Origin of the sequence: Mycetohabitans rhizoxinica HKI 454, assembly GCF_000198775.1 — a bacterium.
GTDB classification, from domain to species: Bacteria; Pseudomonadota; Gammaproteobacteria; order Burkholderiales; family Burkholderiaceae; genus Mycetohabitans; species Mycetohabitans rhizoxinica.
Window position 1 is genome coordinate 57,672 of record NC_014723.1, and the last position, 57,671, is coordinate 115,342.

Here is a 57,671-nt window from a genome sequence, read left to right on the forward strand (position 1 = left end):
TCCCACTACATCCCGAGGCGTTTGGACGATGCCCCCAAGTTCCTATTCTGGGAGTTGGACATTGCTGGCATTGGCTTAATGGGTGTCTTGGCAGGCATTGCCACGGGCTTTCCCATTCTTGGTCTGGGTCTTGGAGTTGCAACTGCGTTTTTCTACAGCAAGCTTAAGACAGGCAAGCACCCGGGCATAGCCACCCACCTCTTGTACTGGTTCACCGGGTTCCCGCAGCCCAAGGAGCTGCCGGGTAGCCATATCCGAGAACTCAACGGATAGGAACAAGTGTGCCATGTCGCCAGAAAAAGCCAACAACGAGCGAGATTGGCTGAAATCGCAAGTGCGTTTTCATCGTGCGTTGAACGTCGGCTTGCTTGCCGCCCTGTTGATGGGAGTGATCTTGCTGGGTTTCGTCGTTTTGCGCGATACCACCAAGATCGTGCCACCTGAGGTGAAGCGCCCTTACGAAATCAGCTCGAACTACGCCAACAAGGACTACCTGCTGGACATGGCCGACTATGTGCTGGCCCAGGTGCTGACCGTCACGCCAGACAACGTTGACTACAACGTCAAGACCATCCTGCGCATGGCTCACCCGGATGGCTACGGTGCGCTCAAAGCGTCGCTGGAGGCCGCGGCGCTTCGCATGAGGCATGAGCGGGTCACCACGATTTGGGTGCCGCGCAAAGAGGAGGTGAACGAGCAGGATCTGCGCGTCAAGGTCAGCGGCAGGTTGAAGACCTACATCGCCGACAAGCTTACTTCCGAGCGTGACAAAGATTACCTTGTTGAATTTAACGTAACGGTCTCGGGGCGTCTGTATGTATCCAAAATTGAAGAAATCGTTAAGCGCGATCCTTCTAAGCCTACTGGTACTTGAAGCACGTGCAACGCAGATCGTTGACAACGCCGACCGAGGCCACGTTCAGGTCAATATCTCGGCCCACGAACAGAACCGCCTGGCCATCGAGGGACGCCGCATTGCTAACGTCGTGCCTTCGGCCAAGGGCGTGCTGACGTACGAGAAAGACGAAGCGCTTGGTGCACTATATTTCGCCCTGGCCAGCGACAGCATGAACCACGGCACTGTCACGCTGTTCGTCTCCGACGAAAAGGGCATGACCTACAAGCTGATTCTGGTGCCACGCCCGGTCGCCGGAGAGGAAATCATTCTGCGGCCGCCGAGCGAGAAGGTGGCCCTTTCGAGCCGTGCGGCATCGGGCAACCGCGCGTTATCGTACCAACGCCACATCAAAGACCTGATGCTGGTGATGGCTGATGAGTCGCAGCAGGCGAGCGTGGATGTCATCACGGTGAACAAGGAGGTGCCGCTGTGGAAGGAAGGCCACCTGGTTTTGGAGGACAAGTACATTGACGATGACATGGTGGGTGAGAAATACCGCCTAACCAACGTGTCCCCTTCCGACATGCTGTTGGTCGAACAGGAGTTGTACCGGCGTGGCGTGCGCGCAGTCGCCATCGAGCATCAGACGTTGCCACCGGGGGAATCGACAAACATCTTCATTGTGCGAGAGCGCAAAGACAATGATTGATCCGAATTCCCAAATCAAGAAGCGCCAGATGCTGCTAACCGGTAGTGCTGTGGCTGGCATCATCGTGCTGATCGGCGCTGGCATGTTCCTGTTTGACAGCGGTCCGACCCACCACCGAGAAAAGCCCAAGACCGTCTCCATCACCGCGCCCGGCACGGTGGACGACAAGGACGCTTGGCGTGCTCAGCAGGCAGCGGCCGAAAAGGCGAATTCTACTCGCATTGACGAGGTAAAGGCTCAACTCACGGCGCAGGAAGAAGCCAACAAGCGGCTCGCCCAGGCGCTGGAAGAGCTAAAGGCAGGCAAGGCGGCTGACGCCGGCGCAAGCTCACTGGCTGCCGATGTTTCCGTGCTCGACAAGCCACTGCCTACCAGACATACCGGCGCCGGTCAGCGCGTATTGAACTCTCCGACCGGCAACAGTGAATCCGGCATATTGAACCAGCCGCTCAACTCTGCGCCCGAGCCGCCTAAGCGCGAATTGGAGATGATTACCTTCGGCTTGCCGGGCGGCAAGGTCGGCATGGATGGTCTGCGCGCCGGTGCGGCAGACGGGAACGCGGAAGGGGGCGGCTTCCGGAGCAACGAGAAAGCTACGCGGTTTGGGACGGCAAAAGGGGCCGTCGAGGCCAAGCGTGCTCCTATAGATTTCATCCCTGCTGGCTCTTTCGTTAGGGTAGCGATGCTCAACGGCGTGGATGCGCCCACTGGCGGCCAGGCGCAAAGCAACCCGTTACCGGTGGCCTTTCACGTAATTGACGTGGCTAATCTGGCCAATAAGCACAAGCTTGACATTAAGGACTGTCGGTTCATCGCCGCAGCGTGGGGCGACCTCTCCTCCGAACGGATGATGGGCCGCACCGAAACGCTGAGCTGCATTATCAACGGCGAGACGGTCGAGATGCCCGTCAAGGGCCAAGTGATCGGTGAAGACGGCAAGACTGGCGTGCGTGGCCGCCTCGTCACCAAGCAGGGCCAGCTGCTCGCTAACGCGCTCTTTGCCGGCACGCTGTCTGGCATTGGTCAGGCGATTCAGCAGTCTTCTTCCATCGTGAATTCCGGTGCTGGTGGAATGACGCAGATAGTCGACCCGGACAAGGTGGCTCAAGCCGGCCTCGGCGGTGGTTTGGGTAGCGCCTCCAACATGCTTGCACAGTACTACCTTAAGGCCGCGGACAAGCTGTTTCCTGTCATTGAAACGGACGGTGGCCGTACTGTCGAAATTCTCATCACTAAAGGTGCCGTGTATGACGGCAAGGCGCTTGCCAAGGAGGAATACCGGGGGTTGCTCAAACGCTCCAGTACCCGCAACAGGAGTTATCAAGATGACTAAGCGCGCATTGATTTTTGCGTTGGCCACCGCGCTCGCCGTTCCCGCTTTTGCCAACGAGCAAGCGCCAGCGTATATCGTAGACAAGTTCAAGGCCATGTACCCAAAAACGACTTTCAATGAAGTTCGCAAGTCAAAAGTCTTGGGCCTCTACGAAGTGGTGATGGGCGAGAACATTGCCTACACTGATGAGTCTGGCCGCTTCTTCCTCTTTGGGCATCTGTTCGACATGCAGGAGCAGGTGGACTTAACCGCTTCGCGCCAGCGCGAGGCCAAGAACACAGAGTTTCCCACGCAACACCTAGCCAACGCCATCAAGTCCGTGAAAGGCGACGGCAGCCGTGTGTTCGCCGTCTTCAGCGACCCCGATTGCCCATATTGCAAACAACTGGAAGGCGAGCTTGCGCATCTGGATAACGTGACCATTTACACCTTCCTTTACCCATTGGAGTCCCTGCACCCGCAGGCCAAGACGAAGGCGGTTAGCGTTTGGTGCGCGCCCGACCATGGCAAGGCATGGAGCGAACTCATGTTGGCCGGCAAGAAGCCAAAGCTGGTGGCGTGCAACAATCCGGTCAATGACAACCTGGTGCTTGGCTCGAAGCTCGGCGTAGTCGGTACCCCGACGCTGATTGCCGCCGATGGGCGCGTGATGCTTGGCTTTGCGCCGGCCGAAAAGCTTGACCGATGGCTAGACGACGGCAAGCCAGTGGCTCAGCAAGGAGCGGTCCAATGAAGCCTGTGGTGAAGACGAGAGCAATGGCCTTGAGCCTGGGGGCTATGCTGGCTCTGTGCGGTTGCGTCAGCATGTCTGGCCTCGATGCGAAATCTAACTTTGCGTGCAAGGTGCCAGATGGAATTTTTTGTGAGTCCATGAGCGGCATCTATGCCAATGCCCAGGCAAACGACCTGCCTGGCCAGCGCATGGACCAGCGTGCGAAAACTGATCCTTTGATTGCGCTTTCGCAGGCGAAAGGCGTGTTGACCAAGCCGCTCTACAGTGGCACACCGATCCGTAGTGCGCCGCGGCTGCTGCGCGTGTGGTTTTCTCCTTGGGAGGACTCGGACGGTGATTTGCACGACCAGAGCTACGTTTACTTACAAGTCGATTCAGGCCGCTGGTTAATCGAACACAATCAGCGTCGCATCCAGGACGCCTACCGTCCGGTACGCGCGCCGGCCAGCGCCACCATGTCGCAATCGCCCGGCGCAGCGCAAGACTGCCAAGCCTGCCAGGATCAACAGTATGGCCAAGCTGCTGTCCAGGGCGGTGAAGCGGAAGAAGTAGTAATCGGTGTGCGTCAGGACCGCATGAGCGACGCCCAAGCTGCGCAATTCTTGGACGGCGTGCTAACGCCTGGCGACGTAGCGCCACAGGCCAAATAGGGCCCCTTCAGAGCATGCCGGCACGAGAAACCATTACGGAGGCCAACGAATGCAAGAAACGGCGATAGAAAAGCTAAAAGGCGCCGCAGCCAAGTTTTGGAACGAAACAGTGCTGGGAAACGCTTCTGACGTGGGCAAGCAGCCCGCGCCGGTGGAGATGGCCAACGAAATTACCAGCCTATACGGGTTGCATCGCATTCTCAAATATGACCAATACGATGAGAGCACCGGGCTGTTCTACAACGACAACTCCGTGTCCTTTTGTTTTGAGCTTATCGCGCAGACCGGCGCCGATGAGGACATGACGAATCGGTTGACGACGCTCTTTACACCGATTCCTCCACACACCGGCATACAGTGGTGCCTGTTTGGTAGCCCGATCTTAGATGAGCCGTTTCAAGCCTATCTGGACCAGCGGCACATCGCGGTGGATAACGAACGTACCCCACCGTTCTTTCAGGATCTGGCTAAGCGCCGCGTCGAATACATTTACAAGAAAGGCACTCCGCTTTGGCCGAACGACAACTATTTTGTTAAGAACATTCGCCTGCTTGTATCCATCACCAAAGCAGGTTCTCACCGAGACAGCAAGCTGGTGGAGGAAATGTACGAGTTGCGCGAGACGTTGCGCGCGTCACTGCGTACAGCGAGCCTGCCAGCTTTTCCCTTGAACGCCGATGGCCTCATTCATTTCCTGTGGCCTATCCTCAATCCCGAGTGCATGTTTGACCAGGAACCGCTGCCGGACTTGCATTACGACGATGGAAAGTCGATTAAAGACCAAGTGACCCGGTTTGGTCAGCACGCGCGTGTCAAAGCCAACGAAATCCTGTTTGGCCTGCCGCCCGAGCAAGAGAGCGATGACGATACTCGCATAGCCGTGCGCGGCTTTGGTGTATTGCAGTACCCGAAAAAGAAAGAACTGTGGGAGATGGCCAACATCATCGGCGCCTTCTTTGACGACGGTCTGCAGTACCCCTGCCCGTTTTTGGTCTGCGGCGGCGTCTTCACGCTCGACCCGAATGTGGTGGACACCAAAGCGCAGTTCAAAGCTGCCCGCACCAAACAAAACGCCAAGTCCAAGATGGCTGAGTTTCAGCCCGCGCTGCACATGCAGGCGAACGATTGGGACATTGTACTTCACCAGCTTAACAACGGTGGCAGCATGTGCGAGCTATATCACACGTTGCTGCTGTTTGCGCCCAAAAAGATAATCAACCGGGCCAGCCAGGTCGCGCTCAACATTTGGCGAAGCGAGCGCTTCACCATCTGTCCGCTGCGACTATTGCAACTGCCCGCGCTGTACGCCAGTCTGCCCATGACGTTGACCGAGCAGGTGCGCGACGACCTGCAGAAGATGCGTTTGCTCACCAACAAGACCACCGTGAATGCAGTGGATATGTCACCAGTGATTGGCGAATGGAAAGGCGCGGGTGATCCAGTAATGATGTTTTTCGGCCGGCGCGGCACGCCGACTTTCCTGGACTTCTATAGCAACCAACAGGGCAATTACAACGTCTTCGTGGCTGGCGTGTCAGGTTCCGGCAAGTCCGTGGCCATGAACGAGGTGGTGTCGGCCTATCGTGGCATCGGTGCTCGCGTGTGGGTGATGGATGTAGGCCGTTCCTATCGGAACCTCGTCGCATTGCAGCGTGGCACGTTCCTGGAATTCACACCCAGCATGAAAATTTGCATCAATCCCTTCAGCTGGGTGGGCACGGACAACGAGCTAGATTTCAAGGCCGAAATGCGGATGCTCAAGCCGATGATCGGCCGTATGGCATCCCCGAACGCGCCGCTCACGGAATTTCAGTATGCGCTCATTGCGGAGGCCATTACTGAGACTTGGAATGATTACGGGCAGGAAACCAATCCCACCCGGATTCGCGATTACTTACAGTCCAAAATCAAGAACGAATCGGGCGGAGTCGAGCGCGTGGCCTACGAGTTGGCCAAACAACTCCAGCCATTTACCAAGGAAGGCGTGTACGGTGATTTCTTTGACGGTCGCGCCAATATCAGTCTGGACGTCGATATGGTGGGACTGGAACTGGAAGAACTCAAAAACGCGCCCGAACTGCGCCGCGTGGTGTTGTATGTGCTCACTAGCCGTATCGCCCACGACATGTATCTGTCTCGCAATCGCAAAAAATTGTGCTTGATAGACGAAGCTTGGCAGCTTCTCGATTCAGACAAAGAGACCGCTGAATTTATTGAGGAAGGCTATCGTCGTGCGCGCAAGTATAAGGGAATTTTTTGTCTTGGTACCCAGGGCATTGAGGACGCTTTCAAGAATGACGCGTCACGGGCTGCCTACAACAATGCCGACTGGAAGATTCTGCTGCGTCAGGATCGCAAGAACCTGGAAAAGCTGATTGAGGACGGTATGGTGAATTTCTCGCCGGCTGTGAAGCGGATGCTGCTGTCGCTGCGCACTGAGAAAAACCGCTTTTCTGAGATGCTCATTTCGTCGCCCAACGGCGATGCTGTGGTGCGCCACATCCCCGATCCGTTCTCGCTGCTGATGGCCTCGACCAACGCGGACGACTTCAACGAGTGCGAGGCGCTATTGCAGCAAGGCTACACGACGATGCAAACCCTGGAAATCATGTTGCAGCGCCGTGGCTACACCAGTCACTCTCATCAGCGCCCTGGATAAAAAATGTCTGAACCGAACAACTCGGTGCCGGCCTCCCGTGAGGCGGCACCGACTAGCACGCCGGCCAGCAACGACCGCATGCGCATCGCCATGCAGGCCCTGCTGTCGGCCTTTATCGCGCTGCTTGCACTGTCGCCAGTGGCCTATGTGCTCCACCGCAATATGCCGCCGCGCTTGGCGACTGTGGACCTGCAAATGCTGATCGAAGAAGAGCAAAAGCGGATGTTGAATGTGGAGAGCCAAGGCAGCGATGTGACTGACGAACAGCGGGCGATAGCCGAGAAGCTGACCGTCGATTTTGCCAAAAAGCTGTCCGGCACCGTCGATGAACTGGGCAAGGAATGCAACTGTGTCATTGTCAACAAGGCCGCGCTGCTCGGTGGCACAGCCATCGATTATACGGACCATGTGCGTGCAAGGATCACGCGATGAATACCAAGTGCCTGTACCTGTCGCTGTGCGCCGGCATCTTCGGCATGAGCTTGCTGGCTGTGGCCGCTATGCCCTGGCTTGTCTTCACGATCAATCTGACCAAGAGCCTGCCGGGCACGTTCTACGTCATTCACAAGGGCGGCAGCCTCAGCAAGGGCGACCTGATCGCTTATCGTTGGCACGGCGGTGCGACCTACCCGGCCGGTACTACCTTCATCAAGCGTGTTGCCGGTGTACCCGGTGACACGGTTAAACGGGACGGCACGGCGTTTTTTGTCAACGACCAATATATCGGGGTGGCCCAACCCTTTTCAAAGGCTGGTGTGCCCCTGGCGCCCGCTAAAGGCGGACCTATCCAGCCTGGCGAATACTTCGTGGCCACGCCCAACCCCGACAGTCTGGATTCACGCTACGCGCTTACTGGCAACGTCAAGCAAGTTGATGTCATTGGAAGGGCCTATGAGGTTTTCTAAACTAATCGCGGCCTGGCTAGCCGCGGCGATGCTTCCTGCTGCCAATGCTGTCCATTTGGGCGTCATCGGGCAAACTTACCCGATTGGCGAGGAAAGCGCGCTTGACATGATCATGAAGAAATTGCGCCAAAAAGAGCGTACCGGCGAGTTGAAGAAACTGCAGGAGCAAGCGATCCAGCGCTCGATGGACAGCGTCAAGCACATGAAGCCCGTTGAAGGCATCACCGCCGTGGCCGAGCGCGCCCAGCGTTTGATCGACCCGACCGTCACCTATGCCAAGGCTGTCACCACCGACGATGGACGCATTGTCATCCCGGCGGGCACCCAGATTAACCCGCTGGACATGATGAACCTGACAAAGACCTTGGTGTTCTTTGACGGGCGCGATGCCGCACAGTGCAAAGCCGTGCACAAGCTGGTCGCGCAAGGGCCGGCTCGCCTAAAGCCGATCTTGGTGGCCGGATCCTGGCTGGACCTGACCCAAGCTTGGAAGACTCAGGTGTTTTATGACCAGCACGGCTCGCTGACCCGGCGGTTCGGCATCAAGGCCGTGCCTTCCGTGATTCGCCAGCAAGGAAAGATGCTGCTCGTCGAGGAGATTCCCGCGAAGGAGTTGCAATGAAACGCAGGCTTGTCGCCGTCTGCATATTTCTGTTCGTCACTTTCGCGCACGAGAGCTTGGCCGGGGTGTGCCAGGGCAAGTTTGCCAACCCGATTACCGACATTTGCTGGAGCTGCCTGTTTCCAATCACACTCGGGGGCATCCGAATCATGACGATGGGCCAGGAAGACACCGGTAATCCAGGTGGCTTTCTCTGCACCTGCACCGACCCTTTGCGTATCGGAATTAAGACCGCCTTTTGGGAGCCGGCGCGGCGCGTGGACGTGACCCGCACGCCGTACTGCTTTGTTTCGCTGGGCGGTATCAAGATCGATCCTGGCATTCGTGCGCCAGAAGGTGAAGTGCGCCTGCAACAGGACAACACGAAGCAGTCCAGCTATCAAGTTCACTGGTACATCGACCCCATCCTTTACTGGCTCGAGGTGCTATTAGACTTCATATGCCTTGAAACGGGTTCTTTTGACGTTGCCTACATTACCGAGGTCGATCCAACTTGGAATGACGATGAGCTGACGATGCTACTGAACCCGGAGACCTTTCTGTTCGGCAACCCTATTGCTCAGGCCGCGTGCGCTGGCGACTGCGTACTGTCGTCCTTTGGTTTTGGCAGCAATGTCCTGTTCTGGTGTGCGGGCTGCCAAGGATCGATTTACCCATTAAACGGCCACGTACAAGCGCACGTGTCGCACGTGCAGGCAAGTTCACTGCTGGTGCAGCGCATGACCGCTAAGCTGCACCGCGAATTCCTCATGTGGGGCACATCGGGCGAGGATGGTTTGTGCGGCATTTATCCGTCACCGGTCATGGACAAGACCCAATACAAATACCACATGCTCTATCCGATACCGCAAACGCAAAAAATCAATAGACGCTGTTGTCAGCCCTATGGGCGCACGACGGCCTTATGGGGAGCCGGCAGGAGCTATCCCTATAAAGGTGAGGATTTTGCCTACATGATTTTCCGTAAGAAAAATTGCTGTTTGGGAGTGGGATTCTGATGAAGAAGGTTGGCATTGGATTGATGCTGCTTGCTACGTTTGTACGGGCAAGCGTGGCGCAGGGCACACCGACCGCGTCTGAGGTGGATCAAGAGCGTCAACGTATTGAGACGCAACGCAAGCAGATGTTTGATGCCTCCAACCCGGCCACCCTGACGAGGAAAGGCGCCATGCCCAGCGTGCACGATATCGAGCGCGAGCGCCAGAAGGTAGAGCGGGAGCGTAAATCCATGTTCGACGCAAATAACCCAGCCATCCAAAACTCGGCCAACGTGTTCCCGAACGTACCGACGCCCGAGCGGGTCGGCATCGATATCGAGGCGATTACCCGACAGTACGAGCGTAAGGCCGAGGCACGTAAGATGGACGATCTGATGATCTTCGCCAGCTTCACCATGCCGCGCGAATCGCTCAAGCGATTGGTGAGCCAAGCCAACCGCGTGGGCGCATCGGTTGTGCTGTATGGCTTCAAGAATAATTCCTTTAAGGACACCGTGCAGGCAATCAACGCGCTGGATGAGCCGGCCGGCAACGTGGTAGTGAATCCAAATGCCTTCAACAAGTACAAGATTAAAGTGGTGCCGACCATCGTGTTGGCCGAGGCGGCCACACTAGACAGCGTGGATAACGAGGGCCGCGCGTTGCATGATCAATTTGCAGCGGTGGCCGGGGATGTCTCTCTAGACTATGCCCTTGATGAGATCGGGCGCAACCTGCCGCAGTTTAACCACGTGGCAAACCGCTACATTCAGCAGCTCAGAGGGCACCCATAATGCGTGTCTTTTATTTCGCTACGCTGGCCGTGCTTGCTGCTATTGCCGCGCGTGCCGAAAATTCCATCAACACTCAAGCTGACGCCTTTAACGCCGGCAAGGCATTTGCCAATGATGCAAAGGACGCCGCGGTCGGCAAGGTCAATGGCGACACTGGCAGTCAGCAGTTGCCTTACTACGGAACTAGCGCGCCGGAGGCCGCGCATTTTCAAGGCGGGCGCAATTTAATCGGCGCGAACGGCACGAATAAGCAAAATGCCTGCCAATCCTACAGAGCTTCCGACGCCTTTCAGCAACAGGAATGCGATGCGGTCAATTTTTTGTCGAAGACGCCGGCTACCCGGCCCAAGTACACCATCGACAAGAAAACGGATCCGTTATTAACGGGTTCAAAATCCGTCATCGACAACCCAGGTCCCGTGCCGGGAGCCCATACTCAGCGATGCCGGGTGGAGAAAGTCATTCACCCAGCGACATTCATCACCGAAACCTGTACAGAATCTCAAACGCTTGAGAACGTGAAATGCAGGCGGGGTTTTTCAGCAAACGTCGGCACGATAGTCGAAACCCCGTATTTTGAGGTTGATCACGGCGTCAACGTGCCTCCATGGACGGCGCAAACGTACACGATGAATTTTCACGTCAACGGCAACCCGGAGCGCCTTATACTGACTTGGTATCGGGTTGATAATTACGGTCAACTGTGGATCAATGGCACTAAGGTCTTCGAAAACGTGCTCAGTGGCTACGGCGATATGCGTTGGGGCAGCGTCGGTCAAGAATTAATCGGCAGGGGATTGCGGCGCCAGCGAAGAATTGTTTATAAAGATCGCCATGGCGTCTCGATGGGCCACTTCTATGATGATGGGTGTAATTGGGGTTGCCTTGGTGTGTCGCCCAATCTCGATATTACGCCGCACTTTAAGGAGGGCAATAACGAGATCGTTTTGGTTTGTGCAAACGCGAACGATATTGGCCCCTGCACGGTAAAAATCGTCGGCAGCGCCAAAAGGTTGGTCATGCTAGGCTCGCTCATTGATAACCAATGCGCAACGTTAGAGCAAAGAGCGCAATGATAAAAAGGCTGCTTGTTGCGATGATTTTCTTGGCGTGGGGCTCCAAGCTGGCAGTCGCCGGTGACTGCCAGCGCCTATCCAGCGTGTGCATTGACGCGACCCCCGTCAAAAACATCCAAGGCCTGAACATCACGGTCGATCAGGTAGGAGGTTGTTGGGCCTTCGAAGATACCTACCAATGCCGTAGTGCTGCGACGGTAAACGACTGTCAATCGTTGCGCGACCGCGGCTGCGTACAAATAGGGGCGACATGTGTCGACAAAGACGATGCCGGTACGTGTGTGATGTATGAATTTAGCTATCAATGTCCCGATAAGCCCGAAACTTACACCGAGCGCACCGTGTGCGACCAAAGCGCCTTTTGCCAGGATAGCAAGGCAATGTGCTTCGACACCAGTGCACCGCCCGATGAGGATTTTGGCCAAGCCGCAGTGATGATGGAGGCCGTCCGTGAAGCCGGCGTCTACGGCGTCGATCCGGATAAGGTCGAAATCTTTAAGGGCTATATGGAGCAGTGCAGTATCAAAGTGCTAGGCGGTGCCACACTCAAGAGCTGCTGTAAGAGCACAGGCGGTGGCGAAAAGTTCAGCAACTACCAGCTGCTTGGTGCGGGCGTAGCGGTTGCTGGTCAGGCCGGCCGCGAGGCGGTGGCGATGGGCTCGAAATACGTCTACGACGCGCTCTATGGGCAGTTAGACAGCGCCTTGATGAAGAAGGGCTTGGGTGCGATGAACAACTGGGCGTCTGTTGTTGGCGACGGCATGTTGAATCCGCAATTCGGCTTTTACGGGTTCACTTTTGAGTTCAGTTTAGTCAATGGTTTTCAATTCGTCGGATTCGATCCTTCGAGCTTCGCTTTGCAGATTGGGATCATGCTCGTTCAAGAGTGGCTGGCTTGCGATTCAAGCGAGCAGGCCATGTCGATGAAGCGCGGCCAAAATCTTTGCGCCCACGTCGAAACGTACTGCAGCAAGAAGGTGCTCAAAGTCTGCGTGGAGAAGAAAGAGCGACATTGCTGTTTTAACTCGAAGCTGGCCAAGATCATTAACCGACAGGGTCGCGCCCAACTCGGCATGGCCATGAATAGCTGCAGCGGTTTCAACGAAGCGCAACTTAAAGCACTCGACTTCTCGCGAATCGACTTGTCCGAGTTCATCGCGGACATGATTCCCAAAGACGCCAATCTGCCCCAAATGACCAATAGGGTCCAGCAGACCGTGAGCGACAAAGTGCAGGGGTATTATGACCAATGAAAAAGTTTATCTTTATCTGCCTGCTGCTGGCGTGCTCGACTGTAACTCAAAAGAGCTTAGCCCAAAACCTCTACACTCGTCAGCATGATCTATTAGCGGATGCCATCAGAAACGGTAGCGCATCCGGTGTCATGGAAGGCGAGGTGGCGGAACACTTCACCCGCCAGTTCCGCAGCACCGGACCGCTATTGGTCAGCGCCAAGGTCATCCAATCGTTTGAGCGCGAAGAGTGCAAGCGAGTGGAAACCGTTTTTATCAAAAAAGACGTCAACACGGCGAAGGGGCGCACCGACGCGATTCTGAAGACCCAGGTTAACTACTGTCTCGACGGCACACCGCCTATCTCGCTGGAGTGATGCCACCATGCTGAAGCGAACCTTGCTTGCCCTTGTCATCGTTTCGGGTGTTGCCCATGCCGAGAGTGTCTTAGATTATCCCTCGGTCTGGAAGTGCGATACCGACAAGTTCAACTGGTATTGCGACATGGACGAGGGCCCGGGGAAGATCCGGCAGCCGGCTACGCAGCCGGTCAAGCCCAAGCGCATCGAACTGAAGGACATCAAGACAGCTGCGCAGCTGCGCCAGGAGCTAAAGCGCCGCGAGGACGTGGCGGTGATGAACCCCACCGACCAGAATCTGAAGGACTACCTCGAACTGTGGCAGCTTACGCAGAGCAAGGGCGCGGTGTTCGCGGACAACTGGCGGCGTGTGGTCTGGCAAAACCCGGACTTCGACTACACGCTCAAGCGGCCGGCTAACAACTCAGCGATCAAAGTCTATGATGCGGCGCGTCTGCGGAACGAGGCACAGCAACTACGCAGGCTGGCCAAAGACCACGGCCTGATTTTCTTTTTCAGCAGCCACTGTTCATATTGCCACGCCATGGCACCGACATTAAAAGTGCTGGCCGACAAGTTCGGTCTTGACGTGTTGGGCGTGTCTTTGGACGGTGGGGGGCTACCTGAGTTTCCGAACCCGCGAGATGGTCGTGCGCAGGCCGTTGCCTGGGGCATTGAACGTGTGCCGGCCCTGTTTATCGGCTCTAAGCATACCGGCGATCTTGCGCCTATCGGCTTCGGGATGATGGCACTGTCGGAAATCGTCAATCGAATTTTTGTGTTGACTGCCACCAAGCCGGGTGACAATTTTTAAGGGGTGACCTATGCTGCGCAAAAAAGTAATAGCGTTGGTCATGGCTTTGGCCTCGAGCAGCTTTTCTTACGCGATGTCGATGCAAGAGCTGTTCGATTCGGTCAACGCGCAAGGCAATGTCAGCAACCCGGCCGTGCTGCAGGGACAGACGATGAACCTCTATACCGGAGGTAGCCTATTTATGCGCATGCCCAAGCGCGCTTATCAGCTTGCCACGTCAACGCCGCCAAGCTGGGGTGCCGGCTGCGGTGGCATCGACTTGTACATGGGCGGCTTTTCTTACATCAACAAAGAACAGTTTGTAGCCATGATGCGCAACATCGGCTCTAACGCGCTCGGCTACGGTTTCAAGCTGGCGATCCAAAACCTGTGCCCCACGTGCGACAACGTGATGCAGGCGCTGCAGGCGACCGCTCAGCAGATCAACCGGCTCAACATGGACTCATGTGAGGCGGCCAAGGGCATCGTCAATGCCGCCCTGCCGAATACGTGGGAGCGCGGCAAACAAAACGCTGCGAAGAATTACGGCGTCGATATGAACCTGTTCGAGAACATCACGGATGCATGGACTAACGTGATGAACAACGAAAGAAAGGCCAACGAGCCCATCGAACGGGCAAAAAATACCCGTCCGGAAGCCAGGGACGCACTGCCAAGCGGAAACGTCGTGTGGAAGGCGCTCAAGAAGCTAGACGGAATCACAGATGAGCACCGCATGATTTTGATGTCAATGATGGGCAGCACTATTTTTTCCACTGACACATTGGGACGTCCTCGTGCGCTGATCCCTAAAGAAATCACGGTGGAAGAACTGGTTGGCGCACGCAGCACATCCGACCAAATTACCGTGCCGATTTGGCGTTGTGACACCACGAGCACGGAGGGCTGCCTGCATCCGGTCGAAGATACCATCACGGTTAAGAGCTTCAAGGCGATGGTGCGGCAGAAGATGGGAGCGATTTCGGGCAAGATCGCCGACCGCTCCGCATACGACGATATGACGGCCGTGCTGGGCTTTTTAAATGCCACCGATTTGCCTGTCTACAAGATGCTAGCCGTCACCACGACAATGGGTAATACGTCGCTGGCCGACGCGCTGATCAGCCGCTATGCAGACCTGATCGCGGCCAAATATGCCGAAATCTATATCCAGCGTGCACTCATCGACCTGCGTGCTGCAATAGATAAATTCTCGATTGTATCTGACGCCTCTCAGAACGAGGTGCTAGAAGATCTGAAACCAAAATTGGAGAGCACGTCCCGCGCGGCCAAGCAAGTGCTGGCCACCGCCTACTCGCAAACCGTCAGCACCTACAACATTGCTCAAGAGGTGCGACATATGGAGCGGGTCATGAACGCGAACCTATCGCAGACCCTGCGCGCCTCGCTGGCCTTTGGCAAGAGCCTGCGCTAAGGAAGCGAGCCGATGATAGACATCGAACTTCATACCTACTGGAACGTCGAGACACTCTACTACGTGTTCAACGCGGTGGCGTCTGTCATGAGTGGTGCCGGTTTTTTCGGCCTGCTCAAGTACGTTTTCATTCTCGCCATTGCCCTAGGCATATTTGCCTATGCGGGCAACAAGCAACTCGAAATGGCCAAGTGGTTTTTCCAAGCACTGGTCTTCACATCATTGCTCAATATGCCAATCGCACGCTTGGTCATCACAGATCGGACGGGTTTGGAGCCGCCGCGTGTAGTGGATCGCGTACCGTTCGCACTGGCAGGGGTCGCTCAAGCGAACAATTTGGTGTTCGGTTTTCTCACACGGACCTACGAAACCGTCTTTGGTGTGCCCGACGATCTCGGGCTGCAAAAAGGCGATGTGGGTTTCGGCCACCGTATTTTAAAGCAGGTCAACAAAGCAACAGTGCGTGATCCAGGCTTGCGCGCCGACCTGATGCAGTTCATCAAGGAATGCACGTTTTACGATGTGAGGGATGGTGAAATCACGCCACAGACAATCGTCGGTGGCACCGACACCTGGAAAGAGGTCTTCAGCCACACGAGCCCGGCGCGCTTTGTGACCTATGACACGCTGACCAGTAAGCCGACCACGGATACGTGCACCAGTGTTGCTGCCATCCTTAAACAACGAGTGAACGATGCCGTGGTGGCCGGTCAGCGCTTTTATGGCAAGCAGGCCTTTACGCGGGCCACCTCCGACGCGATTGCCACCAGCATGTTCATGTCCGCCGTGGGTACGTCCTACGACTGGATTTTGAACAACGCCAGCAATGCATCCGATGCCATCAAGCAGTCGATGTTCAACAATATTTGGAAAGAAGCGGGCGCCGAACTGCCAGTGTTGCTGAACGATCCCGCACGCGTGTCCGAAGTCAGTGCCTTGGCTGGCGCCGCGCAAGCTGCACGTCAAGCGGATGGCTCCAACTCCACTTTGAGCCTGCTGGCGCAGGAGACATTGCCTCATATGCGCAACTGGATTGAGGCGATCATTTATGGCCTTTTCCCAGTTCTGGTAGTGCTGATGGTGGTGCTTCCTACGGAGGGGGCCAAAAAGGTATTTGGCGGTTATCTGATGTCGCTGGCCTGGATCGGGCTGTGGCCGGTCTTGTTTGCCATGATTAACCATCTATCGCTAATGCACCTGCGTTATAAGGCACGGGCGCTGGAGCTGGCTGCAGGCGTGCCGTTTCAGCTTTCCGATGCCTTCGACGCGACTTTGTCCAACGAGCAAGCGATGATCGGCTACATGGTTGTGCTAGTGCCGTTCATTGCCGGTGCGGTCATTAGAATGGGGCAGGGCGGCTTTATGTCCGTTTCCCATCAAATGTTCTCCGGTTTTGCTTCTGCTGGTTCAGCCATCGGCTCTAACATGGCCAGCGGAAATGTAAGCGTGGGGCAGGCTGGCTTGGATACGGCCTCGGTTAACACGACCTCGATGCACAAGTACGACAGCAACATCGGTTTGTCGGGTGGCGGTGCGACTATCGGCCGGGGCGATGGTTCAGTGGTCACGATGGCCGCTAACGGCACGGTGGCGTTGCAGCAATTCCAGAACCGGATGCTTATGCAGATGGGTTTGGACAAAAAATTTGAGTCTTCGCGCAATCAAGAGGCTCACCAAACCGACATCACTTCTTCTGGCGACCAGCTGGCCTACCGTCACAGCGACGTATCTAATTTGACCGACGTCAAGGGCCACGACAGCACGCGAGGCATTTACCAGCAGCACGGTGTCCAGACTAGCACGACGGAGCAGGGCGGCTACGGTGGCCAGCACACGACCGGCCAGAGTCTAGGCAAGGATTTTCGCGAGGGGTCAAATTTTAACATGCAGGCCGGCGCTCAGGATGGGCTGGGCATGAATCTGGGTGTCGGAAAAGGCAGTCGGGGCAGCAGTGGTGCCCGCGCCGCTGCAACCGGTGGCGGCATCGACCCGCGCGAAGAAAAGCGAATTACTGACTCGATGAAACAAGGCGGGGCAACGCAACAGCAAATCAATGAGGCGTTGGACAATTATCGTGCAAGCAAGGGCGGCGGTGCCGGCAGTATCTTCAACGCTGGCCTAGGTCTTGACTCGCGCAAGATTTACTCGGCTGAACACGGCCGCAACCGGGAAGTGTCCACTCACCACGGCCTAAACGAAGCAGCGCATACCGAGCGGAATTTCTCCGTCACCGGCGCGCGAAGCGAGCAGTCGACATCGGGCCAGCAGTCAAACCAGACAGATCGCCATAGCCGCGACGCTACCCGCTTGAGCGCTCATGAACGTGGGCACGTACTCGACGAGTCAAATCGGCGCGAGTATGGGGCTGGCAACCGGGTCAGCCGTAACGAGACTGATTCCTTTTCGGTCCACAAGGATCTGATGGCCGACCCATACCTGTTCGATAAGGTGGCTGCGCGCAACGGCATGACCGCCATGCGTTTCGCCAATCAATCCGAGAACCGGATCATGGAAATGGTCAGCGACTATGTGACCGAGAAGGGCATGGTGGAGCAGTCCAAGACCATGCCGCAGCACACTTTCGCGGGCGAAAGACTGCCCATAACCCAGAGCGATCTCAAAGAGCAAGCGGCCAAGGCCCGCGCCGAGATTCCGGAGAACATTGCTAGCGTCCACAAAAACAAAGTGGCTCAGACCGGGTATTACGATGCTCGCGCGCTAAACGTCGATACCAGTGCGCCACCCATCGTTGGCAGTTCCAAGGAGGGTGTGTACAGACAGCTCGATTCGAAGAGCAGGGGCAGCATACCAGCGCGTGCTGAGGCTTTAGACGAGAACGTGAACGCCTGGGCAAGCCCGGACAAAGAGGTCGGCGCAGGGCGGGTGAATCAAATGGGCGTTGTGGAGGACATGGAGGTCCGGGACGTCAAGGACTACGGTAAGAAGGTGTTGGATAAGATCACGGGTGGTGATGGCACGGCTGACGGCGAAAAGCTTAGCGACAACATGAAGCGGGAAAGTGCAGCTAATGTTCAGATCAATACGGGAGGAAAGAAAGACTAGGGGAAAGGGGCTTAGCCCCTTCAATTGCCGCCTAGAAGTAGACGTCACCCCAAGGTAAATGATGAATCATGCAATATTTTCCCGTTAGCGGGTGGATGCCGCCGCCTGTGACAGTCGGTGCTTCAACCGGCCAGTCGGACATGCCCTTGAATCCGTCGCTCAGCCACCATGCGAACCAATAGGGGATCCAGAAAACTAAACCGCCGACAAGCAGCGTGCCAAATTCAGCAACGCTGACTGAGGCTAGCGCGGCAAGCGGCACGGGAGTCCAAAGCATCCAGCGTCGGCGGCCAAATAGGGTTTTGAGGATTTTCATTTTTTCTGTTCCTCAATGACAAGGTATTGAAATTGACCTGTTTTGCCGGAAAGATCGGAAGAGAAAGCGCCCACTACCCGGAACCCTTTTTCGTATATCTGTTTGATCGTTGATTGGCCAATGTGCTCGCATTTCCAAACGATGTCCGCACTCTCGATCCGAAGATGATTAGTAAAGCACATGCCACCCCGTTGTGTTGATCCTTTCTGGGCATACACAGCGCTTGACAGTGCAGCCATCATGAAAGCGAGGACAAGCATCTTTTTCATTCAGAGTACTCCTTTCAGTTTTGGGTAGGAAACCGGGTTCCGTTGGATGACAAAATATCCTTTATCTGCCTATTTGACAATGACAGGAGGCTCGTTACATGCCAAGCTTGACAGCGCAAGGCAAGGTTCTGCTTGCTGTCTTTATGAAAACCGCCAAGCGCATGCGGCTTTCACCAGCGTCTTACCGTATTGTGTAAATAAGTGTCTGTCTAGGAGTTTAGGCAGGCGACCGTAGCGCGGCATGTGGGCGGTTCGCATCAGCATTCCATGCACCCAGAATTGCTCGATGAGATCAACGACCTAATTTCAGGAAGGGGGACTGAATGAAAAGGAAGTACATTTTACTTGCTGTCTTTGCAGCTGTGATCCTGGGTGGTTGTGCCACCCGAGCGCAAACGGTGAACATGCGCAATGACTGGCGTGCCGGCATTGCTCAGAGCCCGTACCGATCCATTTCCGCTGTCATTGTTTGCGATGATTGCAAACTCCAATGATCCCATCGCACTGGTTCCGACGAGCTATCCTGATCGTCTTCATCATGGAAGTGGGCGGCGGGATTCTATGGGTGGCAGCGCGTCTAACGCTCAGCCCAGCCTATCAGCCACTAGCTCAGACCATCGCCAGCCTAATTTTCTTGTTCGGTTTCTATGCCAGTGCGCCGCTCGCCGCTCGCTTTCTTGCTCCGAAGCCCTCGCGTGATGAGGCGCTGCAAAGTCGGCTGGCAGCAATAGTGGCTTCACTGCCTGAGACTTGCCCCATCGTTCTGTACGACCATACTGACAAGGAAGCCAATACGGTCGGGCTCCTGGGTAAGCATTCGCGCATCTATGTGACCACCGCTTTGCTGACCAGTATGAGCGATGAGGGTATGCGCGGCGTCATCGCCCATGAGAGCGCACACATCCGCGAACGACATATCCTGATTACTTTTACCTATGCCTGCGTTTTCGCCATCATGAGTCACATGCTCAGTAGCGGTACGCTGTTCTTCCTTGGCTTCCTGTTGTTCCTAGCTCTACGCCGCTACTGCGAATACCGGGCCGACAACGGTGCCTCTGTTGTGGCAGGGCGCGATGCGACTCTAACCATGCTGCGCGAGATGGCCACGCTTTATCCGTCCAAGTCGTGGCACCGCTGGTTTTCTTTTTCCTCCGCCTATCCTACCCTTGCGATGCGTATTCACGCCGTCGAGACGGGGCAAAAGACGATGTTTTAAAGAAGATGGCATGTTTCAGTGGCCGGCTGGACGTTAGGTGCCTTTGGGAGCCTTGTGGTCCTTCAACAACTTACGTCTCAACTGGAGCTTCGTTTCCTTACTTATGGCTAATGTCTGCTGGAATGTCTTCAGTATGCTTATCAAAATGTTTGTTCTAGTGTTGAAGTTGGCGTTATGTTGATACAGCAATAAAGTTGTGGTATAGATTAAAATATATGGCTTAATCTAGCGAGGAATGTCGCTAGGGATACTCCTAGGATTCGCCAAGGAATCGCTCGCCGACGCTGGGGCCTGGACATTGCGATCACTACGCTCCCGTAACTCATTGACTGCAGAATCACATGAGCAATCTGCCAGTAGACGCGTTGCTCGCGCAGGCGTGAGCAGTGGTGGCGCCGTATGTCGCCGGCGCCTGGAATAGGGTGCAGCGGATGAGCTGAGGTCCCAATGCCGCTGCTGTGGCTTTTTGTCGCCGTGCGCGTGTTTGGTATTTCTTGCTCATGTTGCACATGGAAGTCATGATCATCGTCCACCACCGAGCAGGTTAACTTGGGGCGTGACGGTGTTTTGTGGGCAAGTCTATGCTCGCTTACTTAAGCGCCATTGTCTAACCTACTGCTTGCTGCACAGTGCTCTGTGGCTGACGCATATCAAGTAACAATCTTAAACTATCGCTGGAGTCTCGAGTATGACCAAGCAACTATTCAGCCGTACCGGCGTTCGCTACGAGGTGGCGCTGGACGTGCTGGGCGCCATTATTGCCCACCACTCCGAAGCCATTGCGGCCGAGCGTGACAAGCCGGTGCCCGACGAGCCGGCTATTGAGCGCGCCCTGCAGGAGGTGGATGCGTTAGACGCACTGCGCGACGAACTAGACCCAAAGGAGCCTGAGGCTATCGAGCGCGTTATCCAGCAGTACGCCCCGCAGGCCCGCGCACTGTACGGCTACTGAGGACGGAGGAAAACGATGCCCGACGAAACGTCCAAGTATACGGTGGAAAGCGCCTACAAGGACGTAGAGCGCAACGCCTTAGCGAGAACCCAGGCCCAAAAACAAGCCCAAGGCGGTCATGCTGGGCGGCCAGCCGGGCTCTGGCAAGTCTGTACTGGCCGCTGGAGCGATCCGCGAGCTACGCAGCGGCGGTGGTGCCGTGCTCATCGATGCAGACCGGATGCGGGAGCGAAATCCCCGCTATAAGCAGCTTTCTCGCGAAGACCCGCAGCACGCAGCCGATCGCACGCACAAGGAAGCAGGCGAGTGGGCAACCCGGCTGACCATTGTGGCTGCCGAGAATCGGCGCAACTTAGTGATTGACGGCACCATGCGTAGCCCGGAGAGCATCCGTGACCTAACGCGCCGACTTAAGGATGCAGGCTACAAGATCGAGGCTCGCGTTATGGCCGTCAATGCCGAAACATCGCTTGCGCGAGCCCGGTTGCGCTTTGAGGAACAAGTGGCCGAGCGCGGCACTGGGCGCTTCGTGAACGAGGAGCAGCACGATAACGCCTACACTGGTATCGTTGAATCGGTGCGTGCCTTGGAGTACGAGAAGCTAGTGGACGCCGTGCGCGTCTATGACGCCGACCAGCGGCCCATTTACGAAAATTTGCAAGAACGCGGCGACTGGCAGAAAGCGCCCGAGGCTGTTCAGGTGTTGGAGCAGGAGCGTGCGAGAGACTGGACCTACGATGAGCGCTGCGATTACGTATCGGTGCTGGAGCAAATCAACGCCTTGGCTAGTCAACGCGGGCGCTACCGCGACAACGTGGCCGATACCCTACGCATGGTCGCGGACGGGAAGGCCATGGGCGGCAATGAAAATCCACCAAGTCGCACTTATGCGCAAGTAAGCCGGCCCGAGCAGGATCGCACGTTGCGCCCCGTGCCGACCGACCGCGACGAGTTGGCCGCCAAGCTCGAGGCCGCGCGTGCCGACTTGGCGCGGTTTGAGCGCAGCGAAACATATCAGCGTGCACAGGCTTTCGACCAGCTGACCAAGCGCGAGGCCTTGGCCAAGCATCCTGAGCTAGACGGCGCCTACAAGCAGCTCCACGATATCAAGCAGAGCCGGGTCGCGCAGGTATCGCAAAACGACCTTGAAACGTCCTACCTCAACGCCCGCGCACAATTGTCCGAGCAGCTTCACCGCGGGCAGGTGCCCAAAGGCAATGTGGCCCTGGACGAGTCGCGCCGTGTGATTGATATGGCTGCAGGACAACGGGGCCTTATAGTCCGAGATGCTGGCCAAATAAAGCAGGACTTTAAAGGCCAGGTGGTTGCCACATCCTCGCATCATGCCCTGGTGCAGGTATCCGACATGGTGGCCGTGCGCTATGAGAAGGCTCATCTCGACCGTGAAGTGTGCGCCGACGAAAAGGTGGCCATCCAGTACGACAGTAAAAAAAGCCAAGTTTATGAACAGGGCAAAGAACCGGCGCGTGAGCACGCGCGTGACATGGACCGCTAATCAGACATCAATCGAGGGCATATGGCTCGTGTACTAAATGGGCAACCGCCCAATCCATTGCAACAAGCCGGCCCGCTCTTGAGGTTGTAGGCTGCTGCGCTGCCTTTCGGACCGCCGCGCGCTGGCGATGATCTTGGCTCGGCGTTGACGGGATATCCACATCTCATCTTTGAGGACACGAGGCAATATTTATAAAAAACCGTATTTTCCGGTTGACTTACCAATTTCAATGTAAAACAATTATGTTTTATGGTTGATATTCTACGACACGGCATGAACAATCACACGACCTCGCTAATAAGCATGTCGTATAGCGGACAATGTGGATGTCATGCACAGGCTGGGCATTTCCTATGAAGCTGTTTAAGTAGTGATTGGAACCAAGTGCTAAACAGGAGCCGATGAAGATACAACACCATGGTCCCAGCTCTTCTGCTTACGTCAACATCGCTCAGGCGCCGTGATTAACAGCGTACGGCAAATATGTGCCGCCTCACTTGCTGACCTCATGTAGATTAGCATCAACTGTGCAATCTCATGCTGCTGGCTGGTGCTCTACGAGAGTTTGCTCTTTCTAGAAAAATGGCTTTTATCATGAAAACACTGATCTTCGTCATAAAATTTTACTGGCTTCGCTTTTTCTTTGGCATAGCCATGCTTGTGTGCGCGTTCGGCTTCTGGCGATCGCATGTACACACACCGGCTAATATGCCTTTCGAATCACTCGCGGGCACGCTCTATCCGTGGTTCCCAATTGTAACTGGCGCGGTAGGCCTTTGGTGCGTTGCGTCGGCTTGGCGCAGAGGCTGGTATCTAGCGTCAGCCGACGACGATTAAGTCGCCGCCCTATGCCGCTACCGGAACTGATGTCGTTGGCATAGTGCCGGCAGTTTTTATCCGATAGCTTTTGGGGCGGCATCCGATCGTTGCTTCGTACTCGCGCGTTGAACCGGCGCTAACTGATAATGGTGTCTAGCTCCGAACCGGTTACCATCGCCTCGGCAAGCAAGCCAAAGCGATCGCGCTGCGAAATAATGAAAGGTGGTTGCAGTGACGGCGCCGAAAAGGTAAGGCCCAGCCCATGGTGAGCGAACGTGACGTTTCGTCTAAACCTAATCTGCCACGGCGAGAGCGAGCCAACCAATTTTTAGTCGCTTACGCCTGCAGTAACTGTGCAATTCACGAAGCCGAGTTCGGTCTAGTCTAGCTTGCGCTCACTTCGCCCGAGGGGGAAGGTATTGACAGCAGCGCGCCGAATACTTACAGTGCAACACGTACTGGCATCGCTTGCCCGCTCGGTTCTTGAGGCTCCTGAGGACTGACGCGAGGTTCATGGCTGGTTGGCTCGTTGCCAGTAGCGGTAGACTACGCGCCGACTGTGCATCGCATGGTACGTACGACGATCGACTGCTGAAAAATTTCCCACCTCTTGCACGGGCACGTAGTCACCGATCTGCTCAATCAGTTCGGGCGGCAGGTCATGATATGTCGTGGGCCGGCTGGCCGGCGCGAAGCGCTGGAAGTGCTGGCTCGGCGGAGGCTATCGCAACGCAAGGCATGTTGCTATCTGGGGCGGAGTCGTCGGGTGGCAACCTATACGCTTAAGCAACCACAGAAGGATCGGAGTTTGGGCGCCGTCCACCATTTGTGCTTCCAGCAAACAGTTTCTCGGGACCCACACGCCTATGCTGCGAATACGTTGTGGGAACAGTGAGGAGGGACTATGAAAATGTCGAATGCACCAGAATCTTGGTTCAGTAGAAATGGCCAATGGATTTGGCCGTTAGGTATGAGCATCATGCCGATCCTAGTGTTGCTGCTTATGTCGTCGCTCGGGGTTACGATTGCAGCATGGGTTCAAATAGTGAATTATGTCGTCAGCTGTCTCGGGCTGTGCATCAGTGGCATTCAGGCGCGCCTTACTGGGACGGTGTCAGCGCAAGTTTTTTGCTATCTGGTCGCTGTGGTCGGATGTACTATGGCGATTTGGCGGCTGGTACATGACTAAAGAATTGACGTGGACAATTTGGGGCGACAGCTTATGCGAAGTGCCATCGCTGGGCTGAGCTGGAAAACATACTTATCGCAGCCCCCGAAGGCACCGCGCGAGCGTGCCGAATCAATACATGAGCCGAAAAACTACGGCGCTGACATATCAACGCTGGCGCGGCTGAGCGAGCGAGACGAAATCTGCTCTATTTCAATACGAATACCTCTTTTACGAAGGATACGGTGCTCCGTTTGACTGTCGGCATAAAAGGTAGCTACAGGTCGTGCGTTCTAGAATTTGCATTACCAGCCGATTTCAATTAGTTCCCATGGCGCCTCCAAAAATCCGCCGGCGTGACGATGGGATATCGATCCGCCAGCGCCAACAAATCTTTGTTCCCTGTAATGAGATACTGCACTTTCGCTGCCAGCAGCGTAAGTAATACGGGCTGATCAGCGGAATCGCGCAAACTTGCGTCTTGCGCGCCTTCTGGCTCGACTACATCGGCTAATAACATAAAACTATCGGCTAGGTCGCGAATTTGCGCCGGTGTCATGCCTACCCTAGGCAACCGCGGTAGAACCCGGACCATCTCGTCTAAGATGTAGTGCGACAGTGCCACCTCCAACCCGCCTTGGCGCCAAGCCGCAACGATGCGCCCAGGCACGCTGCTCGGGTAAGCCAAGCCCGATACCAGCACATTAGTATCAAGCACAACACGTAAACCAGCCATCAGCACCGCTTCCGCTCAGCGGCCACCGCGGCATCAATCTCCGCCTGACCTTCCTGAACCGGCACGCCGGCATAGGCTTCGGCGATTCGGCTGCTAAGCGCATCGAAGCGGTCCTGCATACGCCGGATGCGGGCGAATAATTCGGCGTCGACGAGCGCTGCGACCGGCTTGCCGTCCTTATTGATAAACGATACTGTCGTTGCGATACTGTACCTGATTGAGCATTTCGCCCAAATTTTGTCGGAAATTCACGGCATTGACTTCGGTAATCATCGCACCCTTCATTGCCACATTGACCATAATGATCATTATGGTAAAAAATAAGTATGGTGTCTAGCTTTGAATCAGTCACCATCGCCTCGGCGAGTGAGCCAAGGCGATTACGCTGCGAAATAGTGAACAGGGTGGGTTGCAGTGACGGTGCCAAAAAGGCAAGACTTGGCCCATGGCGAACGAACGTGATGCTCGTCAAAGCCTAATCCGCCCGGCGAGAGCCAGCATCATCGACCGACTGACTGCGCGTTTTGGCTCATCGGTGACTCGACAGCCGCTTTTCAGTGGCTTACGTCTGCAGCAGCTGCACAATTTCACGAAGCCGAGTTCGGTATAGTGCTAGCTTGCGCTCACTGCGCCCGAGGGGGGACGGCTTTGACAGCAGCGCGCCGAACACTTGCAGCGCAACACGTACTGTCATCGCTTGCCAGCTCGGTTCTTGAGGTTCCCGAGAATTCTATAGATATCATCCGTTTACGAAAAAACCGTTCCGCAATCGAGTTTGAGGCGCAGACTATAAATCCTTATCCTGCCTGGGGTATCTGCGGCTTTGCGGAACAAATCTGGAGCATCAGCTGGACTTCCCAATCAGCACTTCCACCAAGATATGCAACCGTGTTGCACGGTAAGCCATGCAGCTTGCCGTGAGTGGCCGCCAGCGCCGCTCGATTGCGTATTTCGGCGAACGTGATCAGCAATTTCGGTTGAAAGTGATCAGTGGTTCCGATCGATGGTGATCGCTGATCACCGGTTCCCGAAACGAGCGATCATCTTGCCGAAACGGGTGATCACGTTCCCGGAGCGAACCGAAACAGCTGATCACGCGAACGAAACGAGATGGCCGCTCCGGCTCGGCGGTGGTGTTGCGCATGTGATCAACGACGGGCGTTAGCCTTGTCTCTTTTTAGGGGACAGGTTGATGCCGGCACATCGGATGAGTATGCGCAAACTGAAGGAAGTACTGCGGCTGAAGTGGGCGTGCGGCCTGTCGCACCGCCAGATCAGCCGGGCGATCGGCATCAGCGTCGGCGCCATCTCGGCATACGCCGCACGCGCCAGCGCGGCGGGCCTCGACTGGGCTGCCGTCGAAGCACTCGCCGACGACGAGCTCGAGATCAGGTGGGAGCTGCCTGCGCAGACGGCGCTCTCGAGCCGAAGGGTTGAACCGGACTACGCGGCGATGCACCGTGACCTGCGCCGTAAGGGCGTGACGTTGCAACTGCTCTGGGAAGAATATGTTGAGGCCCACCCCGGCCAGCGCACCTACCGCTATACGCAGTTCTGCCAGCGATACAAGGACTGGGCCGCAGTGCTGAAGCGCTCGATGCGCCAACAGCACCGTGCCGGCGAGAAGCTGTTCGCCGACTTCGCTGGGCAAACCGTGCCGGTCCTCAGTCGCGATGGCGGCGTCGCGTTCAAAGCGCACGTCTTCGTGGCCGTGCTCGGCGCGTCGAACTACACGTACGCATGTGCGACGCGTTCCGAGACGATGTCCGACTGGATCGGCAGCCTGATCGACGCGATGGAATTCTACGGCGGCGTTCCCGAACTGCTGGTGCCCGACAACCCCAAGGCGCTGATCGCCAAAGCCGATCGCTACGAACCGGTGCTGGGCAACACCACGCAGGACTTCGTGAACCACTACGCGACCGCCATGTTGCCGGCGCGGCCGTGCAAGCCGCAGGACAAGGCGAAAGTCAAGGTCGGCGTACAGATCGTAGAGCGCTGGATCCTCGCACGGCTTCGCAATCACCGGTTCTACAGCCTGGCCGAACTGAACAAGGCGATCGGCCAGCTGATCGCCGATCTGAACCAACGGCCGTTGAAGAAGCTCGACGGCAACCGCCGCGAATGGTTCGAGCGGCTCGACAGACTGGCGCTGCGCCCGTTGCCGACCCATCGATACGAGATCGCGACCTTCGTGAAGTGCCGCGTCAGCATCGACTACCGCGTCGAAGTCGATCACCACTATTACAGCGTTGCGCACAGCCTCGTGCGTCAAGAGGTCTACGCCCGCGTCACCCGCCACGGTGTCGAGATCTTGCACCGCGGCAAACGCGTTGCCGCTCACGTCCGCAGGAAACTCCGGAACAAGCATACGACGTTGCCCGAGCACATGCCGGCGGCGCACCGCGCCCACATGGAATGGACGCCCAAGAGATTGCTGAACTGGGGCGCCTGCATCGGTCCCGGTGCCGAGGCGATCGCCAAACACTTGCTGACCAACCGGCCGCACCCGAGATGGGGTACCGCGCGTGCCTCGGACTGCTGTCGCTCTCGCGCAAGTACGGCAAGGACCGGCTGGAAGCCGCCTGCCAGCGGGCACTCGTGATCGGTTCGCCAACCCGTCGATCCGTGCTGTCGATCCTTGAATCCGGTCTGGACCGACAGCCGATGCTCCCGATTCCTCTCACCGAATGGCATTCGCCCGATCACGAGAACGTACGCGGGCCCGACTATTACCACTGACCGAAGGAGGTCGCGATGTTGATGCAGCAAACCTTAACCCAGCTTAAATCCCTAAAGCTCGACGGCATGGCTCGCGCGTTTGAGGAACAGGCGGCGTTGACCGCCAGCGCCAGCCTGTCGTTCGAAGAGCGCTTCGGCATAGTCGTCGAACGCGAACTCGCCTGGCGCGATACACGGCGGCTCGAACGGCTGCTGAAGTCTGCCAAACTCAAGAATCCCCAAGCCTGCATCGAGGACATCGAGTACCGGCAGAGCCGCGGTATCGACAAGAGCGTCGTTGCTGCACTCGCCAGCTGCGACTGGATCCGCAATGCGCAGAACCTCATCCTGACGGGGCCAACCGGCGCTGGGAAAACGTGGATCGCTTGTGCGTTCGGGCAACAGGCCTGCCGACAAGGATTCTCTGTGTCGTACGTCCGTGTTGCCCGCCTGTTCGAGGAATTGAAGATCGCCCATGGCGACGGCAGCTTCACGCGGCAGCTCGCGCAGCTCGCCAAGATGGACGTCTTGCTGCTCGACGACTGGGGGCTGCAGGATCTCGATCAGACCGCCCGAAATGATCTACTTGAAGTACTCGACGATCGCTTTGGCACCCGCTCCACGATCATTACCAGCCAACTACCACTGGAACACTGGCACGCATGGTTGCAGGACCCGACGCTTGCCGACGCGATCCTCGATCGGCTCGTCCATCAGGCCCACAAGCTGCCATTGAAGGGTGAATCGATGCGAAAGACCAGCGCCAAGCAATCCTCCGCATCCTGATCATGATCACCTTCGTTATAATTCATTGACCGCGCAACACCACCTTCCAAACTGATCACGTTCGCCGAAACGGCTGATCACCATCACCGAAATCCGCACGCTCGATCATCACACTTGCGCCGAGGTGGAGGCTTCGGTGCTCGGTTGCTTGCCGGCTTCGCTAATGGGCCTATGGGTGACGATAAAAGGCCGGTACACGATGTCAGTGTCCTTAATTTTAAAGATGCCATGAAATGGCTTTAGCTGGTTCGGGTCAAACTCTTTACCCTTCGCATTAGGGCTGGCGATAAAGTACCCTTCATGCCATTTCAATTGGCTCAAATCAAGCTCTTCCCAGCCGCTAGGATTGCCGATTTCAATGCACTTATTTTTATGTCCGGCGGCTTTATTGTCACCCGTGGTAAGCATCACGTGGAAAGGCTCGCTTTCTACTTCTATGTGGCGGGGTTTGGCTTCTTTGGTTTGTTTASCTGCGAAGAAGCCGAGAGTGTGTCCGGGTGGCACGTTTCTCAATTCATTGGCATTGTTTATCCGTGTATCGGACAATGTGACCAAATCTGTCTTAGCATCCACCGATTTATACCGATTTTTAGGGATGACCCCTGCTTTAAACGCACAGTCCTTGACCGCATCCCAGCATACGTTGCCTTTACTCGTCAAGGCTTCATTTTCTTTTTTATGCAGTGGATCACCATTCGAATCGCGTTCTGCGGAACGCCTGGCATAATCCGCTGCCAGATTGCAGTAGTACTCGCTACGCTGTTCTGGTGTCAAGTTGGAAAGATTCGGTCCCAAACTCGGCAAGCAACTTGTTATACAACTGTGCACCCCAGAGAGCACTGACTGACCGATCGATTGTCCTTGAGTCTCTTCCGCTGAGACAGACCCATTGGTTTCAGTGCTTGAGCTTCGGCTTAGGCAACACAGCCCCGAGAGCGCCGAGGAAGTAGATCGAGGGGTTCCCTGCAAGGGAGCCGTTGAGCGCTGCGAAATGCTGGGTGGCGCGGACGATGTGCTAGCGCCTACATTAATGGAAGAGAGGGGTATCCGATGGTCCATCGTAACTCCTATTTAGGGTGGTGGCTCACCACTCGAATGTAGGCGGTGAATTGGCATCGCCCTGTCCGACTCACGAAAGATCCCCCGGATAAACGAAGCATGCGGTCGACAGCGACAAACATCTTGGCCGGCCTATTGCCTCATGGGATGATGTTACTCCCGGGTAATTGTCACTCTCCAATTATTTTTCGATGAAGRATGGSSCAGCCTTCATCGCGTCGGCATCGCCAAGTATTCTGGCTACCAGTTCTCTGGCGCGGTCTAATCGCCATGCCTTCACACGGCGCTGCAGGGTACGTAGCTGTGTGCTGGAATACATTGCCGGTGCCATGGTGACGAGACGCTCATGTAGCTTCTTGGCCGTGATGCCGGGCTCGGTTTCCAGCCATTGCTGTATCGTCGGCCACGTATGCTCGAATGGATCTTCCCGGCTGCGCCAAGTGTGAGGCACGCGCGCCTTTCGATGATGCGTTGGTCTTACCTCGCCTTCCTGCCACGCTGTCCCAAGGCTCGCCAGGAAATCCGCAAGGGGAGCACGAGCCGGTGTGGTTGCCTGCGTCGGCATCGTGCCGGATTCCCTACATTGTGCGATGTGCTGCTGCGCTTCGCGCATTCGACTCAAAAGCTCCAGTGGATCGAGCGCTCGAAACTGAGCACGTAGTCTGCGTTTGGTTGCCTGCGGCACCGACGCCGAACTCAACACGCGCTCCGATCAGAACGGCGGTACCGCTCGCCGACCGCCTCTATCAATTCTCGTCGTGTTCTCATGCTGAGCCTGCCCGCCATCAGTCGCCCCGCCAGCATTCTGACGGGTAACACATTACATGAGGCAACAGGCTCCGCCCGATAGCGAAAAACCTGAGTCAATGCGCCGGCCATTCTGCTCGACGCTATCCACATGCGGGTTCAGCCGCAGATTAATGTGGCGCACTTCTGAACCAAGGTACACTGTCCTGGATTCGCGCCCGGGCCGGCTCAGAGAACTGGTTGGTTTCCATAAAGCGGGTGATTTCACTCCTCGCTATATTCCATTGACGATCGTCTAAGTTATTTAGCGAACCCTCGAACCGAAGTCTGCTAAGCACGTCGCATAAGGCGGCTTCGCCCGCGCCATTCAGTAGGCTCAAGCTCTGCTGCCAGATCCACTTTACCAGTGCATCGTCCAGATTGTCGGTGCACATTAGTAGGCCGAGTGCGACCTGTGCGCGCTGCGCCGGCAATACGCGCGGCAATGCCGGCTCCAGTAACTGGAGTTCGTGTGCGTGGTGCTCGCGCGGTAAATGCGTCAACCCCTCTGGAAGATAGCTTAGCGCAACGCTCAACTGCTCGTCAGGTAGCGACAGCGCCACATCACGCAGCTGCGTGTACTGTGCGAGCTGCTCCGCTTGCGGCAAAAACAATATGAAACTTGCTAACACGCCAACCGATGCGCCTTGATGAGAGGGCGGCAGCTGCAACGCGTGTTCGCGTAACACCGCATACAGCCCAGGGAGGCGGTCGTCGCCTCCCCCAAAGTGAATCATTCGCAGACACAATACCGGGATCAGCTCCGCTTGCTCGGACACCCTTAAGGACCCAAGCCGAGCCACGAGCGCCTGATAACGCTCGACAAACTCAGCTGAGCCAAACAACAACGACTCCAAACTGTCAGCGAGTTCCGTCCAGACATTGTCCTCCTCGGGCGCACGCCGCTGCGCCATCGCGTAAGCGAAGTCGAATAATTCATCCCGATGGCTCCAATGGAATTTGTGCAATGAATGCAACAACAGCGCTTTCTGTATCTGTACGCCATCCTTCGGAATGCGCTGCGCCGCCGCGTACATGCGCTTGAAGGCTTCGCCGCGCTCGCGATACGGCAACGCTTCCAACCGCTGGCGCAACGCCTCAATCGGCTCGACGTGCTGCGCCGGATCGGCGAGCGTGCCCTCCATCTCATTGAGCAGCTGGTTGACTGACGCGAGACTGACGACTTGGTTGGCTCGTTGCCAGTAGCGGTGGACTACGCGCCGACTGTGCATCGCATGATACGTACGACGATCGACTGCTGAAAAATTCTCCACGTCTTGAACGGGCACGTAGTCACCGATCTGCTGAATCAGTTCGGGCGGCAGGTCATGATAGGTCGTGGGCCGGCTGGCCGACGGGCTCGCCAGTCCACCGCTTGCTGGTCTCAATGCCGGCGGGGGGGCCGACGCAGCAGCTTGCGGGCACGACTCCAACGCACGCATGTAGACTTGGTAGTCGTTCAAAGCGGCATTCAGATCAAAGTCCATCGGTAAGCTCGGCAATCGATAACAAGAAACGGCGCGGTACGAAGCGAAGCCGCACGGCAGGTTAGCTAAAAGTGGGAAACTGAGCACAGCGATGGGCTGTAAACGCCATGTTCTTGGCGGATAGTGCTATGCCCATATGCGGCAGCTATTACATCGTCTGTTGGTAACGCACACTGCTGAAGAAGCTCGTGTGAAGCTGGCAATGGTAAGCAGCACGCAGCCGAAACAACGTGCGGATCGAATAAGTGATGGTGCAGGTTGAGTTACATTCCACCATCCCGGACCGCACCGTACACACGTAGCTTGGAGCGCGCGAAGCTTGTCCATTTCGCATAGGTCGTTGGTAAAGATAGAGAAATTTATTACACAATCTTTACATAAAGGCCGCATGAAAGCGGGTACCCGTGGACACACCTGTGCACGTAGCAAGCCCTTTCCAATAGATCGCGTTGCGATATCATTAGTAAAATAAAAAAGATAAAGAGAATCGTTCCGCTCTAGATCCCAGATGAAAGAGCTTACAAAGTTATGCTTCTCTGCGATGCCGCGGACCGTGAGTAGAGAAGTCGGCTTGGCAGGGTTGCTTCAAACTCGCATACCTTCGCCTTCTCAAAGATGATTGGCTGTTGTGATGTTATTGCCGCCCCATTCGCGCCCTTATCCAATCGACAACTGACCGGTGACAGCGACTGCCACCCGGCGCGATCAACGGCTTTGGGTCAGTTGGATCCTTCCGACCATATCAACGGTGGCAGGGCAGGGTCAAGGTTAAGTCGTGGTTCAGGCGCCAGTTTGGCGCGTTCGTCGCGGACGTGAGCCTGTGTTGGTAATCACAACTGTTCCTGTTTGCTCAACGTCTTGTTCAACAACTCTGAAGGTATAAGAAGTCGCGGCGTAATCGCGCCGACTTTCACAAGTCGGGTTGGGTCTTCTGGTCGATAGTCTCAGACTATGTCCACTCTTTCACAAGCTCGGGACGCCATGCCTTCACGATGGCTTCGAACTGCGGGCCGTAGCCGAGCGTGTCGGGGTAGTTGTTCGCGCCCCTTTCACTGCGGGTGCCGCAAGTGCGCTACAGATCTTCAACGTGACGCTCGTCTAAGCCTAATCCGCCCGGCGAGAGCCAGCATCATCGACCGACTGACTGCGCGTTTTGGCTCATCGGTGACTCAACAGCCGCTTTTCAGTGGCTTACGTCTGCAGCAGCTGCACAATTTCGCGAAGCCGATCTCGATATAGCTCGGTCAGTGCCAGGTTGCGCTCGTCTCGCCCCAGTGGGTACGGCTCTGACAGCAGCGCGCCGAACGCTTGCAGCGCAACGCGCACCGTCATCGCTTGCCCGGTGGTCAGGTGTGTTCCATTGAGCGTTATGCTCGGTTCTTGAGTCATTCGTCAGCTTCGTCCTCGTTGGCAAACCACGACCATTGTTTTTTAGTTTAGCAAGTAGACAGCGTTGGCACCGCGCGGTCTGCGTCCACGGCTCACATGCGTGGCGAACCACCACGACACTATAGCGCCTTTGATGCGTTGCGCCCCCATGACGCTTTCCCGTAACACCTCACGCCATAGGTTGTGCGATATCGGTCGGTTTATTAATTCGTGCCAGATAAAAAGCGTCTTCTATCGATATAGTATACCTGTATATCCATACAGTATTTCGTTTTCCATGGGTCAAGCTTTGCCCTTTTCGCCCCAGTCACTGCACCCGACGCTGTGGCGGGGCGCTGAACTTGCGCGCGCGAGCGAGCGCCGCATCGATACCGGCTACACCACGCTCAATGCCGAGTTGCCCGGTGGCGGCTGGCCGCAAGGTGCGCTAATTGAGCTGCTTATTTCGCAACCCGGTATTGGCGAGTTACGCTTGCTCGCGCCGGCGCTGCGCACACTGCAACCGCGTGCCATCGTATTAATCAATCCGCCGCACACCGTGCAACCATTAGCGCTGCGCTATTGGGGCCTGGACAGTATCCACTGGTGTGTGCTGCGTGCGCCGAAGACGGCCGATGCGTGCTGGGCGGCCGAACAGGCGCTGCGCACCGGCTCATGCGGCGCGGTGCTGCTTTGGCTTACTAGCGTATCCGCCGACGTGCTGCGCCGGCTGCACCTGGCCGCCCAGCGCGGCGCGGCGCTCTTTTTCTTGCTGCGGCCGCTGTGCGCGTCGCGCAGTGCTTCGCCCGCGCCACTGCGTGTGGCGCTCGCGCCCGCCAGTGCAGGCGTGCAGGTGACGCTACTGAAGCGTCGTGGTCCGACGCATGACACGCCCCTCGATATCCCGCTCATTCCTTCTCCCATCTTATTAAGTTGCCATGGCCGTGTGGATCGGCGTGCATCTGCCTTACCTGCTACTCGAAGTGTTTCACCCGCGTGGGTATCCGCCTGACGCGCGTGGGTGCGTGGTGCTGGAGCAAGACCGCGTCGCGCATTGCGATGAAAGGGCACGCATGCTGGGCATTCGCGCCGGCATGCGCCGCGGCGGCGTGCTGGCGCTTGCACCGCACGTGCGCGTGCACGAGCGTGATCGCCTACGCGAAGCGGCGCTACAGCACAGCGTCGGGATGGCGATGCTGCGCTTTACCCCTCATGTCGTGGTGACCGACGAGGCGTGCGTGCTGCTGGACGTGAGCGCAAGCCTGCGGCTTTTTCGGGGTATCCGGGCACTGCGCCGCGATGCGCGCGCGCTCATTGACGCGCTGTGCGTGTCGGCTCAGTGGGCGGTGGCGCCCACCGGCTATGCAGCGTGGCTGTTGGCGCGCTCCGGAGGCGGCTATGCGCTGTCATTAGAATCGTTGGAACGTGTGCTCGGACGCCGGCCGTTGAACGTACTGCCGTCCGCGCGACGCTACGCTGATTGGTTCGACGGCTTAGGCTGCCGCACGATTGCCGACGTGTGCCGTCTACCGCGTGCGGGCCTGAACAAGCGGTGCGGCACGGCACTGCTCGAAGCGCTTGACCGCGCGCGCGGCTTGGCACCCGAAGGGTATGCGTGGCTGCAGGTGCCGCCCCAATTTGATGCGCGTATTGAGCTGCCGGAGCGCATTGAACAGACTGACGCGCTGCTGTTTGCTGCGCGCCGACTGCTTGTGCAGATGACCGGGTGGCTGATCGCGCAACAGCTGGTGGTGGTGCGCCTGACAGTGAGGCTGGAGCACGAGCGTGGCCGAGCGCCGCTCACGCCCAGCGTGCTGGACATCGCGCTGGCCGAGCCGACTTGGCACGACGCGCACCTGGTGCGGTTGCTCAAAGAGCGGTTCGCGCGTACCCCGCTCGTCGCGCCGGTCATCGCGTTGCGGCTGCTCACCCAAGAGGTGCGCGCTGCGCAGCCGCACAGTGACACGCTCTTTCCCGAGCCGGGCGGCACACCGACCGACCATGCGAGATTGCTTGAGTTGCTGACCGCGCGTTTGGGCCGCGAGAACGTGCTTTATGCGCAGCCGCTTGCCGATCATCGCCCGGAGGTGGCCGCCCGCTGGGTGCCCCTGGATGCATTGCGCCAGGCGGCAGGCGAGCCGCCCGCGTTGCCGCGTCCCGTGTGGCTACTAAAGGAGCCCCTTGAGTTGATGGTGCGAGACCACCGGCCATTTTACGGCACGCCGCTGCGTCTGGTGTCACCGGCCGAGCGCATTGAAGCGGGCTGGCATGATCAGCAAGGGGTCGTGCGCGACTATTACGTCGCGCAGTCTGCCGAGTCGGTGTACTACTGGGTCTATTGTGAATGGATCGGCGCGCGCGAGCACAGCACGCTACGCTGGTTCTTGCACGGCTTGTTTGGCTAATCCGATGGAGAAGCCAGCAAACGCTTCGCTGCCCGAGTATGCGGAGTTGCAATGTGCGTCGAATTTTTCGTTCCTGTACGGTGCATCGCATCCCGAGGAGTTGGTCGCCCGCGCCGCGCAACTCGGTTACACGGCGCTTGCCATCACCGACGAGTGCTCGGTGGCCGGTGTCGTGCGCGCGCATTTGGAAGCGAAAAAGGTGGGGCTGCCGCTGATCGTAGGCGCGCAGTTTCGCTTAGCCCAAGGCCAGGCTGCCCCTGCCATGGCCCTGAGCGCGCTGGCTATGAATCGCGACGGCTATGGCAATCTGTGCGAGTTCATCACGCTCGGCCGCATGCGCGGCGACAAAGGCACGTATCGGTTGTCCTGCGATGACCTCGCCCACGCTGACGCAGTTGATCGGCATGGGTGCGCGTTGTCGCATTGTCTGGTGATTCTCCATCCGGACTATCCGGCGCACGAAGCGCAGCTGACGTGGGCCGCGCCACACTTTGGCTCACGCATAGCCGTCGCGCTCACGTTGCACGCGCAGGCGATGGACGATCTGCACCGCGGAGTCGTGCAACGCGTGGCGGCCCGACATGGTGTGCGGGTGGTGGCCACTGGGGCGGTGCGCATGCACGTGCGCTCGCGTAAGCCGCTGCAAGATGTGGTCACCGCGATTCGGCTGGGTCAGAGCGTGTCGGCATGTGGCTACCATTTGGCGCCCAATGCGCAGCAGCACTTGCGTGCACGACTGCGGCTGGCCAATGTGTACCCGCGCGACACGCTGGAGGCCACCGTTCATCTGGCCCGCCAATGCACCTTTTCGTTGGATGAACTGCGCTATGAATACCCGGAAGAGCTTGTTCCCAACGGCCATTCGGCAACGACGTATTTGCGTGAGCAGGCCTATTTAGGCGCGCACCGGCGCTTCCCAAACGGAATACCGATGACGGTGCAGCAGCAGCTTGAGCACGAACTGGCGCTGATTGCGACGTTGCGCTACGAGCCGTACTTTTTAACGGTGTACGACATCGTGCACTTTGCGCGCAGCCAAGGCATTCTTTGTCAAGGCCGGGGCTCGGCGGCCAATTCCGCCGTGTGCTACTGCCTCGGTATCACAGAAGTGGATCCGGCGCGCTCAAATCTGCTCTTTGAGCGCTTCGTGAGTCGTGAGCGCAACGAGCCCCCGGACATCGACATCGACTTTGAGCACCAACGTCGCGAAGAAGTCATCCAGTACCTGTATCGCAAGTATGGACGCGAGCGCGCGGCGCTCACGGCGGCGGTGACCACCTATCGGCCGCGCAGCGCGCTACGAGACGCGGGCAAGGCGCTGGGCATCGATCCGCTGATTGTCGATCGCGTCGCGAAATCGCACCAGTGGTTCGACACGAGCGCACAGCTGCTCAAGCGCTTTGAAGACGCGGGGCTGGACACGTGCGCACCGATCATTGAGCAATGGGCGACGCTTGCGGCCACGTTGCTTGGATTTCCCCGGCACTTGTCGCAGCACAGCGGTGGCTTTGTAATCAGCCGCGGCAAACTCAGCCGGCTCGTGCCAATTGAGTCCGCGGCGATGCCTGATCGTTCGGTGATTCAATGGGATAAGAACGACATCGACGCGCTGGGGCTGCTGAAAATCGACATTCTGGCGCTGGGCATGCTGTCGGTGATCCGGCGCGCGCTGGCACTCGTTGCTCACCAGCGCGGCGAGCCGTTTGAGCTGCACGATATCCCCGCCGAGGATGCGGCCACCTACGAGATGATCAGCCGTGCCGATACTGTCGGCGTATTCCAGATCGAATCGCGTGCGCAGATGAGCATGTTGCCCCGCCTGCGCCCGCGCTGCTTTTACGACTTGGTTATCGAAGTGGCGATCGTGCGCCCCGGTCCGGTGCAAGGCGGCATGGTGCACCCGTATCTGCGTCGGCGCGAAGGCGTGGAGCCCGTCACGTACCCGAGTGAAGCGATGCGAACGGCGCTAGCGCGCACGCTCGGGGTGCCGATTTTTCAAGAGCAAGTGATGCAAGTGGCGATGCTGGCCGCCGGCTTTACTGCGGGGGAAGCAGATCAATTGCGCCGTGCCATGGCCGCTTGGCGCAGCCAAGGCGGCCTTGAGCAGTATTACGAGCGCATCGTGCACGGCATGGTCACGCGCGGCTACGATCGGGCGTTCGCCGAATCAATCTTCGCGCAGATCCAAGGTTTTGGTGAGTATGGCTTTCCGGAAAGTCATGCGGCCAGCTTCGCGCTGCTTGTGTACGTGAGCGCGTGGCTCAAATGTCATGCGCCGGCCGCGTTTCTATGCGCGCTGCTGAACAGCCAACCGATGGGCTTTTATACGCCGTCACAACTGGTGCAGGATGCGCGCCGGCATGGCGTTAAGGTGCTGCCAGTGGATGTGACCATAAGCGACTGGGACAGCACGCTGCAAGGACACAGTCTTGAGGCGCCGGTGCGGCTGGGCCTGTCGCTGATCCGCGGCTTGGCAGAGGACGCGGCCGCGCGCATCGAACTGGCCCGTGCGGTGCGGCCCTTTGCAGATGTGACGGATCTGGCGCGGCGCGCGCAGCTTACGCGGCGCGATCTGCAGGCTTTAGCCAGCGCCAACGCACTGGCGAGCCTTGCGGGCAATCGCCGCGCGGCGTTGTGGCACGCGCTCGCCGCGGTGCCTGACAAGGATCTGCTGCGTGCAGCTAGCGATGACGATGTGACACCGGCGTTTGCGCCGCTCACGCCGGGGCAAGCCATTGCGCACGACTATCGCGCGCTGGGCCTGACGCTCGAGCGGCATCCGCTGGCGCTGCTGCGCGCACAATTACTTCAGCGTCGCTTGCTGCCGGCCGTAGTCTTGCAACGCTATCGCGACGGGCAACTGGCGCGCGCGTGCGGCCTGGTGACGGTGCGCCAGCGCCCCGGCACGGCAAAAGGCGTGCTGTTTGTGACGCTTGAAGACGAGAGCGGCCACACGAACGTGATTATTTGGCCGTCACTACTAGAGCGCCAGCGCAAGGAGGCGCTGGGTGCGTCGCTGCTTGCCGTCTATGGCGTCTGGCAACGGCAAGGCGAGGTGACCCATTTAGTCGCCCAGCGCCTGGTGGATCTGTCGCATTTACTGGGTTCACTGGTGACAACGAGTCGCAACTTTTGTTGACATCCCATCTTAGTTGAAGGCTTTACCGTGGCCAAACATAAGCAGCGTTGCATCAGTCAGCCCGCACAGGCTGCATCGGAACATCAATTGGCACGCATACCAACCATGCTTGGGGCCGCCTCACTCTTTATCTAGTATGCCGTGCTTCGCCGGATCGGCGGCGCGTTCGCACTCGCGTACAACGCGCAGCGAATGTCGTTCAAGGTACTGATTTTCGATCACACGCAATACGCTATGTCACCAGTGGTTTGGGATAGCCCCATTTGCTATTTGAACGAACTTGAGGCGGGCAATACTGCGCAAACCGGTGCGGGTCCACTTATGCGCGAGAGTCGGTGTACGAATGACCCAACGTCAGTGGGACTATGGCTCGACTATGAACAGGTATTCCGTCAGCGTGGTTTTGCTCGGGTCGATATTATAAAAATTACAGGGAATGGCGGCGGGGCACAGGCGCTGAAGGCGTGCTTGAGCATGGGCCGACGCTTAGCGAGCGCAGCTTCAGTGAGACTGACATCGCGAAGATTGCCGGTAATGGCGGCGGTGCTCAAGCGCTTGAGGCGGTTGTCATGCACGGGTCAACGCTTTGCGAGCGTGGCTACAGCCGGACCGATATTGTAAAGATTGCCGATAACAATGGCGGTGCCCAGGCGCTCAAAGCGGTGTTCGAACATGGACCAGCGCTCACGCAAGCAGGACGTTCGAACGAGGATATTGTGGATATGGCTGCGCGCACAGGCGCGGCCGGCCAGATACGAAAGTTGGCTGCACAGTTGTCGGGGCGGCAATAGGTGCAGCGGTCAGCCAACATTGAAGGCACGCGACAATCCGATATGCGGTCACAGCGCCGCGATCACGGCATGGTTACCGGTCGTCACCTGATGACCTACCGAGGCGGGCGGGCAGCGTTAGCGACCCGATGCGACAGTAGGCATCTTACCATTTCCTAGATCGGCGAACCTCAGCGAGGCAGTAAGAAGGCGCCAAGGCGACCGTGCTTCGTTTTTCAGGTCGGCCTTTCTGATTTGACAAAGCTACTTGGTCGTAGTCACTATAATTTGAATGACCGAATTGAAATTTCGTCAAAAATGAAGATACTTGGCCACAGTAGGGTTATAGCGGCATTATCCTCGGTTAGAGATTTGTCAAAGCAAATCAATAGCAAAGCTATCTCGCAGAGTTTGCGAAACCCCGTACTTCAAAGTTTGCGGCACCTGCGTGATCCTAAAAAAGAGAATTATTCTGGTTTTCGTGTCAGCCAGATGTCAATAAATGGTGCCGATGCACAGCGGAAAAACCATTTTGGCGACAAGAAAATAGTAAGTAATTTTTGGCAGAAACCTAGCAATGTGTCTGACCAGAAGCGCGACGCTCTTATAGAGAAAGCCAATGATTTTCTAAGGCGGTTAGATGATGTAGAGAACGTCGCTCATGGATCAGTCAATGCCACCCTCAGAAAATTGAACAATCATAGTCGAGGTATGAGAGCAGAGCAACAATATGAGGCGGAGAGACTGCATGACAACATTAAGGAAAGCATTAAATTAACGAGAGGCAAGATTCAGGGAATTCTGCAAGAAAACAATTTGCTGCCCCACCATAAGGCAACATCGGGAAAAACGAAATTATCTAAAAGTCAGTATGATAAAATAATAAAACATTTTGATTCTATTGGGGAGGATATTCAGTCTAATTTAAAATCGACAAAAAGCAGACTTGATGAGATAGATAAAGTATAAAATTTCTTAGTAATGTCATGGATCATTAATCGGCGAGTCGCATGGTCAGGCTGCATCAGTCTTTTCCATACGCCTCGCCAAATGGGCGTTATCTCATCGCCGGCCTAGCCGTGCCTTGATCCAATCGACGATGGGTCGCCGACGACGCTCGCCATCTGTGTGACCAGCCGCCTTCCGTCGGTCAGGATCTTCCCACCATGTCACCGGTAATGGGTCAGGGTCGAAGTTAAGTCGTGGCTGGGGCGCTAATTTGGCGCGTTCGTCGCGGATGCGAGCCTGTATCGGCAAAAATAACTGTTCCGGCTTGCCCAACTCCTTATGAAAAAATTTGAAGTCTAGCCACGCTTCGAGGTCAACAAGAAGCCTTTCGCGTGGGGACGGTGGAATACCGCTACTCAGATTGAGGATACGTTCCAGCGTCTCCGGAGAGTACATGTGCTTTCGGTTGCAGCGAATCCCTAAAATGATGTCGTTGAACCGGTCTTTATCCATGCTTTGGCCACCGGACGTTCGGTCGAAGGTATCAAGCGCCAGCGCCAGCGCAAATTCGGGATTGTTCCCCTCGGCCAATTTGCCGAAGGCTTCCAAAAGTCCTGCAACGATCGGCTCCTGATCCGATAGATCCAACATCGGCAGGATTTCGTACTTCCACTGTTGCAGCCTTCGATTTTGCTCAGCGGCGGTCAAGCCGGCCAGCGCTTCGGGCAACCCTGACAGCGCGTCGCCTTTGCCTATTGACAACCGCTTGGCTGCTTCGAGCATGGATTCGTAGGTAGCAAGGCGTGTGTGCTCTGGCAGCCATCGAATCGCACGACCCAGCGCCTTGCGGGGTGCCGATTGAAGATGCTCAGGAAGCGCTTCGACAAAATTGAGCAAGCGCCGATGCCGCTCTAGCACCAAGTTTCGATCCAGGCAATGAAGCAAAAACAATTGGTTGGCGAGTCTCGTGCTCAATTTCGCCTGTCCGAGGTCGTCCAGTCGCGTCATTTCGCTCAGCAGACGATCGAATCGCGTCATCAGCTCGGGCCTTGGTTTGTAGGGTCTGCCGTGAACGGCCGCCCAACTTTGCTCCCCAGTCCAATGAGAAGAGTCTAGCTGCAGTGCGAGTAGGGGTAGTATTTTGCGCCGCTCTTCCAATGGGCTATCGATCGTGCGGTTGAGAATTGCATCGAACACTGCAATCATCGACTCAGCCGGTACAACATGATAGGAGCCTAGCCCCGCGGTACTTACCACATGATAGTCAGATTCAAAATGATGAATCATCTTGTCCTGCAGCGCCTTACTGTTCGGGATTTTTAGCACCTCAGCAAAGATGTGTGTAAATGCTTCTGTCTGCTCAGCGCGAGGAAATTCATTAATTCCGGACATGGCCAGCCTGTCTAGTGCTGCCAATAGGATGTTTGAATCCGCAACGTCTCTATTGAGCTCATCCAAAAGCTGACGCAACGGTTCTATCCGAGTCTCCCTTGGGCCGTCCTTCTCACGCAACGTTTTTTTTAGAAACGCGCGAACGCGCTCCATAGGCGCGATGCTAGAAGAATTGACTGGCGCCTGCTGCTGAGCCGTAGGGGGATCCCCAGCGATGAGAAAACCGCTTGGGGGCGAGTCGCTAGGATCGCTCTTGTGCGAGTCGATGGACGCATAGATGGCGGCATTGTGAGCGTTTGGCGGTGGCGTGGTATTGAAATCCATGCTGAGCGTATCAAGAGTGGAAGAAAGCCTAAATTCGCACTGCCCCTCGGCGGATGCGAATAGGAGTGCGCCGACTATATAACGCACGGGTGAACGGTTTTTCGAATCATTGCTGATCAGGCATGCACAAAGTCGCTTTCAATGGCTTTGTCGCATCAACACAATAGGATAGAATAGCAAGCCGAAGGTCCGGTAGGCGGGACTGTGTTGGGTCAAAGACGGCTTGTCCGCTGGCTGTGGCCACGGTATCAAAGTTTTGTGCTGCTCGCTAGACGTGAAAGCAGAGATAGAGGCTTGACAGGACTGCGTCAACCTCGCGTACGTTCGCCCTCTCAAAGGTGATCGGCTGTCGTTATGTTATCGCCGAACCAGCCGTGCCTTGATCCAATCGACGATGGGTCGCCGACGACGCTCGCCATCTGTGTGAGCAGCCGCCTTCCGTCGGTCAGGATCTTCCCACCATGTCACCGGTAATGGGTCAGGGTCGAGGTTAAGTCGCGGTTTAGGTGCCAATTTGGCTCGTTCGTCCCGTGCGCGAGCCTGTATCGGTAACAGCAGCTGTTCTTGCTTGCTTAATTTCTCTTTTAACAATTTCACATCCAGCCACCGTTCAAGGTCAAGGAGAAGCCTTCTTCGTGTGGACGGTGGAATACCGCTACTCAAATCGAGGACACGTTCCAATGTCTCGGGGGAGTACGTGTGGGTTAAGTTGCCGCGAATCCCTCGAATGATGTCGTCGAAACGGTCTTTATCCATGTTCTGGCCGCCGGACGTCCTATCGAAGGTATCAAGCGCCAGCGCCAGCGCAAATTCGGGATTGTTCCCCTCGGCTAAGTTACCAAATGCAGCGATCAGTCCTGCAACGATCGGCTCCTGATCCGATAGATCCAACATCGGCAGGATTTCGTACTTCCACTGTTGCAACCTTCGATTTTGCTCAGCGGCGGTCAAGCCGGCCAGCGCTTCGGGCAACCCTGACAGCGCGTCGCCTTTGCCTATTGACAACCGCTTGGCTGCTTCGAGCATGGATTCGTAGGTAGCAAGGCGTGTGTGCTCTGGCAGCCATCGAATCGCACGACCCAGCGCCTTGCGGGGTGTCGCTTGAAGATTCTCGGGAAGCGCTTCGACGTAACTGAGTAAGCGCCGATGCCGCTCCAGCACAAGAGTGCGATCCAGGCAATGAAGCACGAACAACTGGTTAGCGAGTTTCGCGCTCAATTTCGCCTGTCCGAGGTCATCCAGCCGCGCCATTTCGTTCAGCAGCCGATCGAATCGCGTCATCAGCTCGGGCCTTGGTTTGTAGGGTCTGCCGTGAACGGCCGCCCAACTTTGCTCCCCGGTCCAATGAGAAGAGTCCAGTTGCAGTGCGAGGAGGGGTAGTATCTTGCGTCGCTCCTCCAATGGACCAGCGATCGTGCGGCTAAAGATTGCATCGAACACTGCAATCATCGACTCGGCGGGAACAACATGATAGGAGCCCAACCCCGCGGTGCTCACCACATGATACGCAGGTTCAAAATGATCAATCATCTTATCCTGTAGCGCCTTGCTATTCGGGATTTTTACCACCTCAGCAAAGATGTGCGTAAATGCTTCTAGCTGCTCAGCGCGAGGAAATTCATTGATTCCAGTCATGGCCAGCCTGTCTAGTACTGCCAATAGGATGTTCGGATCCGCAACGTCGCTATTGAGCCCATCCAACAGCTCACGCAACGCTCCTATGCGGACCTCACTTTCGACGTTCTTCTCACGCAACGTCTTTTTTAGAAACACGTGAACGCGCTCCATAGGCGCGATGCCAGAAGAATTGGCTGGCGCCTGCTGCTGAGCCGTATGGGGATCCCCGACGCTGAAAAAACCGCTTGGGGGCGAGTTGCTAGGACCGCTCTTGTGCGAGTCGATGGACGCATAGATGGCGGCATTGTGAGCGTTTGGCGGTGGCGTGGTATTGAAATCCATGCTAGACGTATCGAGGATGAAAGAAAAGCCTAAGGTCGCAATGCCACCCGGGCGGATGCGAATAGGAGTGCGCCGACTATATAACGCATGGATGAACGGTTTTCCGAGCCATTGCTGATCAGGCATGCACAAAGTCGTTTTCAATGGCTTTGTCGCATCAACACAATAGGATAGAATTACGGGCTGCCAAGGTCCGGTAGGCGCGACTGTGTTGGATCAGAAACGGCTTGCCCGCTGGTTCTTGCCCCGGCATCGAAGCCTTGTGCTACTCGCTAGACGTGATCTTGTTGTCTGGAAAAGGGTGGCACTAATTTGGCCAGTCGAAAACTCAATTCGCGGAACAGAAAATTGACAGTCTGAAGCGCGATTTGGCATAGTGATATAAATCAATAATTGGCGAGTCGCATGGTCAGACTACGTCAGTTTTTCCCATACGCCATCGCTAGATGAGCGTTATCTCATCGCCGGCCTAGCCGTACCTTGATCCAATCGACGATGGGTCGCCGACGACGCTCGCCGTCTGCATGACCAGCTACCTTCCGTCGGTCGGGATCTTCCCACCATGTTACCGGTAATGGGTCAGGGTCAAGGTTAAGTAGCGGCTCAGGTGCCAATTTGGCTCGTTCGTCGCGGATGCGCGCCTGTATCGGCAAAAAGAGCTGTTCCTGCGTGCCCAACGCCTTGTTAAAAAACTTCCAATCTAGCCACTCTTCAAGGTCGAGAAGAAGTATTTCTCGTGTGGACGGTGGAATACCGCTACCCAGATCGAGGATACGTCCCAGCGTCTCGGGAGAGTACGTATGCTTCGAGTTGCAGCGAATCTCTAAAATTATTTTGCTAAACCGTTCTTTATCCATACTCTGGCCGCCGGACGTCCTCTCAAAGGTATCAAGCGCCAGCGCCAGCGCAAATTCGGGATTGTTCCCCTCAGCCAAGTTGCCAAAGGCAGCGATCAATCCTGCAACGATTGGCTCTTGATCCGATAAATCCAACATGGGCAGGATTTCGTACTTCCACTGTTGCAGCCTTCGATTTTGCTCGGCAGCGGTCAAACCGGCCAGTGCTTCGGGTAACCCGGCCAATGCCTCGCCTTTGCCTATTGACAACCGCTTGGCTGCTTCGAGCATGGATTCGTAGGTAGCAAGGCGTGTGTGCTCAGGCAGCCATCGAATCGCACGACCCAGCGCCTTGCGGGGTATGGATTGAAGCTTCTCGGGAAGCGCTTCGACGTAATTGAGCAAACGTTGATGTCGGTTCAACACAAGGGTGCGATCCAAACAATGAAGCAGAAATAACTGGTTGGCTAGTTCTGCGCTCAATTTTGCCCGTCCGATATCATCCAACCGCGCCATTTCGCTCAGCAGCCGATCAAATCGCGCCGTCAACTCGGGCCTTGGATTATAGGGTCTGCCGTGAACGGCTGCCCAACTCTGTTCCCCGGTCCAATGAGAAGAGTCCAGTTGCAGTGCCAGGAGCGGCAGTATCTTGCGCCGCTCCTCCAATGGACTAGCGATTGTGCGGCTGAGGATTGCATCGAACACTGCGATCATCGACTCAGCAGGTACAACATGATAGGAGCCCAGCCCCGTGGTACTTACCACATTATAGTCAGATTCAAAATGATGAATCATTTTGTCCTGCAGCGCCTTACTATTCGGGATTTTCAGCACCTCAGCAAAGATGTGCGTAAATGCTTCTGTCTGCTCAGCGCGAGGAAATTCATTAATTCCGGACATGGCCAGCCTGTCTAGTGCTGCTAATAGGATGTTTGAATCCACAACGTCTCTATTGAGCTCATCCAAAAGCTGACGCAACGGTTCTATCCGAATCTCCCTTGGGCCGTCCTTCTCACGCAACGTTTTTTTTAGAAACTTGTGAACGCGCTCCATAGGCGCTATGCCAGAAGAATTGGCTGGCGCCTGCCGCTGAGCCGTATTAGGGTTCCCGGCACTGAAGAAACCGCTTGGGGGCGAGTTGCTAGGACCGCTCTTGTGCGACTCGACGGACGCATAGATGGCGGCATTGTGCGGGTTCGGCGGTGGCGTGGTATTGAAATCCATACTGGTCGTATTGAGAATGAAAGAAAGCCTAAGGTCGCAATGCCGCCCGGGCGGATGCGAATAGGAGTGCGCCGACTATATAACGCATGGGTGAACGGTTTTCAGAACCATTGCTGATCAGGCATGCACAAAGTCGTTTTCAATGGCTTTATCGCATTAAAAAAATAGGCTAGAATCGCGAGCCGCCAAGGTGCGGTATGCACGACTGTGTGAGTGAAAAAACGGCTTGCCCGCTGGCTGTGGCCACGGTATCAAAGCCTTGTGCTGCTCGCTAGACGTAATCTTGTATCTGGAAAGGACGGCGCTAATCTGGCCGTGCTGCAAGCGCTAAACGCTAAGCGGCCCGCGCGCATCCATGTGCGGCAAGACAAACGAAATTGTTGAATACGACCCACACGCCGTTCAACGCCTCAACACTCACAAGGACATTGCCTAGACGACTGAAAGCCCGCACGGGCTGCATCGGAGCACCAATCGGTACGCATACCAACCATGTTTGGGCCGCCTCACTCTTTATCTAGTATGCCGTGCTTCGCCGGCTCGGCGGTGCGTTCGCACTCGCGTACAACGTGCAGCGAATATCGTTCAAGGTACTGATTTTTGATCACACGCAATACGCTATGTCACCAGTGGTTTGGGATAGCCCCATTTGCTATTTGAACGAACTTGAGGCGGGCAATACTGCGCAAACCGGTGCGGATTCACTTATGCGCGAGAGTCAGTGTACGAATGACCCAACGTCAGTGGGATTATGCCGGTGACGTCTGTGTATCAGAAAGATAAACCGTTTGGTGCCCGGCTTAATCTCAGCCCGTTCGAATGTTTAAAGATTGAGAAACATTCTGGTGGTGCTGACGCCCTGGAGTTTATCTCAAATAAATACGATGCGCTTACTCAGGTACTGAGTCGGGCTGACATCCTGAAAATCGCCTGCCATGACTGCGCAGCCCATGCGCTGCAGGCGGTGCTCGACTATGAACAGGTATTCCGTCAGCGTGGTTTTGCTCGGGCCGATATTATAAAAATTACAGGGAATGGCGGTGGGGCCCAGGCGCTGAAGGCAGTCGTCGTACACGGGCCGACGCTTAACGAGTGCGGCTTCAGTCAAGCTGACATCGTGAGAATCGCGGACAATATCGGCGGGGCACAGGCGCTGAAGGCGGTGCTTGAGCACGGGCCGACGCTTAACGAGCGCGACTACAGTGGGGCTGACATCGTGAAGATTGCCGGCAACGGCGGCGGTGCTCGAGCGCTCAAGGCGGTTGTTATGCACGGGCCAACGCTTTGCGAGAGTGGCTACAGTGGAGCCGACATCGTGAAGATTGCCAGCAATGGCGGTGGTGCTCAGGCGCTGGAGGCGGTTGCCATGCACGGGTCAACGCTTTGCGAGCGTGGCTACTGCCGGACCGATATTGCAAAGATTGCCGGTAATGGCGGCGGTGCCCAGGCGCTCAAGGCGATTGTCATGCACGGGCCAACGCTTTGCGAGCGTGGCTACAGCCGGACCGATATTGTAAAGATTGCCGATAACAATGGCGGTGCCCAGGCGCTCAAAGCGGTGTTCGAACATGGACCAGCGCTCACGCAAGCAGGACGTTCGAACGAGGATATTGTGAATATGGCTGCGCGCACAGGCGCGGCCGGCCAGATACGAAAGATGGCTGCACAATTGTCGGGGCGGCAATAGGTGCAGCGCTCAGCCAACATTGAAGGCACGCGACAATCCGATATGCGGTCACAGCGCCGCGATCACAGCATGGTTACCGGTCGTCACCTGATAACCTACCGAGGCGGGCGGGCCGCATTAGCGACCCGATGCGGCAGTAGGCATCCTACCATTTCCTAGATCGGCGAACCTCAGCGAGGCAGTAGGAAGGCACCAAGGTCAACCACTTTTCGTTTCTCAGGTCGGTCCTTCCGATTTGACAAAGCGAGACGCTCGAAGCGGCTAAGCGTGCCCACGTCGTCAAGACTTCGAGCCAGCCATTGGTTGGTTGCGGCTCAAATAACTTGCCCCTCTTCGCCATGTTGAGCGCTCACGCTCATTGTCGGGTAGTCCGCTTTGCTTCGCTCAGTAGGTGAAGCGTTCGCTGTCGAGCGCAACGCGTTTGCCCTGCCATTCAAAGTACGTGTCTGTCAATGGCACGGAGTGCTTGAAATGGATAGGTGGCCAGGTGTTTGGGCTCAGCTTACCAGCCATACCCAATCTTTTGTCGATCTTGATGCGGACGAGGTCACGCAAACCAGTGCGCGCTCGCTCGTGCGAGAGGGCCGGTGTGCCGATAGTTCGGCATCGGTTTGACCCATGCCGGCGACGTCTATGCATCAAGAAGACAAGCAATCGGCTAACGGGCTTAACCTCAGCCCACTCGAACGCATAAAGATTGAGAAACATTATGGTGGTGGTGCCACCCTGGCGTTTATCTCAAATCAGCACGATGAGCTCGCTCAAGTACTGAGTCGGGCTGATATTTTAAAAATTGCAAGCTATGACTGCGCAGCCCAGGCGTTGCAAGCGGTGCTCGACTGTGGGCCGATGCTTGGCAAGCGCGGCTTCAGCCGAGCGGATATCGTCAGAATCGCGGGCAATGGCGGTGGGGCACAGGCGCTGTATTCGGTGCTTGACGTTGAGCCGACGCTAGGCAAACGTGGTTTCAGCCAGGTTGATGTCGTTAAAATTGCGGGCGGTGGCGCGCAGGCACTGCATACAGTGCTTGAAATTGGCCCGACGCTTGGCGAACGTGGTTTCAGCCGGGGCGATATCGTCACGATTGCGGGCAATAACGGCGGGGCGCAGGCGTTGCAGGCGGTGCTTGAGCTTGAGCCGACGCTTCGCGAACGCGGCTTCAACCAAGCCGACATCGTTAAAATCGCGGGCAATGGCGGTGGAGCGCAGGCGCTGCAGGCGGTGCTTGACGTTGAGCCGGCGCTTGGCAAACGTGGTTTCAGCCGGGTTGATATCGCTAAAATCGCGGGCGGTGGGGCGCAGGCACTGCAGGCGGTGCTTGGACTTGAGCCGACGCTTCGCAAGCGTGGCTTCCACCCGACCGATATTATCAAAATTGCAGGCAATAACGGTGGGGCGCAGGCACTGCAGGCGGTGCTTGACCTTGAGCTAATGCTTCGCGAGCGCGGCTTCAGCCAGGCCGATATCGTGAAAATGGCGAGCAATATTGGCGGGGCGCAGGCACTGCAGGCGGTGCTTAACCTTGAGCCAGCGCTTTGCGAGCGCGGTTTCAGCCAGCCCGATATCGTGAAAATGGCGGGCAATAGTGGGGGGGCGCAGGCACTGCAGGCAGTGCTTGACCTTGAGTTGGCGTTTCGCGAGCGCGGCTTCAGCCAGGCCGATATCGTGAAAATGGCGAGCAATATTGGCGGAGCGCAGGCACTGCAGGCGGTGCTTGAGCTTGAGCCAGCGCTTCACGAGCGCGGCTTCAGCCAAGCCAATATTGTCAAAATGGCCGGCAATAGTGGTGGGGCGCAGGCACTGCAGGCGGTGCTTGACCTTGAGCTAGTGTTTCGCGAGCGCGGTTTCAGCCAACCCGAGATTGTCGAAATGGCGGGCAATATCGGCGGGGCGCAGGCACTGCATACGGTGCTTGACCTTGAGCTGGCGTTTCGCGAGCGGGGCGTCCGTCAGGCTGACATCGTCAAGATTGTAGGCAATAATGGTGGGGCGCAGGCACTGCAGGCAGTGTTTGAACTTGAGCCGACGCTTCGCGAGCGCGGCTTCAACCAAGCCACCATCGTGAAAATAGCGGCCAATGGCGGTGGGGCGCAGGCGCTGTATTCGGTGCTTGACGTTGAGCCGACGCTTGACAAACGTGGTTTCAGTCGGGTTGATATCGTAAAAATCGCGGGCGGTGGCGCGCAGGCACTGCATACGGCGTTTGAACTTGAGCCGACGCTTCGTAAGCGCGGCTTCAATCCGACCGATATTGTCAAGATTGCAGGCAATAAGGGGGGAGCGCAGGCACTGCAGGCGGTGCTTGAGCTTGAACCAGCGCTTCGCGAGCGCGGCTTCAACCAAGCCACCATCGTGAAAATGGCGGGCAATGCCGGTGGGGCGCAGGCGTTATATTCGGTGCTTGACGTTGAGCCAGCGCTTCGCGAGCGCGGTTTCAGCCAACCCGAGATTGTCAAAATCGCAGGCAATATCGGCGGGGCGCAGGCACTGCATACGGTGCTTGAACTTGAGCCGACGCTTCACAAGCGCGGCTTCAATCCGACCGATATTGTCAAGATTGCAGGCAATAGTGGTGGCGCGCAGGCACTACAGGCGGTGCTTGAGCTTGAGCCAGCGTTTCGCGAGCGAGGCTTCGGCCAGCCCGATATCGTGAAAATGGCGAGCAATATCGGCGGGGCGCAGGCACTGCAGGCGGTGCTTGAGCTTGAGCCAGCGCTTCGCGAGCGCGGTTTCAGCCAACCCGATATTGTCGAAATGGCGGGCAATATCGGCGGGGCGCAGGCACTGCAGGCGGTGCTTGAGCTTGAGCCAGCGTTTCGTGAGCGCGGCTTCAGCCAATCCGATATTGTCAAAATCGCAGGTAATATCGGCGGGGCACAGGCACTGCAGGCGGTGCTTGAGCTTGAGCCAACGCTTCGCGAGAGTGACTTCCGTCAGGCGGACATTGTCAACATTGCGGGCAACGATGGCAGTACCCAGGCGCTGAAGGCAGTGATCGAGCATGGGCCGAGACTGCGACAGCGCGGCTTCAATCGAGCGAGTATCGTCAAAATCGCGGGCAATAGCGGTGGGGCGCAAGCACTACAAGCGGTGCTCAAGCATGGGCCAACACTGGACGAGCGCGGCTTCAATCTGACCAATATTGTCAAAATCGCGGGCAATGGCGGCGGCGCCCAGGCGCTGAAAGCAGTGATCGAGCATGGGCCAACACTGCAACAGCGCGGCTTCAATCTAACCGATATCGTCGAAATGGCAGGCAAAGGCGGCGGCGCCCAGGCGCTGAAGGCAGTGCTCGAGCATGGGCCAACACTGCGACAGCGCGGCTTCAATCTGATCGATATCGTCGAAATGGCGAGCAATACTGGTGGAGCTCAGGCGCTGAAGACGGTGCTTGAGCATGGGCCGACGCTGCGGCAACGCGACTTGAGTCTAATCGATATCGTGGAGATTGCGAGCAATGGCGGCGCTCAGGCGTTGAAAGCGGTGCTCAAATATGGGCCGGTGCTCATGCAGGCAGGACGCTCCAACGAGGAGATCGTACATGTGGCCGCGCGCCGAGGAGGAGCCGGTCGAATACGAAAGATGGTCGCACTCTTGCTGGAGCGGCAATAGAGGCAGCGGTTACCAGCATTGATGTGTGTGAATCGCACACTTAACGTAAGCTCGGCGCTGCATGCGTCGTGTGTTGACGTACATACCGACGCGCTTGCCATGCATCGGCAGGTCCTTGACAAGCTATTCGCAGCGTCCGAAGCCGACAAATCGGTTCGAGTTGCAGTTTGGGCAGTGTGTAGGCGATTGCCTCACCTCGACGCAGAGGTGGTAGTCGTGCTCGACTGTCAGAAACGGTGTAGTCGGGCAGGTTCAAAATGTTCGCGGGTACTCTCTTCTTCAAGATGGGGAGGTGTCGGAAATTTCGTGTGCTGAGGTCGGTTAAAAATCTCAGCTGATGGCGGCGGTGAATCGCTCGCCGAACAGAATGGCGAACTGATTGTCGAATACGGCCCACACGCCATCCAACGGCCTAAACACTCGGCGGTTGTGGCTCAGATAACGCGCCCCTCTTCGCCATGTTGAGCGCCATCACGCTCATGGTCGGGTCGTTCGCTCTGCTTCGCCCAGTAGGCGAAGCGTTCGCTGTCGAGCGTAACGCATTTCACCTGTCATTCAAAGTACATGTCTGTCAATGGCACGGAGTGCTTGAAATGGATAGGTGGCCAAGTGATCGGGCTCGGCTTACCAGCCGTACTCAATCTTTTGCCGCGGACAATGTCACGCAAACCAGTGCGCGCTCGCTCGTGCGGGAGGGCCGGTGTGCGGATGACTCAGCACCGTGGTGACCCATGTCGAAGACGCTTGTGCATCAAGAAGATAAACAATTGGCTAACTGGCTTAATCTCAGCCCGCTCGAACGCTAAAAGATTGAGAAACAATATGGTGGTGCTACCACTTTGGAGTTTATCTCAAATAAGCAGAATGAACTCGCTCAAATACTGAGCCGGGCTGGCGATCCTAGCAATCGCAAGCTATGACTGCGCAGTCCACGCGTTGCAAGCTGTGCTCGACTGTGGGCCGATGCTAAGCAAGCGCGGTTTCAGCCAAGCCGACATCGTGAAAATCGCGTGCAACGGTGGAGCGCAGGCGCTGTATTCAGTGCTTGACGTTGAGCCGACGCTTCGCGAGCGCGGTTTCAGCCGAGTCGATATCGTTAAAATTGCGGGCAATAACGGTGGGGCATAGGCACTGCATACGGTGCTTGACCTCGGGCCGACGCTTAACGAGCGCGGCTACATTCGAGCCGATATTGTGAAGATTGCCGGTAATGGCGGCGGTGCTCAAGCGCTCTGTCAGCAGCACGTTGAAAATGGCTCTTCCACACTTTGTGTGAACCGGCAGGCCAGCGGCATGCCTGAAATGTGGCGATTAGCGGCAGGTCTCGGCCACGACTATGACGCAGCACTGCTGTCCCCTCTACAGTAACGTTATCGTCGAAGGCTATGTCAATCGGCTCAAGTTTCTCAAGCGACAAATGTATGGCCGCGCCGGCTCTTAGCTGCTTTGTACTCGCGTGTTGAATCGATGCTGACCCGCGGCACAAACTTCACACAAAGTGCGGAAGAGCCATTTTCAACGTGCTGCTGACAGGGCGACCTTCAGTAGGTTTTCAAATGCTTATTTTTCGCGCTGCATCATCTACTCGGGGCGCATCGCTTTTGCACCGTAAGAGCCAGCTTGTGCTGGCAATGATCTTGGCTCACCCTTTACGAAAGGTACAGCGCCCCTTTTCACTGCCGGCATAAAAGATCGCTACGCGTCGCGCATGAACGATGACATATGGCGTGGCAAGTCCATCGCCTCATGCAGGATACGCAATACGTCGATGACGTGGCGATGCTGTTGCGCAACCTGAAACATGACGAAATGACGGCCTGTGCGGCCGTTGCGGGCTACGTGAAGCGTCAAGATGCCGGCGGCGATGTCATCTCGGGCTTGAACGCCGCAAAGCGTTGGACCTGCCATCAACTCCTGTACGGCCGCCGATAGTGTGTCAGCATCAATGCGTGCCTGCCGCTTACCGAACTGCAGGGCGCTCCAGCCGATGATGCATCGAAAATCATCCCGGGCGGTATTCGTGACGCGGACGGCCCAAATCGTTGCACCTGCTTTCACTGAGTGTCTCGGGATTCGGGCCCTGAGGCGAACGCGTCTTCTGCCAGGCTTGCGAAGTGGCCACGCAAGGCCTCGGCTGACGCGAACGTACGAATTCTTTCCATCTCCACATCGGCGATGCCAATTCGGGCCGCTTCGCGCAGTGCCTCAATCTTAGCTTGAGTTTGGGCTTGTTCACGCTCAATCAATCGAAGTCCTTCACGCAGCACTTCACTGGCATTTTGGTAATAGCCCGACTTAACAAGGCGATCCACTAAGGCAGCCTGACGATCGGTCAATACAACGTTGCGTGTGGGCATAGCAATCGTCCTTGTAAGTTTGACTGACATATTATGCCAGGTGCCGGCCAATGGCAGCGCTCAACAAAGTACACGTTTAGGCACTGCGACAATCGCTCGCCGACGCGCCGCTTCTCGAATGCAGCATCGCTAGCGGCATAGAGCAGCTGCATCGTCCGCGTCAGCGCCTCAAACTACAGACGCATTGGCGGTCTCCTCCATGCCGGGAGGGTACGGCGATGCATTCGGTCATGTACCCCGTCCAGTACTGTCCAGACGCGCTGTCGTGCTGTGCATCGAGCCTCGCTACGCGAGCCTCGACCCTACGGGCGCTCATCGCTCACCCCTACGGCCCAGCGTTCAGCTTCGGGCCTGCGCGCTTCGCTTGCATGCGCTCGGCACAAAGACACGGCCGTTGCCTGTCCAGCCGTCTGCCTTGACTTCATCACCTTGTCCGCGACTGTAACGCGCGGCCGGGTGTTGTCAAGGCGCGCAGGGCCGTGTCCYCGKCTACGCCTGCGGGCCGCACCCACCCTGCGCTTGTTCCCTTGACGACACCCGGCCGCGCGCTCCTGAGCGCCGCGGGCGATGAACTCAGGAAAGACGGTGGCAACGAGGCCAACTGGGTTCTTCGTGCCGACCGCACAAAACAACCTAAAGGCGGGCTCCGAATCTAGGAATCCGGTGTGCGGAGTGAACAACAAACATTTATTGGTTAGGAAAACATACTATGCAATTTGTATCCCGCTTCGCTTACCGTTCGCCGGTACTGCGCTCGGAACGTGCTTTGTCGGATGACCAGATTCGCGCCGTGGCCCCGTCCATCTTCGCGGATGCCTCGCACGAAAGCCGCTCGCCGCGGTACAGCTATATCCCCACCGCCACAGTGCTGCAAGAACTGCGCGGCGAAGGCTTCGAGCCTTTCATGGTGTGCCAGACTCGCGTGCGGCAAGACGGCCGCCGCGCCTACACCAAGCACATGATTCGGCTACGCCATGCCAGTCAAATCAGTAGCCGCGAAGCTAACGAGATCATTTTGTTGAACTCCCATGATGGAACGAGCAGCTATCAGATGCTCGCCGGGATGTTCCGCTTCGCGTGCCAGAACGGTCTCGTTTGCGGCGATACGGTAGCCGACGTGCGCGTGCCCCATAAGGGCGACGTGGCCGCGCAGGTCATCGAAAGCGCTTACAAAGTCTTGCACGGCTTCGAGCGAGCGCAGTCATCCCGCAATGCCATGCGGTCCATCACGCTGGACAACGGCGAAGCCGAGGTGTTCGCCCGTGCCGCACTGGCATTGAAGTATGACGAGGACAAGCCCGCGCCCATCACGGAGTCGCAAATCCTGATGCCGCGCCGCACGGATGACAATCGCCACGACTTGTGGAGCGTGTTCAACCGCACGCAAGAAAACCTTATCAAAGGCGGCTTGTCCACTCGCGCCGCGAATGGTCGCCGCCAGACTACGCGCCCGGTGCCGAGCATCGACAACGACATCCGCCTGAATCGTGCCTTGTGGCTGCTGGCCGAGGGCCTGCGCCAGTTGAAAGCCTGACTCCCACGCGGCAGGGGCAGGCAACAACCCTTGCCGCTTCTTTCGCCGTTGCATCCCTCAACGCAAGGAGTAGTCACCATGAACGCCCTCGCCCAAACCGAAGTCATCGCCATCGAAACCGCCGCGCCGCTGAAAGCGGCAGACCCAACCTCCGGCTAGCTCTCACTATCGCGTCAGCGGTTTAGTACAAACGCTTACGTTGTTCAAGCATGGCCCCGGACTGGCCGCAGTCGCCTGCCGCCGTGGCGCTGCGCGAGTTGCAGCAGGTCGCGAGCGAAGCGTTGCCGCAGGACAGCGCCGCATTGTTCGCCGTGCTACTGGCAAAGCCGCAAGACGAACTGGTGCGACTGCTGGCTATGTACGTCGCGGCCACGGTGAACGTGGTGATGCTGCGCGCCACACCGCGATTTTAGAAGCCGTGGACCAGTTCGCCCCGGCGCACGTCACTCGACTATCCAAGCTCAAGAAGAGCAACATGGCTAGCGAAGCCGAACGGCTAGCCGAGGGCATCATTTGGTTGCCTGCCATGTTCCGAGCCGCAAGGCTTACCGGATGCGGAGGGCGAAACCGATGCACCGGAAGTCGAAGCCGACGAGGCAAAGGCCCACGCGCTGGCCGCGTGAAGGTGCAGCATTGCGCCGGGGCGGGCGCGCAACGGTCTTGCGCGCAGTACAGTAATCGGTGCCCGCTAGCGTAGGCAAAGCCTCGATCGCGTCCCGCCGCAATGGGCAGGGTGACGTGCTGCTGGCGCAGCACGTCACGCACGCGCCTGCGGCGCGTCACGTTCCATCAGGCCTAGAGCTTAGAGTTTCCTGACACACCGGCACCAGAAGCTGCTGCGCGACAATCTGGGCCATGCTTTCCCCACTACCACAAGCCTGTATCGACAAAGTGACGACCGACGCCAAAAATTAGTACCCGGTTAGGTCAGATTGACTCCGACGGCCCCCGCGAAAGGTGAATGTGGTGCCGGCTAGAACTAGCGCGGCCTAGGGCGAGGTCGAGAGCGCAATTTGTGACCGTCGATGTTCCCGGGGATCTCCTGTATGAAGTCGCTTACGAGACCAGCACAGTAGTCAAACGATGGAGTGTAGCTGAGCGTCTGAGTATCGTTGAACCGCGACGCCAGAAACTCGCGATGCTCCCCCAAGAGTCGTAGAAAGGTGTCGCGATGCCGGATGAGGTATTCGCCGGCGTCCATCAAGCTGTTCGGCTCCCGTTCGATCATTAGGCTCAAATCGAACAGGTCCCGTGCCGTCGGACGATCTCCGCGGTGCCACATTTTTTTGCGACAATCTCTGCGGCGGTCTCAACCTTGACAGGCTGGTCCATCAGTACCCACTCGTCGTAGCTAGGGTCAGTCAGGTTCTGTGACACGACAAAGTCGATTTCGCCCTCGGCCAAAATAAGCTTCACAAACTGGGCGTGTTCCTCGTAATCGGTCGTGATGTCGGATGCGGCCTCGTTGATGCGAGGATTGACGTATCCGAGGTACTGCGGATTGGGGACGAAGATATCCACGTCCTTGCTCATACGGTGACCATATCGCAGCATGAGGACCGTGCCCCCGCCGAACGTCCAAAACGGATTTGCCGTGCCATGTGTTCGAATCTCGTCGATCAGCGTTAGCGTATGGCGAAAGAGGCCTTGCCACGGGCCCTCGGGCAGGGGCGAAGGCGTCCTCATGCCCATACTTTTCGATAAAGGTGAAGGTCTTTCGACCAGGTGGCGAGGTTCTTCCAGATTTTCCGCGGTTGCGTACCAGCGTGCTTGGCGGCTTCTTCGACCGCCTTGACCACAACTGGCACAGGCACCTCATCAAGGATGACTGAGAGTTGCGATTCACAGCCTTGTGGGATCTGTCCCGTTGCCAGCGCGTTCGCCAGCAGATGCTCAGTCAGATGCCCTTTGTAGCTGACGTTTGCACTTACGGCGGTCTTGCGAAGGCCTTTCTGCTCCGACCGTCGCTTGACCGTCAATTCGATCCCGAGCACGCTGAGTAGTGCAATCAGCTTGTTGATGCCGAGATCCTTTAACTTGCCTGTCTCAAGCTGATTGACGGTGAACCGCGACAAGCCGGCCAGCCTCGCTAGTTGCGCCTGAGTGA

General features: G+C 56.9%; 49 protein-coding genes and 5 pseudogenes (2 of these 54 cut by a window edge). 36 read left to right on the forward strand and 18 right to left on the reverse strand.

Annotated features, from left to right (window positions below):
- The 18 genes from traL to RBRH_RS15635 form a co-directional block, all read left to right on the forward strand.
- Nucleotides 1–273, forward strand: partial view of a type IV conjugative transfer system protein TraL gene (traL, locus tag RBRH_RS15550; protein ID WP_041755108.1) — the 3' portion only. 21 nt of this gene lie to the left of the window's left edge; the window shows 273 of its 294 coding nt (coding positions 22–294); its start codon lies beyond the left edge, outside the window; its stop codon occupies nt 271–273.
- A 13-nt stretch (nt 274–286) separates the two neighbouring features.
- The gene (locus RBRH_RS15555; protein WP_013436699.1) at nt 287–874 is read left to right on the forward strand and encodes a type IV conjugative transfer system protein TraE; all 588 of its coding nucleotides are present in this window, start codon (nt 287–289) and stop codon (nt 872–874) included.
- Entirely contained in the window at nt 828–1,547 is a 720-nt protein-coding gene (locus RBRH_RS15560; RefSeq protein WP_232509433.1) for a type-F conjugative transfer system secretin TraK, read from the forward strand. Before RBRH_RS15555 ends, RBRH_RS15560 begins: the two co-directional genes overlap by 47 nt.
- A complete protein-coding gene (locus RBRH_RS15565; RefSeq protein WP_041755109.1) occupies nt 1,540–2,880 on the forward strand; it encodes a TraB/TrbI/VirB10 family type IV secretion system protein in 1,341 nt (446 codons plus the stop codon). The genes RBRH_RS15560 and RBRH_RS15565 overlap by 8 nt, the downstream gene beginning before the upstream one ends.
- Nucleotides 2,873–3,613 (forward strand): DsbC family protein, encoded by a 741-nt coding sequence (locus tag RBRH_RS15570; protein ID WP_041755110.1) that lies wholly within the window; start codon nt 2,873–2,875, stop codon nt 3,611–3,613. Before RBRH_RS15565 ends, RBRH_RS15570 begins: the two co-directional genes overlap by 8 nt.
- Before the next feature lie 137 nt (nt 3,614–3,750).
- Complete coding sequence (locus RBRH_RS15575) at nt 3,751–4,263, forward strand: TraV family lipoprotein (RefSeq protein ID WP_232509434.1); 513 nt, start codon at nt 3,751–3,753, stop codon at nt 4,261–4,263.
- Nucleotides 4,264–4,312: 49 nt separating this feature from the next.
- The gene (traC, locus tag RBRH_RS15580; RefSeq protein WP_013436704.1) at nt 4,313–6,922 is read left to right on the forward strand and encodes a type IV secretion system protein TraC; all 2,610 of its coding nucleotides are present in this window, start codon (nt 4,313–4,315) and stop codon (nt 6,920–6,922) included.
- 3 nt (nt 6,923–6,925) lie between these two features.
- Complete coding sequence (locus tag RBRH_RS15585; RefSeq protein WP_013436706.1) at nt 6,926–7,354, forward strand: hypothetical protein; 429 nt, start codon at nt 6,926–6,928, stop codon at nt 7,352–7,354.
- Nucleotides 7,351–7,827 carry a S26 family signal peptidase gene (locus RBRH_RS15590; RefSeq protein ID WP_041755111.1) on the forward strand — a complete coding sequence of 159 codons (477 nt, stop codon included), beginning with the start codon at nt 7,351–7,353 and terminating at the stop codon, nt 7,825–7,827. Before RBRH_RS15585 ends, RBRH_RS15590 begins: the two co-directional genes overlap by 4 nt.
- The gene (gene traW, locus RBRH_RS15595) at nt 7,814–8,449 is read left to right on the forward strand and encodes a type-F conjugative transfer system protein TraW (protein ID WP_041755112.1); all 636 of its coding nucleotides are present in this window, start codon (nt 7,814–7,816) and stop codon (nt 8,447–8,449) included. The genes RBRH_RS15590 and traW overlap by 14 nt, the downstream gene beginning before the upstream one ends.
- The gene (gene traU / locus RBRH_RS15600) at nt 8,446–9,447 is read left to right on the forward strand and encodes a conjugal transfer pilus assembly protein TraU (protein ID WP_013436709.1); all 1,002 of its coding nucleotides are present in this window, start codon (nt 8,446–8,448) and stop codon (nt 9,445–9,447) included. The genes traW and traU overlap by 4 nt, the downstream gene beginning before the upstream one ends.
- A gap of 23 nt (nt 9,448–9,470) precedes the next feature.
- A complete protein-coding gene (gene trbC, locus RBRH_RS15605; protein ID WP_232509437.1) occupies nt 9,471–10,220 on the forward strand; it encodes a type-F conjugative transfer system pilin assembly protein TrbC in 750 nt (249 codons plus the stop codon).
- Nucleotides 10,220–11,296 carry a hypothetical protein gene (locus tag RBRH_RS16615; protein WP_013436711.1) on the forward strand — a complete coding sequence of 359 codons (1,077 nt, stop codon included), beginning with the start codon at nt 10,220–10,222 and terminating at the stop codon, nt 11,294–11,296. The genes trbC and RBRH_RS16615 overlap by 1 nt, the downstream gene beginning before the upstream one ends.
- Complete coding sequence (locus RBRH_RS15615) at nt 11,293–12,549, forward strand: conjugal transfer protein TraN (RefSeq protein ID WP_041755113.1); 1,257 nt, start codon at nt 11,293–11,295, stop codon at nt 12,547–12,549. The genes RBRH_RS16615 and RBRH_RS15615 overlap by 4 nt, the downstream gene beginning before the upstream one ends.
- Complete coding sequence (locus RBRH_RS15620) at nt 12,546–12,905, forward strand: hypothetical protein (protein ID WP_013436713.1); 360 nt, start codon at nt 12,546–12,548, stop codon at nt 12,903–12,905. The genes RBRH_RS15615 and RBRH_RS15620 overlap by 4 nt, the downstream gene beginning before the upstream one ends.
- A 7-nt stretch (nt 12,906–12,912) precedes the next feature.
- A complete protein-coding gene (locus RBRH_RS15625) occupies nt 12,913–13,701 on the forward strand; it encodes a conjugal transfer protein TraF (RefSeq protein WP_013436714.1) in 789 nt (262 codons plus the stop codon).
- Between the two features lie 10 nt (nt 13,702–13,711).
- Nucleotides 13,712–15,115: a conjugal transfer protein TraH gene (locus tag RBRH_RS15630; RefSeq protein WP_013436715.1), complete on the forward strand. Its 1,404-nt coding sequence runs from the start codon at nt 13,712–13,714 to the stop codon at nt 15,113–15,115.
- A 12-nt stretch (nt 15,116–15,127) separates the two neighbouring features.
- Entirely contained in the window at nt 15,128–18,178 is a 3,051-nt protein-coding gene (locus RBRH_RS15635; RefSeq protein WP_013436716.1) for a conjugal transfer protein TraG N-terminal domain-containing protein, read from the forward strand.
- A gap of 31 nt (nt 18,179–18,209) precedes the next feature.
- Here the strand turns inward: RBRH_RS15635 and RBRH_RS15640 are convergent, their stop codons facing one another.
- Together RBRH_RS15640 and RBRH_RS15645 are read right to left on the reverse strand one after the other, a co-directional pair.
- On the reverse strand, nt 18,210–18,494 hold the full coding sequence (locus RBRH_RS15640; RefSeq protein WP_013436717.1) for a hypothetical protein: 285 nt from the start codon (nt 18,492–18,494) through the stop codon (nt 18,210–18,212).
- Complete coding sequence (locus RBRH_RS15645) at nt 18,491–18,763, reverse strand: hypothetical protein (protein ID WP_013436718.1); 273 nt, start codon at nt 18,761–18,763, stop codon at nt 18,491–18,493. The genes RBRH_RS15640 and RBRH_RS15645 overlap by 4 nt, the downstream gene beginning before the upstream one ends.
- Before the next feature lie 323 nt (nt 18,764–19,086).
- Here RBRH_RS15645 and RBRH_RS20810 point away from each other — a divergent pair, with 323 nt between their 5' ends.
- The 5 genes and pseudogenes from RBRH_RS20810 to RBRH_RS19535 form a co-directional block, all read left to right on the forward strand.
- Nucleotides 19,087–19,257 (forward strand): hypothetical protein, encoded by a 171-nt coding sequence (locus tag RBRH_RS20810; protein WP_232509435.1) that lies wholly within the window; start codon nt 19,087–19,089, stop codon nt 19,255–19,257.
- Nucleotides 19,254–19,979 (forward strand): M48 family metalloprotease, encoded by a 726-nt coding sequence (locus RBRH_RS15650; protein ID WP_041755114.1) that lies wholly within the window; start codon nt 19,254–19,256, stop codon nt 19,977–19,979. Before RBRH_RS20810 ends, RBRH_RS15650 begins: the two co-directional genes overlap by 4 nt.
- A 688-nt stretch (nt 19,980–20,667) precedes the next feature.
- Nucleotides 20,668–20,931 carry a hypothetical protein gene (locus RBRH_RS15655; RefSeq protein ID WP_013436721.1) on the forward strand — a complete coding sequence of 88 codons (264 nt, stop codon included), beginning with the start codon at nt 20,668–20,670 and terminating at the stop codon, nt 20,929–20,931.
- Nucleotides 20,932–21,049: 118 nt separating this feature from the next.
- Nucleotides 21,050–22,447, forward strand: a complete 1,398-nt coding sequence (locus RBRH_RS16620; RefSeq protein WP_013436722.1) for a zeta toxin family protein — start codon at nt 21,050–21,052, stop codon at nt 22,445–22,447.
- A gap of 1,441 nt (nt 22,448–23,888) precedes the next feature.
- A pseudogene (locus RBRH_RS19535) lies at nt 23,889–24,080 on the forward strand (IS3-like element ISBcen23 family transposase); the annotation flags it as partial.
- Between the two features lie 676 nt (nt 24,081–24,756).
- Here RBRH_RS19535 and RBRH_RS15680 read toward each other — a convergent pair.
- From RBRH_RS15680 to RBRH_RS21030, 3 genes and pseudogenes are all read right to left on the reverse strand, one after another.
- Nucleotides 24,757–25,170, reverse strand: a complete 414-nt coding sequence (locus RBRH_RS15680) for a putative toxin-antitoxin system toxin component, PIN family (protein ID WP_041755116.1) — start codon at nt 25,168–25,170, stop codon at nt 24,757–24,759.
- Nucleotides 25,170–25,443 (reverse strand): annotated as a pseudogene (locus RBRH_RS15685) (type II toxin-antitoxin system Phd/YefM family antitoxin). Before RBRH_RS15685 ends, RBRH_RS15680 begins: the two are co-directional and overlap by 1 nt.
- Nucleotides 25,444–25,732: 289 nt before the next feature.
- Nucleotides 25,733–25,864, reverse strand: a complete 132-nt coding sequence (locus RBRH_RS21030; RefSeq protein WP_013436729.1) for a hypothetical protein — start codon at nt 25,862–25,864, stop codon at nt 25,733–25,735.
- Nucleotides 25,865–26,362: 498 nt separating this feature from the next.
- On the opposite strand from RBRH_RS21030, the pseudogene istA reads away from it, so the two are divergent.
- A pseudogene (istA, locus tag RBRH_RS15690) lies at nt 26,363–27,912 on the forward strand (IS21 family transposase).
- Nucleotides 27,913–27,927: 15 nt separating this feature from the next.
- On the forward strand, nt 27,928–28,677 hold the full coding sequence (gene istB, locus RBRH_RS15695; RefSeq protein WP_013436734.1) for an IS21-like element ISBmu3 family helper ATPase IstB: 750 nt from the start codon (nt 27,928–27,930) through the stop codon (nt 28,675–28,677).
- 108 nt (nt 28,678–28,785) lie between these two features.
- Here istB and RBRH_RS18340 read toward each other — a convergent pair whose 3' ends face one another.
- The 5 genes and pseudogenes from RBRH_RS18340 to RBRH_RS19540 form a co-directional block, all read right to left on the reverse strand.
- Nucleotides 28,786–29,451, reverse strand: a complete 666-nt coding sequence (locus RBRH_RS18340; RefSeq protein WP_232509424.1) for a hypothetical protein — start codon at nt 29,449–29,451, stop codon at nt 28,786–28,788.
- A 466-nt stretch (nt 29,452–29,917) separates the two neighbouring features.
- A complete protein-coding gene (locus RBRH_RS16625; RefSeq protein ID WP_232509425.1) occupies nt 29,918–30,436 on the reverse strand; it encodes a hypothetical protein in 519 nt (172 codons plus the stop codon).
- A 217-nt stretch (nt 30,437–30,653) separates the two neighbouring features.
- Nucleotides 30,654–32,009: a hypothetical protein gene (locus RBRH_RS19805; RefSeq protein WP_041755119.1), complete on the reverse strand. Its 1,356-nt coding sequence runs from the start codon at nt 32,007–32,009 to the stop codon at nt 30,654–30,656.
- 949 nt (nt 32,010–32,958) lie between these two features.
- Nucleotides 32,959–33,048 (reverse strand): annotated as a pseudogene (locus tag RBRH_RS21610) (DUF7673 family protein); the annotation flags it as partial.
- Between the two features lie 152 nt (nt 33,049–33,200).
- Nucleotides 33,201–33,398, reverse strand: a complete 198-nt coding sequence (locus RBRH_RS19540) for a hypothetical protein (protein WP_157864642.1) — start codon at nt 33,396–33,398, stop codon at nt 33,201–33,203.
- 277 nt (nt 33,399–33,675) lie between these two features.
- Between RBRH_RS19540 and imuA the strand changes: the two genes are divergently transcribed.
- The 5 genes from imuA to RBRH_RS18365 all read left to right on the forward strand — a co-directional run bounded on the left by imuA (nt 33,676) and on the right by RBRH_RS18365 (nt 40,660).
- Nucleotides 33,676–34,389, forward strand: a complete 714-nt coding sequence (gene imuA, locus RBRH_RS15720) for a translesion DNA synthesis-associated protein ImuA (protein ID WP_041755120.1) — start codon at nt 33,676–33,678, stop codon at nt 34,387–34,389.
- Nucleotides 34,316–35,782, forward strand: coding sequence for a Y-family DNA polymerase (locus RBRH_RS19545; RefSeq protein WP_013436740.1), 1,467 nt, complete (start codon nt 34,316–34,318; stop codon nt 35,780–35,782). Before imuA ends, RBRH_RS19545 begins: the two co-directional genes overlap by 74 nt.
- A 4-nt stretch (nt 35,783–35,786) precedes the next feature.
- Complete coding sequence (locus RBRH_RS15730) at nt 35,787–38,921, forward strand: error-prone DNA polymerase (protein ID WP_041755121.1); 3,135 nt, start codon at nt 35,787–35,789, stop codon at nt 38,919–38,921.
- 464 nt (nt 38,922–39,385) lie between these two features.
- Nucleotides 39,386–39,712, forward strand: a complete 327-nt coding sequence (locus RBRH_RS15735; RefSeq protein WP_041755122.1) for a TAL effector repeat-containing protein — start codon at nt 39,386–39,388, stop codon at nt 39,710–39,712.
- A 234-nt stretch (nt 39,713–39,946) separates the two neighbouring features.
- Nucleotides 39,947–40,660 (forward strand): hypothetical protein, encoded by a 714-nt coding sequence (locus tag RBRH_RS18365; protein WP_013436743.1) that lies wholly within the window; start codon nt 39,947–39,949, stop codon nt 40,658–40,660.
- Nucleotides 40,661–40,753: 93 nt separating this feature from the next.
- Here the strand turns inward: RBRH_RS18365 and RBRH_RS15745 are convergent, their stop codons facing one another.
- From RBRH_RS15745 to RBRH_RS21535, 4 genes are all read right to left on the reverse strand, one after another.
- Nucleotides 40,754–42,355 (reverse strand): hypothetical protein, encoded by a 1,602-nt coding sequence (locus RBRH_RS15745; RefSeq protein WP_083813569.1) that lies wholly within the window; start codon nt 42,353–42,355, stop codon nt 40,754–40,756.
- Nucleotides 42,356–42,712: 357 nt separating this feature from the next.
- On the reverse strand, nt 42,713–44,440 hold the full coding sequence (locus RBRH_RS15750) for a hypothetical protein (RefSeq protein ID WP_232509426.1): 1,728 nt from the start codon (nt 44,438–44,440) through the stop codon (nt 42,713–42,715).
- Between the two features lie 332 nt (nt 44,441–44,772).
- Nucleotides 44,773–46,374 (reverse strand): hypothetical protein, encoded by a 1,602-nt coding sequence (locus tag RBRH_RS15755; protein WP_013436746.1) that lies wholly within the window; start codon nt 46,372–46,374, stop codon nt 44,773–44,775.
- An 871-nt stretch (nt 46,375–47,245) separates the two neighbouring features.
- A complete protein-coding gene (locus tag RBRH_RS21535; protein ID WP_415878047.1) occupies nt 47,246–47,482 on the reverse strand; it encodes a hypothetical protein in 237 nt (78 codons plus the stop codon).
- A 9-nt stretch (nt 47,483–47,491) separates the two neighbouring features.
- On the opposite strand from RBRH_RS21535, the gene RBRH_RS20830 reads away from it, so the two are divergent.
- The 4 genes from RBRH_RS20830 (at nt 47,492) to RBRH_RS18395 (ending at nt 53,041) form a co-directional block, all read left to right on the forward strand.
- A complete protein-coding gene (locus RBRH_RS20830) occupies nt 47,492–48,061 on the forward strand; it encodes a TAL effector repeat-containing protein (protein ID WP_232509438.1) in 570 nt (189 codons plus the stop codon).
- A gap of 618 nt (nt 48,062–48,679) precedes the next feature.
- Nucleotides 48,680–51,673: a TAL effector repeat-containing protein gene (locus RBRH_RS15765; protein WP_013436752.1), complete on the forward strand. Its 2,994-nt coding sequence runs from the start codon at nt 48,680–48,682 to the stop codon at nt 51,671–51,673.
- A gap of 963 nt (nt 51,674–52,636) precedes the next feature.
- On the forward strand, nt 52,637–52,801 hold the full coding sequence (locus tag RBRH_RS20835; protein WP_232509427.1) for a TAL effector repeat-containing protein: 165 nt from the start codon (nt 52,637–52,639) through the stop codon (nt 52,799–52,801).
- Between the two features lie 12 nt (nt 52,802–52,813).
- Entirely contained in the window at nt 52,814–53,041 is a 228-nt protein-coding gene (locus tag RBRH_RS18395) for a TAL effector repeat-containing protein (RefSeq protein WP_013436754.1), read from the forward strand.
- Nucleotides 53,042–53,368: 327 nt separating this feature from the next.
- On the opposite strand, the gene RBRH_RS15770 is transcribed toward RBRH_RS18395, so the two are convergent.
- Both RBRH_RS15770 and RBRH_RS15775 read right to left on the reverse strand, forming a co-directional pair.
- Nucleotides 53,369–53,731 (reverse strand): type II toxin-antitoxin system RelE/ParE family toxin, encoded by a 363-nt coding sequence (locus RBRH_RS15770; protein ID WP_013436755.1) that lies wholly within the window; start codon nt 53,729–53,731, stop codon nt 53,369–53,371.
- Nucleotides 53,728–54,030: a type II toxin-antitoxin system ParD family antitoxin gene (locus RBRH_RS15775; protein ID WP_041755161.1), complete on the reverse strand. Its 303-nt coding sequence runs from the start codon at nt 54,028–54,030 to the stop codon at nt 53,728–53,730. The genes RBRH_RS15770 and RBRH_RS15775 overlap by 4 nt, the downstream gene beginning before the upstream one ends.
- A gap of 709 nt (nt 54,031–54,739) precedes the next feature.
- Between RBRH_RS15775 and RBRH_RS15780 the strand changes: the two genes are divergently transcribed.
- Together RBRH_RS15780 and RBRH_RS18405 are read left to right on the forward strand one after the other, a co-directional pair.
- A complete protein-coding gene (locus RBRH_RS15780) occupies nt 54,740–55,564 on the forward strand; it encodes a DUF932 domain-containing protein (RefSeq protein WP_013436758.1) in 825 nt (274 codons plus the stop codon).
- A 197-nt stretch (nt 55,565–55,761) separates the two neighbouring features.
- Nucleotides 55,762–56,187: pseudogene (locus tag RBRH_RS18405) on the forward strand (chromosome partitioning protein ParB); the annotation flags it as partial.
- Nucleotides 56,188–56,797: 610 nt separating this feature from the next.
- Here RBRH_RS18405 and RBRH_RS21190 read toward each other — a convergent pair.
- A complete protein-coding gene (locus tag RBRH_RS21190) occupies nt 56,798–57,250 on the reverse strand; it encodes a nucleotidyl transferase AbiEii/AbiGii toxin family protein (protein WP_237071180.1) in 453 nt (150 codons plus the stop codon).
- On the reverse strand, nt 57,247–57,671 hold the 3' portion of the coding sequence (locus RBRH_RS15795) for a helix-turn-helix domain-containing protein (protein WP_013436764.1). Its footprint extends 55 nt past the window's final position; 425 of the gene's 480 nt are visible here — the last part of the coding sequence; its start codon lies off the right edge, out of view; its stop codon occupies nt 57,247–57,249. Before RBRH_RS15795 ends, RBRH_RS21190 begins: the two co-directional genes overlap by 4 nt.

Excerpts from the sequence above, each read along its gene's own strand:
- RBRH_RS15625 (WP_013436714.1), top strand. The coding sequence starts at position 12,913 with ATGCTGAAGCGAACCTTGCTTGCCCTTGTCATCGTTTCGGGTGTTGCC.
- RBRH_RS15765 (WP_013436752.1), top strand. The coding sequence starts at position 48,680 with ATGCCGGCGACGTCTATGCATCAAGAAGACAAGCAATCGGCTAACGGG.
- RBRH_RS15645 (WP_013436718.1), bottom strand. The coding sequence starts at position 18,763 with ATGAAAAAGATGCTTGTCCTCGCTTTCATGATGGCTGCACTGTCAAGC.
- RBRH_RS19805 (WP_041755119.1), bottom strand. The coding sequence starts at position 32,009 with ATGGACTTTGATCTGAATGCCGCTTTGAACGACTACCAAGTCTACATG.
- RBRH_RS15555 (WP_013436699.1), top strand. The coding sequence starts at position 287 with ATGTCGCCAGAAAAAGCCAACAACGAGCGAGATTGGCTGAAATCGCAA.
- RBRH_RS15775 (WP_041755161.1), bottom strand. The coding sequence starts at position 54,030 with ATGCCCACACGCAACGTTGTATTGACCGATCGTCAGGCTGCCTTAGTG.
- RBRH_RS15780 (WP_013436758.1), top strand. The coding sequence starts at position 54,740 with ATGCAATTTGTATCCCGCTTCGCTTACCGTTCGCCGGTACTGCGCTCG.
- RBRH_RS15650 (WP_041755114.1), top strand. The coding sequence starts at position 19,254 with ATGATCCCATCGCACTGGTTCCGACGAGCTATCCTGATCGTCTTCATC.
- RBRH_RS15655 (WP_013436721.1), top strand. The coding sequence starts at position 20,668 with ATGACCAAGCAACTATTCAGCCGTACCGGCGTTCGCTACGAGGTGGCG.
- traU (WP_013436709.1), top strand. The coding sequence starts at position 8,446 with ATGAAACGCAGGCTTGTCGCCGTCTGCATATTTCTGTTCGTCACTTTC.
- RBRH_RS19545 (WP_013436740.1), top strand. The coding sequence starts at position 34,316 with ATGGCCGTGTGGATCGGCGTGCATCTGCCTTACCTGCTACTCGAAGTG.
- RBRH_RS15745 (WP_083813569.1), bottom strand. The coding sequence starts at position 42,355 with ATGGATTTCAATACCACGCCACCGCCAAACGCTCACAATGCCGCCATC.
- RBRH_RS15570 (WP_041755110.1), top strand. The coding sequence starts at position 2,873 with ATGACTAAGCGCGCATTGATTTTTGCGTTGGCCACCGCGCTCGCCGTT.
- RBRH_RS21030 (WP_013436729.1), bottom strand. The coding sequence starts at position 25,864 with ATGACAGTACGTGTTGCGCTGCAAGTGTTCGGCGCGCTGCTGTCAAAG.
- RBRH_RS15585 (WP_013436706.1), top strand. The coding sequence starts at position 6,926 with ATGTCTGAACCGAACAACTCGGTGCCGGCCTCCCGTGAGGCGGCACCG.
- imuA (WP_041755120.1), top strand. The coding sequence starts at position 33,676 with ATGGGTCAAGCTTTGCCCTTTTCGCCCCAGTCACTGCACCCGACGCTG.
- RBRH_RS16620 (WP_013436722.1), top strand. The coding sequence starts at position 21,050 with ATGCTGGGCGGCCAGCCGGGCTCTGGCAAGTCTGTACTGGCCGCTGGA.
- RBRH_RS15640 (WP_013436717.1), bottom strand. The coding sequence starts at position 18,494 with ATGAAAATCCTCAAAACCCTATTTGGCCGCCGACGCTGGATGCTTTGG.
- RBRH_RS15755 (WP_013436746.1), bottom strand. The coding sequence starts at position 46,374 with ATGGATTTCAATACCACGCCACCGCCGAACCCGCACAATGCCGCCATC.
- RBRH_RS15575 (WP_232509434.1), top strand. The coding sequence starts at position 3,751 with ATGAGCGGCATCTATGCCAATGCCCAGGCAAACGACCTGCCTGGCCAG.
- RBRH_RS15635 (WP_013436716.1), top strand. The coding sequence starts at position 15,128 with ATGATAGACATCGAACTTCATACCTACTGGAACGTCGAGACACTCTAC.
- traC (WP_013436704.1), top strand. The coding sequence starts at position 4,313 with ATGCAAGAAACGGCGATAGAAAAGCTAAAAGGCGCCGCAGCCAAGTTT.
- traW (WP_041755112.1), top strand. The coding sequence starts at position 7,814 with ATGAGGTTTTCTAAACTAATCGCGGCCTGGCTAGCCGCGGCGATGCTT.
- RBRH_RS15630 (WP_013436715.1), top strand. The coding sequence starts at position 13,712 with ATGCTGCGCAAAAAAGTAATAGCGTTGGTCATGGCTTTGGCCTCGAGC.
- RBRH_RS15615 (WP_041755113.1), top strand. The coding sequence starts at position 11,293 with ATGATAAAAAGGCTGCTTGTTGCGATGATTTTCTTGGCGTGGGGCTCC.
- RBRH_RS16615 (WP_013436711.1), top strand. The coding sequence starts at position 10,220 with ATGCGTGTCTTTTATTTCGCTACGCTGGCCGTGCTTGCTGCTATTGCC.
- RBRH_RS15750 (WP_232509426.1), bottom strand. The coding sequence starts at position 44,440 with ATGCCTGATCAGCAATGGCTCGGAAAACCGTTCATCCATGCGTTATAT.
- RBRH_RS21190 (WP_237071180.1), bottom strand. The coding sequence starts at position 57,250 with ATGAGGACGCCTTCGCCCCTGCCCGAGGGCCCGTGGCAAGGCCTCTTT.
- RBRH_RS15620 (WP_013436713.1), top strand. The coding sequence starts at position 12,546 with ATGAAAAAGTTTATCTTTATCTGCCTGCTGCTGGCGTGCTCGACTGTA.
- RBRH_RS20835 (WP_232509427.1), top strand. The coding sequence starts at position 52,637 with ATGCTAAGCAAGCGCGGTTTCAGCCAAGCCGACATCGTGAAAATCGCG.
- RBRH_RS20810 (WP_232509435.1), top strand. The coding sequence starts at position 19,087 with ATGAAAAGGAAGTACATTTTACTTGCTGTCTTTGCAGCTGTGATCCTG.
- istB (WP_013436734.1), top strand. The coding sequence starts at position 27,928 with ATGTTGATGCAGCAAACCTTAACCCAGCTTAAATCCCTAAAGCTCGAC.
- RBRH_RS15590 (WP_041755111.1), top strand. The coding sequence starts at position 7,351 with ATGAATACCAAGTGCCTGTACCTGTCGCTGTGCGCCGGCATCTTCGGC.
- trbC (WP_232509437.1), top strand. The coding sequence starts at position 9,471 with ATGCTGCTTGCTACGTTTGTACGGGCAAGCGTGGCGCAGGGCACACCG.
- RBRH_RS15565 (WP_041755109.1), top strand. The coding sequence starts at position 1,540 with ATGATTGATCCGAATTCCCAAATCAAGAAGCGCCAGATGCTGCTAACC.
- RBRH_RS15730 (WP_041755121.1), top strand. The coding sequence starts at position 35,787 with ATGGAGAAGCCAGCAAACGCTTCGCTGCCCGAGTATGCGGAGTTGCAA.
- RBRH_RS15680 (WP_041755116.1), bottom strand. The coding sequence starts at position 25,170 with ATGGCTGGTTTACGTGTTGTGCTTGATACTAATGTGCTGGTATCGGGC.
- RBRH_RS19540 (WP_157864642.1), bottom strand. The coding sequence starts at position 33,398 with ATGACTCAAGAACCGAGCATAACGCTCAATGGAACACACCTGACCACC.